The organism is Paraburkholderia acidisoli, assembly GCF_009789675.1.
Classification (GTDB): Bacteria; Pseudomonadota; Gammaproteobacteria; order Burkholderiales; family Burkholderiaceae; genus Paraburkholderia; species Paraburkholderia acidisoli.
This window is the reverse complement of the sequence record NZ_CP046913.1, coordinates 1034017-1089570: the sequence shown is the minus strand read 5'-3', so window position 1 is coordinate 1089570 and position 55554 is coordinate 1034017. Positions and strand designations below refer to the sequence as shown.

Sequence of the window (55554 nt, the reverse complement as noted above, 5' to 3'; positions counted from 1 at the left end):
ACGAAATCGCTTCGATCGAATGGCGTATTGAAGTCGCGACAGCGTATGTCAGAACCATGACGATGCAATGACAGTCAGTAAGACGAAAGTCATGCAATCACAGGGAAAGAATAAGCTGGATGTAATTATTTACATATGCCTGTCAAATTCCATTGCGACACTGCGCCTCGCCCGATAGCCGGTGTCATTCCCGCGCCGGCCGCTCGACGAGCGAAATGGGCCCCCAACGCGAGAGAGAGAAAAAATGATCAACAGGAAGTGGTTCTATGCGACGCCGATCGCAGCGGCAGCCGCCGCGATGATGGTCGCGGCCTGCGGTGGCAGTGACGACAACAAGCCCACGCTGGCGTCGGTGAAGAACATCGTCGTGATCTACGCGGAAAACCGCAGCTTCGACAACCTCTACGGCAGCTTCCCGAACGCCAACGGTCTGCAGAACGTGACGGCGGCAAGCGCCCAGCAGCTCGACCGCGACGGCACCGTGCTCGCCACGCTGCCGACCGTGTGGAACGGCCTCACGCACACGGGCGTGACGCCCGTCATCACGGCCGCGATGACGGCGAACATGGCGAACGCGCCGTTCGCCATCGACGATCCGAACGGCTTCAACGCACCGCTTTCGGCCACGACGCGCGACCTGTATCACCGCTTCTACGAGAACCAGATGCAGATCGACGGCGGCAAGAACGACAAGTTCGCCGCATGGGCCGACTCGGGCGGTCTCGTGATGGGTCACTACTCCACGAGCGCGCAGCAACTGCCGCTCTGGAAGATCGCCCAGCAATACGCGCTCGCCGACAACTTCTTCATGGGCGCGTTCGGCGGCTCGTTCCTGAACCACCAGTGGCTCATCTGCGCGTGCACGCCGTACTACACGAACGCGAACACGAGCCCGGCTGCCACCTCGGTTTCGGCGGTCGACGCGGACGGCGTGTCGCTCACGATCGCCAGCGATTCGCCGAAGTCGGCGCTCACCGGCGTGCCGAAGTTCGTGAAGTCGGGCACGCTCACGCCTGACTACTACGCGGTCAACACGATGCAGCCGCCGTATCAGCCGAGCGGCAACAAGGCGGCTTCGGGCGGCGATCCGAATCTGGCCGACCCGTCGCAAGCCACGACGATGCCGGCGCAAACCGCGACGACGATCGGCGATCTGATGTCGAATGCGAACGTCTCGTGGGCATGGTATGGCGGCGCGTGGGGCGCAGCGGTCAGCGCCGTGCAGAACAGCACGTCGAACGTGATCTACGGCGCGGACATGACGGTGCCGAACTTCCAGCCGCACCACCAGCCGTTCAACTACTTCGCGAACTACGCGCCGGGCACCAACGCGCGCTCGACCCACCTGCTGGACGGCGGTCTGAACGGTTCGGAGTTCATCAAGGCGATCGACGCGGGCACGCTGCCGCAAGTCTCGTTCTACAAGCCGCAGGGCAACCTGAACGAACACGCGGGTTACACCGACGTGCAAAGCGGCGACCAGCATATCGCGGACGTGATCGCGCATCTGCAGAAGAGCCCGCAGTGGAACAACATGGTCGTGGTCGTGACGTACGACGAAAACGGCGGCTTCTGGGATCACGTCGCGCCGCCGAAGGGCGACCGCTGGGGTCCGGGCTCGCGTATTCCGGCGCTCGTCATCTCGCCGTTCGCGAAGAAGAACTTCGTCGACCATACGCAATACGACACGACGTCGATCCTGCGCCTGATCACGCGCCGCTTCGCGCTGCCGCAACTGCCGGGTCTCGTTTCCCGCGACGCCGCGCTCAAGAGCAACGGCGGCCAGGCGATGGGCGATCTGACGAATTCGCTCGACGTGAAGCTGTAAGCATTTCGGTGTGGATTGACCGGGTGGCAACGTCCGGTCGGGTTTGACAAGGGCGGCCTTCGGGCTGCCCTTTTTTTGTTGTGTGGGGGTGGGTCGCGGGTGGCCGTTCACAACGCCGGACGCGATGGAAAGCAAAAAGCCCGGTCGAGCGACCGGGCTTTTTGCATGATATCTGGCGCGACAGGAGGGGCTCGAACCCCCGACCCTCGGCTTAGAAGGCCGAAAATAATCACATTTCGCTAGATTGATCAATGATGAGCAGAGTCCGACAACCCATTGAATTATTGGACTATATGGAAATTCCCCTGAAATTCTGATTGACTCAGATTGATAGATTTCCATAGAATTTGCCTACACGGCCCCTACATGCTTCGCCGTGTAGGTGAACTTATGAACAAAGAAAATTTCACGCCGGAACGCATTTCGGGGTATCGATGCGAAAGCGGCCGCCAGCAGACTATTTATTGGGATAAGAAACAGCAAGGCTTAGGATTGCGCGTTACGGCTTCAGGCTCGAAAGCGTTCGTGTGTGAAGGCCGCTTGTTTGGCAAGACTGTTCGCATCACCATCGGTTCTCCTGACATTTGGCCGCTAGAACGCGTCGTCACCGTCGATCATTCGACTGGCGATAAAATTGAGCGCGTTGGTGCGCGACAAGAGGCAGCACGACTAAAAGCACTTTTCGATCGCGACATTGACCCACGCGAACAAAAGGCTGAACAGCGCGCGGCCCATGAGGCCCGCCAGCTAGAGTCGCGACGCAAAGATGCGGCCGTGGAGGATGCGTGGCATAAATATCTTGCAGCTCATCGCAGCAAATGGAGCGAGCGACATTACGAAGATCACCAACGAGCCGCGCAAGCTGGCGGCGAGAAAAAGCGCCGAGGCGCCGGACTGACGGTCGCAGGTCCGCTTGCACCGTTAATGCAACTTAGACTCTCCGATCTCAATGCTGCGCACATTGCTTCATGGATGAATGCGGAGGTACAACTTCGACCGACTAACGCGGAACAGGCTTATCGCAAGTTACGTGCATTTATCCGCTGGTGCGACGAACAACAGGAATTTAGCAAGCTAGTACCGGAAGGCGCTTATTCCGCGCGCGCTGTACGAGATGCAGTGCCACGCCCGAAGGCAAAGGGAGATTGCCTCCAGCGCGAACAATTGGCGACGTGGTTTGAAGCTGTCGGCCGGATCAACAATCAGGTAATAAGTATCTACTTGCAAGCGCTTCTTCTAACGGGTGCGCGGCGCGAAGAGCTTGCAGGGCTTCGCTGGAATGATGTTGATTTTCGATGGCTTAGCTTGCACGTTTCCGACAAAATTGAAAAGGAAACAGGGCGCTACATTCCGCTAACGCCTTATCTTGCACATCTTTTGCTTAAATTAAAGCAAGCAAATGACACCGCTCCCCCTGCACGCGCGATAGCGCCTCACACTGGAGAAGATCCTGCATGGAAACCATCGGAATGGGTGTTCTCAAGCCCACGATCGGCAGACGGGAAGATCGCGGAGCCGCGTATAGCCCATAAAAAAGCGCAAAAAAGCGCCGGGCTACCCAACATCAGCCTCCACGGTCTGCGGCGCTCCTTCAGCACGTTATCGGAGTGGGTCGAGTGTCCAGTTGGCGTCGTCGCTCAAATCCAGGGGCACAAACCAAGCGCCTTGGCAGAGAAACATTATCGCCGGCGCAGTATTGATTTGCTGAGGCTTTGGCACAACCGCATCGAAGCGTGGATGCTTGTGGAAGCTGGCATAGAGTTCGTTACAGAAGACAACAATCCAACAATGTGAATTTGCCAAAACTACACGCAAAACTGGCATTGGATGAAATTTGCCTCCAATGCACAGATTTGCCGAGCGATAGGAAAACGACATGGCACTGAAAACCACCGCGTTTGACGCAGCCGACGTGCTCGACTCGCCGGAGGCGCAATTCGAATTTCTTAGGTTGGCATATGAGGAAGGCGATGCGGAACGCATCGACGAATCAATCGAAATCGTCACTCGCGCAAGAGCCCTTGTAGCCGCAAAAAATTGCAAGCCTTGATGCGAGACATTCGCCCGGACTACAAGGTTGAACTAGCATTTCTGGAAAGGCCGCTTGGGCGAGGTCTGTAGCCGCCGCCAAGTTTGGTCATTGCCACGCCACCACTGCCCAGTGACCGCTCCAGAGGCTACAGCGGACATTTATGATACGAGCGAGCTTCGCAGATTCGCGCAACCAGATCGCTCAATCGATCGCAGCCGTAGCGATACCACGGTGATGGCGCGTGTAGAAGATGACCATGCAGAATGCAGCCGTGGAAGTGAGTGAAACGAGCAAAACGGTCCACTCGACCGGCACATAGGTTTGCCCGATCGTCCAGATCAACGCTGCCGAGATCGGCGCTATCCCCTTCGCGATGTTTGACGGCGCCGAGAGTAGCCCACTGATTGCCCCATAGCCTTCGGTCCACATCACGTCCTGCACGATGGTGCCGCGCAGTATCGTCATCATGCCGTTTGCACCGCCATAAATGATCGCGAACAGGATCAGTGCAACGGGCGAGGTTCCAGCGATCAGCAGTATCGCAACGGAAGCCGGAAACGCCGAAGTGATGATCAGGCCGACGATCTTGGGCGACACGTTTCGCCCGGCGGTGAACCACAGAACACGGGCGAAAACCTGCGCCGGCCCGATCACCGCCATCGTTGCGAGAATGACCGGTTGCGGTACGTGGCGTTCGACCATCAACGGAACCAGGTGGAATGTCAGCGCAGCGAAGGTCGCGTAGTAAGCGGTAAAGCAGATCGCAAGCGCCCAGAACACCGGCGTTCGCAGCGCGCGCCCGACCGATGCTGCATTTTCCGCCTTGATCCGTTCCTTGTTGACGGCAGGTGCCGTGACGTTCGGATCATTGCGCAGCGACAGCCAGTGAATAGGCACGCACGCGCACGCGTTGATCGCCGCGAGCGCGAGTAGCGCGTGACGCCAGCCCAGCACATCGACAAGCTCCTGCGTGAGCGGAATGAAGACCGTGCTCGCAAAGCCCGCCACGAGCGTAACGAGCGTGATTTTCGTGCGGAAGCTGCGGGGATAGTCCCGCGTGAGAATCGCGAATACCGGATCGTAGAGCGTGGCTGCCATGGATACGCCGAGCCCGACCCATGCCGCAAAAAGCGTGATAAGGCTCCCGGCCTGCGACCAGAGCACCAGCATGACCGAGGCGAGCAGCGAACCTGCCGTCAATACCATGCGGCCATGCCCGTGATCGATCCACTTGCCGACCGGATACGCGGCCAGCCCGGACACCAGCAGCCCGCACGAAAGCGCTGCATTCGTCGATGCCCGGCTCCATCCCAGTTCCTGCTCCATCGGCACGACGAAGAGCGAAAACGCGTAATAGACCGCGCCCCACGCGACAAGCTGGCCGATAGCCAGCGCCCAGGTTGCCGTATTGCTCTCGGGCTTTCGGTCGGACGAGCGCGGCGGCATGGATCAGATACTGGCCTGGTTCACGCGTTTCATCAGTTCTTCGGCGCTCTCCTTGCGCTCGCTGTAGCGGTCGACCAGATAGGGACCGATATCGCGCGTCAGCAAGGTGAACTTCACCAGTTCTTCCATCACGTCCACGACACGATCGAAATACGCCGAAGGTTTCATGCGGCCGGCTTCATCGAACTCCGTGAAAGCCTTCGCCACCGACGACTGGTTCGGGATAGTGAGCATGCGCATCCAGCGCCCGAGCACGCGCATCTGGTTGACGGCGTTGAACGACTGCGATCCGCCGCTCACCTGCATCACCGCGAGTGTCTTGCCCTGCGTCGGCCGCACGGCGCCCATCGAAAGCGGAATCCAGTCGATCTGCGACTTCATGATGCCGGTCATTGCGCCATGGCGCTCGGGCGAGCACCAGACCATGCCCTCCGACCACAGCACGAGTTCGCGCAGTTCGGCTACTTTGGGATGTGTGTCGGGCGCGTCGTCGGGCAGCGGCAGACCGCTCGGGTTGAAAATGCGGACTTCGGCGCCCATCGCCGTGAGCAGGCGCGCGGCTTCTTCGCTCAGCAAGCGGCTGAACGAGCGCTCGCGCAGCGAACCGTAGAGCAGCAGGATGCGGGGCGCGTGCAAGGAAGCCTTCGTGGCCTGAAGGCGCTGGATATCGGGTACGCGGAACAGCGCCGCATCGACCTGCGGAAGCTCAGTGGCGAGATCAATTACCGGAGCGGACACGCTTGCCCTCCGCATCGATCACCGCTTCGCCGTCTTCCTTCGTGAACGCGCCGCGTTGTGCCACGGGCAGGACGTCGAGCACGAGTTCGGACGGACGGCACAGGCGCACGCCCATCGACGTCACCACGAAGGGGCGGTTGATGAGAATGGGGTGCGCCATCATCGCGTCGAGCAACTGATCGTCGCTCAATGCCGGGTTGTCCAGGCGCAGTTCAGCGTACGGCGTTCCTTTCTGCCGCAGCACTTCACGCACGCCCAGACCGGATTGCCGGATAAGTTCGACGAGCCTGTCGCGGGTCGGCGGCGTTTTCAGGTATTCGATAACGATGGGCTCGATTCCCGCGTTTCGGATCATCGCGAGCGTATTACGCGAGGTGCCGCAGTCCGGGTTGTGATAGATGGTGACTTCGTTCATTACATTATTTCCTTTACGCTCAGGTGCACTCGTACCAGTGCTTCGACCGGTTGACGATACGCACCACGAGCAGCATGACCGGCACTTCGATCAACACGCCGACGACTGTCGCGAGCGCCGCGCCGGAGTTGAAACCGAACAGCCCGATTGCGGTCGCGACGGCCAGCTCGAAGAAGTTCGACGCGCCGATCAGCGCAGACGGGCACGCGATGTTGTGCTTCTCCCCAACCGCGCGGTTGAGCCAGTACGCCAGCGCGGAGTTGAAGAACACCTGGATCAGGATTGGCACCGCAAGCAGCACGATCACGAGCGGCTGCTTCAGAATAGCCTCGCCCTGGAAGGCAAACAGGAGCACCAGCGTGGCAAGCAGCGCCGTGATCGACCACGGGCCGATCTTTGCCATTGCCACTTCGAATGCCGCCTCGCCTCGCGAAAGCAGCACCTTGCGCAGGATCTGCGCGAGGATCACAGGGATGACGATGTAGAGCGCGACCGAAGTGAGCAGCGTCGCCCAGGGTACCGTGATGGCCGAGATGCCGAGCAGCAGCCCGACGAGCGGCGCGAATGCGACCACCATGATGCTGTCGTTGAGCGCGACCTGAGAGAGCGTGAAGAGCGGATCGCCGCCCGTCAGACGACTCCAGACGAACACCATCGCCGTGCACGGCGCGGCGGCCAGCAGGATCAGGCCGGCCACATAGCTGTCGAGCTGCGCGGCGGGCAGCATCGGCGCGAACAGGTGCTTGATGAAAATCCACGCGAGGAACGCCATCGTGAACGGCTTGACGAGCCAGTTGACCACGAGCGTGACGCCAATGCCCCTGATGTGCTGACGCACCTCGTGCAGCGAGCCGAAATCGACCTTCACCAGCATGGGAATGATCATCACCCAGATCAGCAGCCCGACCGGGAGATTGACCTGGGCGAACTCCATACGGCCGATCGCCTGAAAGACGGCGGGTAGCACCTGACCAAGCAGGATGCCGGCGACGATGCACAGGGCGACCCAGACGGTGAGGTAGCGTTCGAAGAAGCTGATGGCTGGCTTCGACGCTGTCCTGGGCGCAGAGGCGATGTTGGGGGTGTTCATAATGAACTCGATGGAAAGGGAGTCAACTTTGCAGGATGCCGTCGAGCGCCTGCTGAAGCTCGGCGTTATTCAGACGCTCCAAGGGGAGCAAGAGCAGTTGCAGCATCCGGTAACCGATGGCCTGTCGGGCGAGTTCGAACGCCTGCCGTTTGCCTTCGTCTCCGCCTTGCGCGTTCGACGGATCGGCGTAGCCCCAGTGAATCTTGACAGGGCTACCGGGCCAGAACGGGCACTGCTCCGCCGCTGCGCTGTCGCACACAGTAATGACGATCCGCATCTGCGGTGCGCTGTCCTTCGAAAATTCGTCCCAGCTCTTGCTGCGATAGCCCTTAGTCTCGACGCCTGCGTTCGTCAATGCTTCGAGCGCAAACGGATTAATGCGGCCGCTCGGTGCGCTGCCGGCACTATATGCACGCACGTCCTTGCCGAGCCTCTTTGCCCAGTGATTCAGCATGCCTTCGGAAAGAACGCTGCGCGCGGAATTGTGGGTGCACAGAATGAGTACGTTCGTGGTCATGGCATCCGTTCCTAGTGCTTGCCAATGTCGCTGACCGCCTTGTTCAGGGCCACGGCGTCGAGCTTGGCAAGAGGCAGCGAGAGAAACAGCTCGATACGGCGTTTGAGCGTGACGGCGGCATCCCGGATCGCCTGCTGCTTTTGCTCGTCGGTGCCCTCTACCGCCGCGGGATCGGCGACACCCCAGTGAGCCGTTACCGGCTGGCCCGGCCAGATCGGACACACCTCGCCTGCTGCCTTGTCGCAGACAGTGAACACGAAATCCAGTTCGGGCGAGCCATCGCGGGAGAATTCATCCCAGTTCTTGCTACGGAACCCGTCTGCTTCAATACCGATCTTCTGAAGCGCCTGTAGTGCAAACGGATTGACCTGTCCTGCGGGATGGCTACCTGCTGAGTAGGCCTTGAATCGGCCGGCCCCGTAATGGTTCATCAGCCCTTCGGCGAGGATCGAGCGGGCGGAATTGCCCGTGCAGATAAACAGGACGTTATAGATATTGTCGGTCATGAAGGTCTCTCAGCAACAGGCCTTACCGGCCGGTTTGACGGGAATGTCCTCAGTTTTGCCATGAGGCGTACAGCAGGCTTGCGCTTCGGACTGCGAAGCGTTGAGCGGACGGCTTTCGCCGTAAATCGATGCGCGCTCGAGTGTGTGAAAGTGCTCCCACGCGATCCCCTGCGGATCAACAATCCAGTGCTTGTCACTATGCGAGTAGCAACAGGTGGTTTTGCCTTTGTCGAGCAGTGCCATGTCCGCTTCCTGTGCACGCTGCGCGAGTTCAGCCAGCTCGGCTGCGTCGTCCACCTGAAAGCCCAGATGATCAACGCCAGGCTGCGAGCCACGGGTCGAGATCGCAAAGTTCACGCGCGGATCTTCCAGCATCCATTTCGCGTAGTCCGGCTCGATGCGCGCAGGCTCTGCGCTGAACAGCTTTGAATAGAACGCGACACTGGCCGCGATGTCGTCGACGTGGACATGAACGTGAAACCGCTTCATGGCTCTTCTCCGTCAGCATTGGCACGAATCGGTGCCCGGTGGAAAACAGGTCTGCCCCTGACAGCAGTTCTCGGTCAGGAATCCGAGGACTGCATTCATCTGGTCGTACGCCGCCCGATAGATCAGGCTTCGGCCGTCGCGCTTCTGCGTGACCAGCCCAGCGTTCATCAACTCCTTCAGATGAAAGGAGAGCGTCGCATTGGGCACGTCAAGCTCCGCCGCCATGGTGCCGGGTGTCAGACCGTCTGGCCCAGCGACAACCAGCATGCGGAACACACGCAGGCGCAGATCGTGGGCGAGCGCCGCCAAGGCACGAATGATGTCTTTTTCTTCCATATTTCCAATATATTCGAAACATAGGGGAAACGCAAGAAGATCTGAGCCGGCTTCAGGGTTTGAAGATTCTCGATTAGAGCTGGATGTCCCTCGTCAGGGAGCGGTCCTTGGCACGGTTTAGGGCGAGGACCGCTCGGGGTCGCGCTAAGGCGGTCCGCCGAAATGCTCGTTGATGTATCGCTGCAGGTTGTATGAAACCGCGCGCATCCAGTTTTGAGACACTTGACGCCGATAGCCAAATCGTACGGGATTAGGCTTCGTTTGCATTATGCGATTTCGCGCCATTCGCCCCGAGAGTAAAGCCAAGTGGCGTGTAGTATCATGCCCTGCACTTTGATGCTGTCGATTAAGCGTGCAAAGTGACGTAAAAGCCTTTGTGACTATTAAAAACGGGGATCTAGGTAATGGAAGAACAAAAAAAACCAAACTGGTTTGTTCGAATTCTTATTGCGGCATTCTGCATTTTACTCGTCTCAATGATTACCTACCGCTACATCGCCATTGAACCTAGAGGCGAAATCAGCAGCGGGCTCATTACTTTACTCTGTTTATTGCTTATCCTTGTCTTGGCCGAGTCGTTTGATAATTTCTCTGTAGGAAAAGTAATCTCAATCTCACGGGAGGTCAAAAAGAAGGAAAAAGAGGTTGAGAAATTAGAAAAACAAAACAACCACCTTCTTTCGCAACTCATCACAATTTCAAACACACAGTCACAGAACCAGAGCCATACAAACGTGTATGGTGATTACCACGCCACGCCAAGTGTTCAGAAGGCAAGTGAGAGGGACGTTCAAGAGAAACAGTCGGCGGACGCGGCAAGTACTGTTACGCCAAATGTTCCACTCAGGGTAACGACGAATTGGAAGAAAGCAGAAGAGTTGGCATTCACAAAATATTTGCAGCAGCGCTTGTTAAATCCTTCAAATGTTATCGTTGAAGCAAAGCTGGTTTCTCACTTTCATGGCATTGATCCGATATCCAGCATGCAACCTGTATTTGATGCTTACATTAAATTATCTGAACACGAAACATTTGTAGAAATTCGGCCGGGAACGTTTACGCCGCCATCATTTCGAGATCGCTTATATGTGATGCTTTCAAAAATTAATTATTATCGAACTGTCAAACGTGTCGAGGCACATCTCGATCTCGTGTTGATGAAGCTTCCAGGCGAGGAAACTCGAACTTCCAGCGGCTTTACGCGCCTGCTTGAAAGCTTCGAACCAGCAATAGCAAGTGGCCTTCTCAAAATACATGAAATTGAATTTACGGCTGACGAGGCCGCGTCTTGTAGGGAAGCGTAAAATTTAATTCGACTGGGGGAGCGGCCACACGAAGCTTGATTGATCATTTCAAGCAAACCAACTCGCAGCTCCCGGGAAAGCCGAGCCTCCTGTTGAAATAAAATAGCTCCTTCTTACGTAGACTCTCAATTCAAAGATTACCCCTTTTTTTGACTTTACGTCTCCACGTCACAAAATATAACCCTGAAATTTACTGACGCAAGGCAATTTTTCGAATTATCGCTATGCAACGGAAAGCATAGATAGTTTAAAACGAACACTCTTACGTTTATATGCGTTGATTACTCAAATTCGGTAAATTTGATATAAATTCTTTTAATTTATCGAGTCAGAAAAAAGAATCACTGACTCGATATAAATATCACTTTCCGTCGCCTAACTACTGATTGATAGATGAAAAATCAGCATAGCTCCTTAGACAGAGGAATTCAATGCATTCTTGACCCACTCTTCTGCTGCGTCCTGCCCCAATGCTTCGTCCGCGATCAATTGAATGACTTGGACAACCAGATCGGGATGTTTCCGTACAAATCTTTTCAGCGCAATTGCAGTAGGTGCGTCGATTAAATCTGGCTTCGCCTCCAAAATCTTTATCGCCGCCGAGGGGAGCTCAGAGTATGCATCTATATAAAAAGCAGATATATGATTACACCCGAGAAGATGTGCCAGTTCTATCTTTGACCGATACGCACAATTTTCACGAAGCGCGAGTGGTAAGAGATGGAAGCGCTCAAAATCGGTGATGTAACGTCGCTGTGTGTTACTCGTGACCACCATTCGTGCGGCTTCTCGATTATCTAGCGTACGAACGCGCGCGACAATGCTTTCCCAACCGATCTTAGCTGCCGCTCTGACTCTGTAGTGGCCCGCGATTAGCTCAAAGTAGTCGCCTTCCACTTCACGAACGATAATCGGATCAAGGATTCCAATAGTGGCGAAACTTTCTGCGAGTGCATCAACGTGAGTCTCGTCAATGACATGTCGCAAATACGGAGAATCCCTGATTCGGTTGAGTGGCAACAACTGGTTCGGAGCTGATAGCTGCTCCGCAAATCGACCCAATACCGTGGAAGCGATCAGTTCCTCCATTACCTTTGGCGAGCGATGCTGTGTCAGCCCTGCCTCAAGTTCTTTCACGTTTGGTTTGGCCATCCATTCTCTCCGTTGATTGTAGATTTCCCCATACCTGCCATCCGATCAGGCCGACCTAACCTATTCCGTCCCAAACTACATCGAGCCAACCGAGCTAGCTCGCAACCTTGATTCGAATTTCGAGGCAGCAATTGCCAACGCGGCAAAAACTAAGGAACTCTTAGTGTAAGGCGAAAGCTACCCTAAGAATATCTTAGCCTTTGAGGGAAGGCTGAGAATGGACGTGGTGGCGCGGCGACTTCGAGAGGTACGCATCCGGAATGGTCTCTCGCAAGAAAAGCTCGGAGTCTTGGCCGGAATCGACGAGATGTCGGCGAGCGCGAGAATGAATCAGTATGAGCGGGGGAAACACGTCCCAGATTTTGGAACCATCAAGCGGATTGCAGCTGCCTTAAACGTGCCTGCAACTTACTTCTACGCGGTGGCTGACGATGAGGCCGCTTTACTGTTGAGATTTCATCAACTCAGCTCCGAACAACGGGCAACACTAATCAAATTCTCCATGGAACTAGATTAGTGGTGTTTAATTTCAAATATTTTGGTTATTTTCGATAATCTTCCTCTGCGCCTACTTTTAGCTAGGCTGAATCACCAAAAGGCAGATCCTGCGTCAAGGGGATCAATGGCAATCCACTTCCGCGCACGCCTCTCGACGTAATATGATTCCGTCATGATCGCGCCGAATGTTTTCCAACCATGGACTTGCTCGAAGAGTCGAGCGGACGTTTTGCGCGCATTTCGGTCTTCCACGACGTACCAGTGGAATTCATCCCAAGCGGGACAAATCAAATCCCAACCTCAATCTTCGCCGACGAGTATCCGTGTCAGCTCGAACGGCGAAGTTACGCCTCTTACGCTGCCTGCGTCCTTAAGCGTCTCGTGTTCGACGCGGACCTTCACGCCCGTTCCCTGCTCAAAAGTTTGCGCACCCAAAACTTACAAATCCCCTTCGATAACAATTTCTCCGCGGTCGCGAAATTGCGTCGCAAAGCAAATTGGAACAAGGCGGATTTGGAGACTAGGTCGTCGCTAGTGGTTGAAAATCAAGGCAAGTTGTGCGCTTCAAAGTTGGAAGCGCATGTGTGCTTGCTTTGTTTCAACGCCGTGTAGCGCTCCTCGGGATTCAAGACGCTCAACTTGTCCACCTTGTCCATCGTTTTGAACGTGGACAAGGTGGACAACATAGGCAACACGATACACCTCCACTGTCAAAAAGCAGCGCGAGAAGCCACGACGCATCTTTGGATCGTTGTGGTTGTTGGTATCGGCTCTTTTCAGGATAGCGATGATAGATGAACGCTTAAACCTTATCGAAGACGACGACCCCAAGCTCCCTGGAGATTTCGGTCTTGCTTTTGCCGTCCAACAGCATTTGGACAAAGCAGCCTCAGAATTGCCGTCCGATCTGGCTTCGTGGATAAAGCTGCGATTCGATGAATGTTTAGATATGGGGCCGTGGGATACGCTCTGGAACGAGCTCGCCCCGCAGTATCGACTGGAGGCCGCAAAACGCTGTGACGAAATCTTTAAATTTGAAATTCTCAAGAAGCGTTTCGCGAGCGAAAAGACTGCCGCCGGGCGCTATACGCTGGCGGAGGCGGCTCGCCTCTTAGCCAGCAGCGGGGAGCGTCTTGCCGTTGTTGTCCAGATGCTATGTGACGCAGCTGAGCGATCGGAGCTTCCCGTTTATTCATGGGGAGAGCGCGTGAGGTTCGTGCAAACCGCGGGTGATTCACCTTCGTGGCGCAGTAAAGAAGCCTACTGGGATGATCTCAACCACTGGCTTACAAAACACCAGCCACGGATCGCCTACTCGTTTTCACCGCCTAAAAAAACTGCCCTAGCGCCTTCAAAATCACATCAATTACGAAACCGGCGCCATGCGCTTGATCACGTGATCGAGGTCGCCGTGAGTCGCGCAACCGATCCGACGAACTACCTGTCGGTATGGCCGGAACTCGTTCGACTGGCGGAGATGGGCGAACCTCCCGCACCGCTCCTTGGCTACGTCGACGCAGAAGGAATCAAATACCAAGTCGACGCCGGCATCAAGTTCTTTACGAAGAATGCACTGCGTAAGCGAATGGCGGCATAGGCCCACCGGAGTCTGCTACGGCAACGGCGGCTAGCGGCGGCTAGTGGCGGCTAGTGGCGGCTAGTGGCGGCTAGTGGCGGCTAGTGGCGGCTAGTGGCGGCTAGTGGCGGCTAGTGGCGGCTAGTGGCCGTTACTATCGGAGAAATCCAGCAATGGATCGAGGATTCGCATCGAATCAACAAAACGCCGTTCGATGCGGCGCAATCCTCATGGAAAAAGCAGCAAATATCTCTCACGCGATCGATCAGACTCGCCAGTACCTCTCTACGGAAGAACTGGCATCGCACCTTACCCTTCGCCCGCAGTCGATTCGCAAGCGTTATTGCCAGACTGGCACGTACTACAGCCTGCGCCCGGTCAAGCTTCCGAATGGCCGTTTGATGTGGCCGGTGAATTCGATCGAGCTCTTGGCGAAGGCGCAGTAATGATTGATTGGAACCAATACGCAATGGGCAACCATCGCATCATGTGCCCCGCGTGCGGTCGCGGAGATCGTGATCGTAATTTGGGCCTTACGATCGAAGCAAACGGCAACGGTGTATGCCATTGTTTCCGCTGCGCTTACACGGAGCACTTCCATCCGGGCTTCGGTTCTCGCCCGATGTTGAATTCCCAACCGCGTGCGAAACCGAATGCGCCGACGAAGCACGAGTATCTCTCTGAATACGGCCAAGCGCTCTGGGCGAAGTGTGAGCCGCTTTCGGGCGAAGCGAGCGCATATTTGACGGCTCGTCGCTGCCGCATTCCTCCGAACGATGGCGATTTGCGCTGGCACCCGTCGTTGAAGCACCCCAGCGGTCACATCGGCCCTTGTATGATTGCGCTCGTCACGGACGCTCTGACTGGCAGCGCGCTGAGCTTGCATCGCACGTGGATTCAATCGAACGGCCACAAAGCGGCCATTGACGCTCCTCGCATGTTGCTGGGGGGGCATCGCAAAAAAGGCGGCGTGATCCGCTTGTGGCCCGATGACGCAGTTACGAACGGACTCGGCATCGCCGAAGGTATTGAAACCGCGCTCAGCCTGGCGTGGGCTCATTCCCCGGTTTGGGCCTGCATCGATGCAGGCAATCTCGCTGCACTGCCCCCTCTGTTCGGCTTGGAAACGCTGTACGTCGCGGTTGATAACGACGCAGCAGGCCAGAATGCCGCACTGACTTGCGCGCAAAACTTCGATGAAGCCGGGATCGGCGTATTTTTGACGCAGCAAACCGCAAATGATCTGAATGATCTGCTCAAGGAGGCCGCGTGAACGAGGAAACGGAACTCATGCGCACCGTCGTCGAAAACGCGGAACGCTACGTGAAGGCCGAGGAAGTTCGCGACGGCATTGTTCTTGTAAATGCTGCCAACCTCGAACCGCAGCCTGTTGATTGGCTCTGGAATGAATGGCTTGCACTCGGAAAGCTGCATCTTCTGGCAGGCGCACCGGGTCAGGGAAAGACGACCCTTGCGATGAGCCTCGCAGCGATTGTCACGCGCGGCGGACGTTGGCCCGACGGCTCTAACTGTACCGCAGGCTCCGTCGTGATCTGGAGCGGCGAGGATGATCCGGGCGATACGCTTTTGCCGCGCTTGATGGCTGCGGGCGCAAAGCGAGACAAGGTCTACTTCGTTTCCGGGAAGAATATCAACGGCGAATTTCAATCGTTCGATCCGGCGCGCGACACCGCCGCATTGTCGAAGGAATGCGAGCAACTGGGCGACGTCCGCCTCATCATCGTCGATCCGATCTCGTCGGCAGTTACTGGCGACTCGCACAAAAACACCGAGACGCGCCGCGCCCTTCAACCACTTGTTAACCTCGCTGCGGATATGAATGCCGCGCTCATTGGTATCACGCATTTCTCGAAAGGAGGTCAAGGTGTTGATCCGACGCAGCGGGTCATCGGCTCAATTGCATTCGCCGCCGTCGCTCGCGTAGTGCTTGTTGCTGCCAAGGTGAAGAGCGCCGATGGCAGTGATCGCCGGATTTTTGCCCGCTCGAAATCCAACATTGGCCCTGACGACGGTGGATTTGAATATCACCTGGAACAAATTGAACCGCAGGCCGGTCTGCTCGCCTCCGTTGTCGTTTGGGGTGAAAAAGTCGAAGGAGCAGCAACTGAGCTCTTGAGCGAGCCTGCAGAAGGCGACAAAGACGAGTTGAATGCGAAAGAAACTGCGATGGAGTTCCTGCGCGAAATCTTGAGCTCTCCCGTCCAGGCTACTACGGTTGCGCTTGAAGCAAAGGCACAAGGAATCTCCGCTCGTACGTTGCGTCGTGCCGCCGACGCGCTGCGCGTGAAGAGCAGGCGAGGACACGGTAACGTTTTCTACTGGAGCCTTCCGCAATAGACGCATAGAAATCGAATTTGCGTTGCGATCATGTTTGTCAGCCCGCGAAATGCGGGCTTTTCCTTTTCCTGATCGCCGAGCGCTACCGAGCAAAAGACTCGCAGCGCCAAGCCGCACTCAAGACTTCGATTCAATCGGCACTCTTCTCGCAAAATTAGACACCGAGCGCTCCTCTAATGCTTGCCTCGACGGCATCGGATACGGTAACGCTTGCGCCATCGCGAAAAGATACTGGAGTGGACAGGCAGACGGATAAAAGCGTTGATTACATCGAACGCAAGCAGCATATGGTGCCACGTCGACAAATCGATGAATCCCTGTGTGAACAGAGTAACACCGTACTGACAACGCCCGCCACGAGCCTTATCGGCGTGATTTTCATACGAACGCTGCAGGAAAAGTTCCGAGTCAAAATCGCGAGAATGGGATCGCAGATCACGGCCGCTATGGGTGCCCGAGCGCGACCACGCCGCCAAGAGCGTCACAAGGCTTCTCTGCTTCCTCAGAACCAGCATGAGGTGCGCGAGCGACGCATCTGCCATCACCACCGCACTGGCGTGGTCTCTCCTATGCAGGTGACCTTCAACGCGACGCTTAGCAAATTCCAATTACCAGGTATATTAAGATTTATAGAATTTGCCCACGGAGCTGCAATGACGTTCAGCGAAGCATGGCTTGAAGCAGGCGATGATGACGAATTCGCAGCAATGATCAAACACATGCCGCGTCATGGACTTCTCCCGACGCTTACAGGACGCCGCTGGATTAGCCACATACGGAGCTGGGCGAAGGTCGAAGGGTTGCAGATTGTGTATCCGGATCACAATGTGGTGCGAGTATCGGCCTCAGGACTCAAACTCAAGGAGTTTCTTGATGAAACGCTCGCGCTAGATGGTATGCACCATGTTGGCGATGCTCCAAACGATCTCATCTGGAGTCGGTGCCGTCCCGATCGTATGTATGTGATCGCGGCAGATGAATATTAATTTGTGCTCGCACCGATGCACTGCTGCACGAAAATACCTACACAACACCTACACGACGTACGAAAAAACTAAGGGCTACGCAAAATATCGCGTAACCCTTTGATTTTATTGGCGCGACAGGAGGGGCTCGAACCCCCGACCCTCGGCTTAGAAGGCCGATGCTCTATCCAGCTGAGCTACTGTCGCTTCGGTCCCCGCCAACCTTCCCAAACCGTGGTGAAACGTCAGGAGGCCGCGAAGACGGGGCTGGATTATACCGCGATCGTCCCACGCGGTCGCGCCCTGCCCGTCGCCGATGCGCGCGGGCAGTCCGGCCGAGCCATCCTCACACCGGCTGCGGATGCATGATGAACCAGCCGAGGAAAATCGCACCCGCGATCACGCAATACACGCCGAACGACGCAAGGCGGCCACGCCCTTCGAAATAGCGCATCAGGAACTTCACGCTCAGCCACGCGGCAATGCCCGTGAGCACGCCGCCGACGAGCGCCGTCGTCAGCTGGTCGCGCGCGTGGAACAGCTTCGGCAGTTCGAGCACGCCCGCGGCGAAAATGATCGGCGTGCCGAGCAGGAACGAAAACTCCGCGGCCTTTTCCGTCGTGAGGCCCGCTGCGTTGCCGGCGATCATCGTCAGACCGCTACGCGAAAAGCCTGGAATCAGCGCGCCAACCTGGGCGAGACCGACAAAGAAAGCCTGGCGAAACGTGAGCTTTTCCGGCGCGAGGTGCATGCGCGAGCGCTGCAGGCGATCGCCGAACCACAGCAGCACGCCGTTGACCATCAACGCGGCCGCGACGATACGCAGATCGTGAAACAGCACTTCGATGCGCTTTTCGAGGGCCAGCCCGACGAGACCCGCCGGAATCGTGCCGATGATGAGCGCCCACATCATGTGGCCGTCGTCGTTACGGCGGCCGCCGAGCGATGCGAAGAAGCCGCGGATCAGCGCGACCCAACGCTCGCGGAAATACCAGAGCAGCGCGACGGCGGTGCCCAGATGCAGTGCCACGAGGAACGGCAGCAATTGCGGCGCGTGCTTGTCGATATGCATGCCGACGAGCGCCGGAACGAGCAAGGTATGACCGAGGCTACTCACCGGAAAGAGTTCGGTGACGCCTTGCAGCACGCTCAAGAAAAGTAGAAACCAGAGACTCACGCGCGATCCTCGTAATGGTTATGTAATCGAACGCCGGACCGTCGCGGAGCCGGTGCGGCAAAGCGCACCGATTATGCCGGGGCCGATTTACACCGCCAAGCGTGAAGGGTGATTTGTCGAAAAAGTTACCGCGTCGCAACAAAATTGTTGGCGAGCGTACATTCGAGGATGCGCGCGCAAGGTTGGCGCGCGCCTAAGCGGGGAGAGGGAAAAACCAGATACGGTGCGCGAGGCGCACCGCCTTGAAATGCTCAACGCGCCATCTTGTAGAAAAAATACGCGCTGCTGCCGACAAACAAACTAAAGAGGCCCATGCTCATTGCCATTGCGAGGTCCATCGGCGTTCTCCTACAAAATTCTCTGTGCGACTGCACACGGTCAGAAGAATTATCCTGACCGTTCCCCGACAAGCCAACCCACGGTTTCCCGACGAAGGGTTTTCACGCATCGGAAAGCAGCGCACAATCCGCAAGCCCGGCCGCCGCTCCCGGCCGTCCTTCCATCGACACGCAACGCGCACATGACCTCACCCATGAACGCTCAACCGCAGCAGGACATTCTCACGCTCACTCACGGCGCTTCCACGCTGCGCATCGCGCCGTGGGCGGGCGGCCGCCTGCTCTCCTGGCAACTCGACGGCCAGCCCGTGATCGTGTGGCCCGAGAACGCGAACTGGGCGCAGCCCGCCCGCGTGCGCGGCGGCAATCCGCTGCTCTTTCCGTTTCTCGGCCGCCATTTCGTCGATGGCAAGATCGGCCGCTGGCGCGACGCCAACGGCGTGGTGCGCGATCTGCCGATGCATGGCTTCGCGCGCGATTTGCCCTTCGCGGCGCAACCCGACGCCGACGGCCACGGCCTGCGCATGACGCTGGTCGATACCGAGGCCACGCGCGTCGGTTATCCGTTTGCGTTCCGCTTCGAAGCCGCCTACCGCCTCATCGACGAACACACGCTCGAAGTCACGCTCAGCGCAACCAACACGGGCACCGAGCCGATGCCGTGGTACGCGGGCCATCACTTCTACTTCGCCCTGCCGCACGCGCAGCGCGCGCAAACCACGCTCGAACTGCCGCCCTCGGAGCGCCGCTACCAGTTGCCCGACGGCTCGATCAGCACGCCCGAGCCCGGCGCGCCCGAATATCGTCTCGACGACGCCAGCATCATCGACCGCTTCCACGTGCTGCGGTCGACCTCGCCCGCGCCGGTGCGCCTGCACGCCCCGGGCCTCGGCCGCGAGATCACGATCGATTTGAATTGCGCCGATTCACTGCCCTGGTACGCCGTCACCACATGGACCGAAGCGCCCGACTCCGACTTCTACTGCGTCGAACCGTGGCTCGGCCTGCCCGACGCGATCCACAACGGGCTCGGCCTGCGCTGGCTGGCCCCCGGTAACACGGAAACGGCGACGCTGCGTATCGGCGTCAAGACGCTGGCTGCGTGACGGCGGCATGAAGACCGCGTAACGGCCACGTAACGGCCACGTAACGACCACCAGGCGACCACCAGACGATCACGAAGCGACCGAGTGACCCCATAGCAACCACGGCTCGTTTCGTGCGCACCGCGCGGTGCCCGCGGCGCGCGAAACGGTTTGCCTGTGCCTGCCCGTTGGGCATTTGTCAGGCGATAAACCAGCTATGCGGGCAAACCCGCTAGAATCGATCGTTTTGCCGAGGCGGCGGACCCGAGCGGTTCGTCGCCAGGCGGCGTCTTGCGAGGTTCAATGTTGGCACCAGGAATCAGACGGATGACACGAGCGGCAGGCGCCGCGCTTTTGATCGCTTTGCTGGCCGCGTGCGGTTCGGCGCCGGTCGGCCCCGGTTTCTACCGCGTGGAGCGCGGCGACACGGTCTACAAGATCGCGCGCAGCAATCGCCAGTCCGTGCAGAGCATCGTGCGCTGGAACAATCTGTCGAATCCTGACGCGATCGAAGTCGGTCAGGTACTGCGCGTCGAGCCGCCTCCGGGCACCGCTACGGCGCGCACGAGCGTCGCGCCGCGCACCGGCGTGACGACGCCCCGCCTCATCCCCGATGCCAGCGACAGCGCGGCGGTGTCGACGCCAACCAACGCGCCGGCGATCTCGCTGGTCTGGCCGACCAGCGGCCAGGTCGTACGCACCTTCGACGGTCGCAACTCCAAGGGTATCGACATCGCCAATGCCGCCGGCACGCCCATCGTGGCGGCCGCGCCTGGCACCGTCGTCTACGCGGGCAACGGCCTGCGCGGCTATGGCAACCTGCTGATCATCAAGCACAGCGGCGGATATCTCACGGCGTACGCGCACAACCAGACGCTATTCGTGAAGGAAGGTCAGACGGTCGAGCAAGGGCAGAAGATCGCCGATATGGGCAATTCGGACAACGACCGCGTGATGCTGCATTTCGAACTGCGCTACCAGGGCCGCTCGATCGATCCGGCGCGTCAACTGCCGGCGCGCTGAAGTATCGGCGCACGCAAGACGTCGGCATAAAAACGACAGGCAAAAAAAAGCCCGGCATGGCGCCGGGCTAACGGGGGTTTGGCGCATTTCGGCAAAGGACCGGTTTACCATGCGCCGAGTCGCAATCTATCAACGGGCTCCCTGCGGCGCAATCACTTAATTAGACCGAAAATGTGCTTCGCCGCACGGATTATGTGTCGCATCACTTTTCGACGACGATTCGCGCCGCCGAATAAAGTTCACCAAGACGTGCACGGATCGCTTTCGAGCCCGCGTCCCGCCCCGAAGGAATGCGCGCAAAGGCAGACGGGACGGGGCTTTCGCCTGGATCCACTTTAATATCATTTTGTCTTCGCACGTGACTCACGCTGAATTTCTGGCGCCGCGGAGTACATTTTTCTATGCTCAACCGCTTTAGTGGGCAAACGCACGCAACGCGTCACTTAATTGCCAGTGTTCAGTTTTGAAACGCTAATTCGCAACTTGCTTAGATCATATGTTTAATCATTATGGCGACGCGATGATCTGTATTTTGTCCTTTTCAAACTAATACCGAAGATAGCGCTGACATAAACCGGCGTGAGCTGAATGCGACTCCCTCCGCCCGCCTATCGTTTATAGTGTTGGCCGCAACGATTTCCCCACTATCATGACCACCCACGACGCCACCCCCAGCTCGCTGTACGCCAGGTTGCTCGGCGAAACCGCCAAGATCGACTGGCAGGACCTCGAACGCTTCTTCGCGCAAGGCAAGTTGCTGAACGTCGCGCGCGACCTCGATCTCGTGAGCGTGGCTGAAGCCATCGCCAGCGACGATAGCGCCGCCGTCACACAGTGGCTTTCGGCGGGCATCGTCGAGCGCATGCAGGCCGAAACGGCCGCCGACTACGCGGCGCGCAAGCCGGAGCTATGGGCGGTCGTGGTATCACCCTGGGTTTGCGTGCAGGAACGCAGTTGAGCGGCGCCCAGGCGCTGCCCAAGGAGCACGGCTGGCATCGGCGCGTCCTGACGCTCGCCTTTCCCATCGTCCTCGCCAATCTCACGCAGCCGATCCTGGGCGCAGTCGACACGGCCGTTGCCGGCCACCTCGGCAGCGCCGCCGATCTGGGCGGCGTCGCACTGGGCGGCCTGTTCTTCAATTTCGTGTTCTGGGGCTTCGGCTTTCTGCGCATGGGCACGACCGGCCTTGTCGCGCAGGCGTACGGCGCGCACGATCATGCCGCGCTGCGGGCGAACGTCGTGCGCGCGTTGCTGCTGGCGTTTGCGATCGGCGCGGCGATCCTGCTGATTCAGTCGCCGCTGATCCATTACGCGCTCGATGCCATCGGCGGCAGCGCCGAGGTTCAACGCAACGCCGTCGCCTATTGCCGCGCGCGGATCGGCTCCGCGCCCTTCGCGCTGGCCAACTACGTCGTGCTCGGCTACCTGCTGGGCACGCAACGCGTGCGCATCGCACTCGCCTCGCAGATCTTCATCAACGTGACGAACATCGTCGCGGTGTTCGCATACGTCTATGGATTCGGCTGGGGCATCGGCGGCATCGGCGCCGCGACCGCCACCGCCGATGCGCTCGGCTTCGTGTTCGGCGCCGCCGTGTTATGGCATACGCGCCCGCGTGGGCTCGAGCCGCTCAAGCTGCGCACCGTGCTGGAGCCCGCGGCGCTCAAGCGGCTCGTGGTCCTCAATCGCGATATTTTTCTGCGGACGATGTGCCTGCTCGGATCGTTCGGCTGGTTCGCGCATCTCGGCGCGAAGCAAGGCGATGCCATTCTCGCCGCGAACGCGCTGCTGCTGAATTTTCAGACATTCATGGCGTACGGCCTCGACGGCTTCGCGCATGCGGCGGAGGCCCTTGTCGGCGCGGCCATCGGCGCGCGCGATCGCCATGCCTTCCGGCAAGCGGTCCGGATCAACCTGTTCTGGGCAGCGATGGGCGCGCTCGGCTTTTCGGCCGTCTACTGGCTCTGCGGCTCATGGATCATCGACCGGCTGACCGACCAGGACGTGGTCCGGGCGGCGGCGGCGCGCTTCCTGCCGTGGGCGGCGCTCTCGCCGCTCGTCTCGGTGTGGGGCTTCCTGCTCGACGGCGTGTTCATTGGCGCGACCCGCACACGCGAGTTGATGCGGGCGATGGCTATCTCGCTTGCCGTGTTCCTGCTGGCTTCGTGGGCGCTCGTCGGGCCGCTCGGCAACCACGGTCTGTGGATTGCGCTGCTCGTGTTCATGGCTGCGCGTGGAGCGACGCTTACGCCGATGCTGCCGCGCATTAGCGGCGCGATCGACGGCCCTCTCTCGACGCAGCCGCGCTGAGCTTTCCCTGCTTACTTCGCTGGCGACGGTGCGTCGATCATCATCGGCGGACGGTCGTCGGTCGGCACGCCATGATAGTCGGGCGGATCCTGCGGCGGCGCGCCGTGATGATGGCTCGGCGTGCTATCGGCGCACGCGGATAAAGCGGCGGTCATGGCCACGACCAAGGCCAGGTAAATACGTTGCATCGGCTCAACTCTCCCTTCGATTAACGATCACGACAAATCACGACACACGGGTTCGAGCCCGAATTTCGTCGTGCGCCCTGCTCTGTCCTAACATATAGAGATGGCTGCAAACCGAAGGAGGCTGCCATGGATGCCGAAACGATTGCTGGACTCGCAGGTCTGGCTGTGGGTTTGCTGGTGTTGCTGGGACTATCGATTTTCGAATCGCGTGCGTACAAACAGGAGCACGACGGCGAGGGGATGATGCACCACTGGCTCGCTGAGCATCATGTACTCGAGCGGGTTCGCCGCAGGCACTGAAGCGTCGCGCTGCCGGGCAGCGTGAATCACTGACGCGATTGATCCGAGGTTGCTGCATCGCCTTGTGCGGGCGATGGAGGTTGAGTTTTTGCCTTGCACATCGCCATACTGCGTATTTTCCGGCGCCGTAAACGCCGAAACCCCGGCACTCTTTCGGAGTTACCGGGGTTTCGACTTTACAGCATGAGGAGCCTGACGATTACCTACTTTCACACGGGCAATCCGCACTATCATCGGCGTGGAGTTGTTTCACGGTCCTGTTCGGGATGGGAAGGGGTGGGACCAACTCGCTATGGTCATCAGGCATGACGGGTTGCTGCGTCGCATTTACGGTGCGCCACAGCCAATCGGGAAGAAGCGTAAAGAGGTGCTGCTTAATTGGGGTTGTGTTGTTTCAGGCACAACAACGATCTCAACCGTATGTGTTCTCCAAGATCCTGCACCTTGTGCAGGATGGGGCACCCTTTCGTGCTGACGCACTGGCGGCTGCCGACACACACCTGTTATAGGATCAAGCCTTACGGGCAATTAGTATCAGTTAGCTTAACGCATTACTGCGCTTCCACACCTGACCTATCAACGTCCCGGTTCAACGATTCCCCCCGGGAAGTCTCATCTTGAGGCGAGTTTCCCGCTTAGATGCTTTCAGCGGTTATCTCTTCCGAACATAGCTACCCGGCGATGCCACTGGCGTGACAACCGGTACACCAGAGGTTCGTCCACTCCGGTCCTCTCGTACTAGGAGCAGGCCCCCTCAAACTTCCAGCGCCCACGGCAGATAGGGACCAAACTGTCTCACGACGTTTTAAACCCAGCTCACGTACCTCTTTAAATGGCGAACAGCCATACCCTTGGGACCGGCTACAGCCCCAGGATGAGATGAGCCGACATCGAGGTGCCAAACACCGCCGTCGATATGAACTCTTGGGCGGTATCAGCCTGTTATCCCCAGAGTACCTTTTATCCGTTGAGCGATGGCCCTTCCATACAGAACCACCGGATCACTATGACCTGCTTTCGCACCTGTTCGACTTGTGGGTCTCACAGTCAAGCACGCTTATGCCATTGCACTATCAGCACGATTTCCGACCGTACCTAGCGTACCTTCGTACTCCTCCGTTACCCTTTGGGAGGAGACCGCCCCAGTCAAACTGCCTACCATGCACTGTCCCCGACCCGGATCACGGGCCAAGGTTAGAACCTCAAACAGATCAGGGTGGTATTTCAAGGACGGCTCCATGCAGACTGGCGTCCACACTTCACAGCCTCCCACCTATCCTACACAAACCGGTTCAAAGTCCAATGCAAAGCTACAGTAAAGGTTCATGGGGTCTTTCCGTCTAGCCGCGGGGAGATTGCATCATCACAAACACTTCAACTTCGCTGAGTCTCGGGAGGAGACAGTGTGGCCATCGTTACGCCATTCGTGCAGGTCGGAACTTACCCGACAAGGAATTTCGCTACCTTAGGACCGTTATAGTTACGGCCGCCGTTTACCGGGACTTCAATCAAGAGCTTGCACCCCATCATTTAATCTTCCGGCACCGGGCAGGCGTCACACCCTATACGTCCACTTTCGTGTTTGCAGAGTGCTGTGTTTTTATTAAACAGTCGCAGCCACCAGTTTATTGCAACCCCTTCACCCTCTGCGCGCAGGCGCATCAAGCTACAGGGCGTACCTTATCCCGAAGTTACGGTACCAATTTGCCGAGTTCCTTCTCCCGAGTTCTCTCAAGCGCCTTAGAATACTCATCTCGCCCACCTGTGTCGGTTTGCGGTACGGTCAATGTGAAACTGAAGCTTAGAGGCTTTTCCTGGAACCCCTTCCGATTGCTTCGCAGCTCGAGGCCGCTCGCGCCACACCCTTGAATTGCGCACCCGGATTTGCCAAAGTGCCTTCTTCGATGCAGCGACCGGGACTTCCAACACCCGGACAACCTTCCGCGATCCGTCCCCCCATCGCATTTCACACTGGTACAGGAATATTGACCTGTTTCCCATCAGCTACGCATTTCTGCCTCGCCTTAGGGGCCGACTCACCCTACGCCGATGAACGTTGCGTAGGAAACCTTGGGCTTACGGCGAGGGGGCCTTTCACCCCCTTTATCGCTACTCATGTCAGCATTCGCACTTCTGATACCTCCAGCGCACTTTCCAATGCACCTTCGCAGGCTTACAGAACGCTCTCCTACCATGCACATAAATGTGCATCCGCAGCTTCGGTATATGGCTTAGCCCCGTTACATCTTCCGCGCAGGACGACTCGATCAGTGAGCTATTACGCTTTCTTTAAAGGGTGGCTGCTTCTAAGCCAACCTCCTGACTGTTTTAGCCTTCCCACTTCGTTTCCCACTTAGCCATATTTGGGGACCTTAGCTGGCGGTCTGGGTTGTTTCCTCTTGACACCGGACGTTAGCACCCGATGTCTGTCTCCCGTGATTGCACTCTTCGGTATTCGGAGTTTGCTATGGCGAAGTAATCCGCAATGGACCCTTCAACCATGACAGTGCTCTACCCCCGAAGGTGATACACGAGGCACTACCTAAATAGTTTTCGGAGAGAACCAGCTATTTCCGTGTTTGTTTACCCCTATCCACAGCTCATCCCCTAACTTTTCAACGTTAGTGGGTTCGGTCCTCCAGCACGTGTTACCGTGCCTTCAACCTCGCCATGGATAGATCACCTGGTTTCGGGTCTACACCCAGCGACTGGACGCCCTGTTCGGACTCGCTTTCGCTACGCCTGCCCTATTCGGTTAAGCTTGCCACTGAATGTAAGTCGCTGACCCATTATACAAAGGTACGCCGTCACCCTTGCGAGGCTCCGACTGTTTGTATGCATGCGGTTTCAGGATCTATTTCACTCCTCCCGGGGTTCTTTTCGCCTTTCCCTCACGGTACTGGTTCACTATCGGTCGATCACGAGTATTTAGCCTTGGAGGATGGTCCCCATCTTCAGACAGGATTTCACGTGTCCCGCCCTACTTGTCGCATACCTAGTTCTTCCATTCCGTCTTCGCCTACGGGGCTATCACCCACTATGGCCGCACTTTCCAGAGCGTTTGGCTGACGGTACAGATAAAGAATGCAGGCTGGTCCCATTTCGCTCGCCACTACTTTGGGAATCTCGGTTGATTTCTTTTCCTGCGGCTACTTAGATGTTTCAGTTCGCCGCGTTCGCTTCACATGACCTATGTATTCAGTCATGGATACTCCATACGGAGTGGGTTTCCCCATTCGGATATCGGTGGATCAAAGCTTGTTTGCCAGCTCCCCACCGCTTTTCGCAGGCTACCGCGTCCTTCATCGCCTGTGATCGCCAAGGCATCCACCACATGCACTTGTTCGCTTGACCCTATAACGGGTGTGTCTCTGTGTGATTGCTCACAGCGAGAGTCACGCGTTACAGGTTGAGTATTCGTGTTGCGCCGTATTTCAAGGCGATCTTTCGATCACTTAAAAATACATTGATACAATCACAACCCTGATTCACGTACTCCACACCCATCTCTAAGTGTGTTTCCGATGAATCTCTTTACTACTTCTTCCTGATTGTTAAAGAACGACAGCCGATATGGTTTTACTCACATCGCTCTGACTGGCTCAATCGCCAATGCTTAATACCCGGCTTGTGTTCAAACCGGACACTAGGCATTGAGGATTGGTGGAGGATGACGGGATCGAACCGACGACCCCCTGCTTGCAAAGCAGGTGCTCTCCCAGCTGAGCTAATCCCCCGCTCGTACCATTCAGACCCAGTGGCATGCACACGCCCTGTCCCCTGCGGGATGGGATGCCCGTAGGTGCTGAAGCACCAACGGTCAATCGACATGGTGGGTCTGGATGGATTCGAACCATCGACCCCCGCCTTATCAAGACGGTGCTCTAACCGACTGAGCTACAGACCCCTGAGTCTGTCTTCTTTACAGCCGACAAGTGTGAGCGCTTAAAACGCGGTGAGCAGAAAGCTCTGGAAAGGAGGTGATCCAGCCGCACCTTCCGATACGGCTACCTTGTTACGACTTCACCCCAGTCATGAATCCTGCCGTGGTGACCGTCCTCCTTGCGGTTAGACTAGCCACTTCTGGCAAAACCCACTCCCATGGTGTGACGGGCGGTGTGTACAAGACCCGGAACGTATTCACCGCGGCATGCTGATCCGCGATTACTAGCGATTCCAGCTTCACGCAGTCGAGTTGCAGACTGCGATCCGGACTACGATCGGTTTTCTGGGATTGGCTCCACCTCGCGGCTTGGCAACCCTCTGTTCCGACCATTGTATGACGTGTGAAGCCCTACCCATAAGGGCCATGAGGACTTGACGTCATCCCCACCTTCCTCCGGTTTGTCACCGGCAGTCTCCCCGAGTGCTCTTGCGTAGCAACTAGGGACAAGGGTTGCGCTCGTTGCGGGACTTAACCCAACATCTCACGACACGAGCTGACGACAGCCATGCAGCACCTGTGTTACGGCTCCCTTTCGGGCACTCCCGCCTCTCAGCAGGATTCCGTACATGTCAAGGGTAGGTAAGGTTTTCGCGTTGCATCGAATTAATCCACATCATCCACCGCTTGTGCGGGTCCCCGTCAATTCCTTTGAGTTTTAATCTTGCGACCGTACTCCCCAGGCGGTCAACTTCACGCGTTAGCTACGTTACTAAGGAAATGAATCCCCAACAACCAGTTGACATCGTTTAGGGCGTGGACTACCGTGGTATCTAATCCTGTTTGCTCCCCACGCTTTCGTGCATGAGCGTCAGTATTGGCCCAGGGGGCTGCCTTCGCCATCGGTATTCCTCCACATCTCTACGCATTTCACTGCTACACGTGGAATTCTACCCCCCTCTGCCATACTCCAGCGATGCAGTCACCAATGCAGTTCCCGTGTTAAGCCCGGGATTTCACATCGGTCTTACATCACCGCCTGCGCACGCTTTACGCCCAGTAATTCCGATTAACGCTTGCACCCTACGTATTACCGCGGCTGCTGGCACGTAGTTAGCCGGTGCTTATTCTTCCGGTACCGTCATCCCACCCGGATATTAGCCAGATGGTTTTCTTTCCGGACAAAAGTGCTTTACAACCCGAAGGCCTTCTTCACACACGCGGCATTGCTGGATCAGGGTTTCCCCCATTGTCCAAAATTCCCCACTGCTGCCTCCCGTAGGAGTCTGGGCCGTGTCTCAGTCCCAGTGTGGCTGGTCGTCCTCTCAGACCAGCTACGGATCGTCGCCTTGGTGGGCCTTTACCCCACCAACTAGCTAATCCGCCATCGGCCGCCCTATAGCGCGAGGCCCGAAGGTCCCCCGCTTTCATCCGTAGATCGTATGCGGTATTAATCCGGCTTTCGCCGGGCTATCCCCCACTACAGGACACGTTCCGATGTATTACTCACCCGTTCGCCACTCGCCACCAGGTGCAAGCACCCGTGCTGCCGTTCGACTTGCATGTGTAAGGCATGCCGCCAGCGTTCAATCTGAGCCAGGATCAAACTCTTCAGTTCAAACCTGTTACTGTTTTTCGGTTCTTTCGAACCGGTCGCTCACTCAAAGCTGACAGGAATTTGAATAAATTCAAAAACCTGACTTACTTTAGTGTGAGACTCTTGATACTTTTGCTTATCCCGAAGCGTTCCGGAGAACGTTTCAGGCCGCCACCGCATCAAGCGCCCACACTTATCGGCTGTAAATTTTTAAAGATCGATTCGCTGAAACCGCTGGCCAGTCGCAAACTGCTGCGCTACCGTCCGGCGTTTTCTGCGTTGCTGCGTCAGCAGCAGAGAAACGAGATTATGAAGACTGCCGGGCGATCTGTCAACAGGTTTTTTTACTTCGCTCAACCTGCCGCTCAACTTCAACTGCCCGGAGACCCAAGCCGCACAAGGCTTTCGCCGAGGCTTCCCGTCTCCCCGCGCCTTCATGGAAAGCGCGAAAGACCGAGATTCTAGTCACGCCCGTGACATCTTGCAAGCGGTTTTTTGGCGAGCGCCTTTGACGACGCGCAAGCTCAATCTGAGCCCGACGTTCGCCTCCATATAGGTCCATCCCAATACAACGTTTGGCCGGCCCTTCCAGCCACACCGGCGCCATGTTGCAGCCCGCCGCTGCGCGCCCTTCCGACGCGCCTCTGCTACCCAAACCGATGGCGAGCACGGAACCGACTAGAATATGGGGTTCTCTGCACCTAACTCACAGATTTATGCGCTCGCGAATCGCCAAACGCCTCCCCCCTGACGCCGACAAACTCGTCGGCCTGTCGCTCGCCCTGTTCGCCTCGGGCAGCCGCACCGAAGACCGCTTCTGGGAGGCCAAGCTCGACGCGCTGCTCGCGAAAGTCGTGCGCAACGGCAATCAGACCACGCTCGACGCCGCGCTCGATCACCTGCAGCAGAATCATCCGGACGCCTACGGCGCGCTCGCCGACATGGCCGAAACGCATAGCGAATCGTTCATTGTCGAGCATGAGGGCGTGCAGTACGAGGCGCTGCTCGTGGCCGCCCCCGTGCTGGCCTGGACGCGCTACGTGATTCCTTCGGGTCCGCTCAAGTCCGACTCTTCCGATGCCCTGCGCACGCACCTGCAGGCGCACGTGCTCGCCAACGGCACACGTGTCGCCATGGCGCCCTATCTCTATAGTATCGACCAGTTGCCGCGCCATCATGTCGAAACCTGGCGTCTCGCGCAGCAGCTCTCGCAAGCCGCGTTGAACGGCGCACCGGCCAAGATCAGCGCGGGCGAACTGCCCGAAACGTCGCCGATCCTCGCCGATCCGCGCTTCCTGCTCGCCGTGGTGGCCGCGCCCGTGGGCGCCCCGCTGTTCCGCTGGCAGGAAGAAGAGAGCGGCACGCGCATCGAGCGCGGTCAGTGTCTCGAACAATGGGCGACGCAAGGCGGTGCGAATCTCGCTATCGTCATGCCGGGCTGCGAGTTCGAATGCCTGCTGCCCGACGCCTATTACTCGGCCTGCCGCGACGCCGACGAACGCGTGCGCCCGCACACGATCCGCACCGCGGTGCGCTACCTGCTCGACACGATCGGCGCGGGCGCCCCGGATCTGCGCGCCGTGGTGGCGGGTTTCGGCGAGCGTCGTATCGACGAATACCGCATCGGCTTCACGAAGCGCGGCAGCAACGACGTGCTCTACGGCGTGGTCTGGCCGCTCTATGGCCGCGAAAACGGCGACGCCGAGATCGACGAAGAACCGACCGAGGAAAGCGTCAGCAACGGCCCGCTCGAGGAAATCGTCGCGCTGCTGAAAGAATCGGGCATCACCGACATCCGTCGTCATGCCGGCCGCTTCGAGCCGGAATATTGCGACGACTGCGGCGTGCCGCTGTATGCGGATCCGCTCGGCGAGATCGTTCATGCCGAGATGCCGGAAGATGCTGAGCCCGCGCAGCCACATTTCCACTAGGCAAACGCCCAAATTCCTACCCGGTCCCGCCTCTGCGCGGGACTTTTTTTTGCCCTATGTCCTATGCCATTTGGACAGGCCGCCAGCGCGCATCCTTTTTGTCATCATGGCTCTGTTGGATCGCTCACCACTGCCGGAAACGGTGAGCGTCGCACAACATTCCTGAGAGACATGATCGATAGGAGGGCTGGCTCATGCGGTTCGTGGTACTCAATCCAGACGCCGAACGGCGCGAAGGACTCAAGGCGCTGTTAAGACAAATCGACCGTCGTGCGCGCTTTAACGACGCGCCGGACTGGCGAAGCGCGGAGCGCGCGATGAACCGCTTCACGCCCAACCTGATCGTGATTGACTGGCACGACGGCATCCGGCCCGGCGAGCTGCGCCACTTCGTCACGCGGCACCGTGCGCTGCCCGTCGCCATCCTCGTCGACAGCACCGAGCCGCCGCTCGCGGTTCGCCGGCTTATCGACGAAGGCGCCCGCGGCATCATCCGGCGCAGCACCGACGCGATTCTCATCGTCAAATTCCTCGAACTGATCCTGCTCGGCGGCGACCACCTGCCCGCCGACGTGCTGGGCCCGTTCCAGGCGTGGCCGCTGCCGCCGCGGCGCAACGCGAAGAGCGCCGCGCTCGCCCGCAAGGTGCGTCCGAAGGTGCACCTCTCGCCACGCCAGGAGCAAATCCTGCGTTGCGTACACATGGGCAATACGAACAAAATGATCGCGAAAGCGCTCGGCATCAGCGAGGGCACAGTGAAAGTCCATCTAACCAGCATCTTTCAGCAACTCGGCGCCCCCAATCGCGCGGCGGCCGTTGCCATCTACAACGGCTTGCTGGCGAGCCACCTTCAGGTCTTACGGGCGCAATGCGAGCGCGCGGCGAAGCCCAAACTCGGCGAACACGGCCCCGTGCCGCTGCGAGCCAGGGAGAGCGAGGCCTTCCTCTATCCGTTGCTGTCAGACGACAGTGAAATCCCGCTACCCATGGCCGCAGAGCCCGACGCGCCCTACGGCGACGCCGCGCCAGCCTGCCCGGAACCGCCTCGTCCTACAGCGGAAGCCACGGAAGACGACACCTCGATGACGGCTCTCGCACACGTTTTGCCGTCCAACGAGTAATATTGAGCACATGGGGTTCCTCTATACGCCGCTTCCGTTCTGGGTCGCTGTCGGTGCGTGGTTAGTCACCGTGGGCGTGCTCGCCTTCGCGTTCTGGAAGAATCCCTTCAAGCGTCTTCAGGACGCCACGCTCCAGCACGTGTGGCTCGCCATCGTCGTGGCGATCTCCGTGCTGTGGGCGAGCAATGCGTGGCTCGAAGACGGCACCGTGCTGCACCTGCTCGGCGCCACGCTCGTGGTCACCCTGTTCGACTGGGGTCTCGCGCTCATCGCCATGGGCGCCGTGATCGGTCTGGCCGCCGTGGTGTTCGACGCGCCGTGGGACGGCATCGGTCTCACCTTCCTCGTATTCGGCGTGTTCCCGGTCGCCATCTCGGCATTGCTGCAGCGCGCCTGCTCGGCCTGGCTGCCGCGCAACCTGTTCATGTTCATCGTGGGTCAAGGGTTCGTCTCGCCCGCTATCGCGGTTTCGGCCGCGGCGTATCTCGCATTGGGCGCGCATGTCGCGCTCAACGGCGGCTCGGTGCTCACCGTGCCCGCGGGCTATGCATTCAGCGTCTTCCTGCTTGCCTCCGGCGAAGCCTGGTTCACCGGCATGGCAACCGCGCTGATCGCCGTGTATCGGCCCGCCTGGGTCACCACTTACGACGTGCGCCGCTATCGGCTCGGTGGCCCTCGCACCTGAACGCGCTTCCGGTTGTCCTCACACTCCTGCACAATAGAATCGCGCGACGTTAATGCGTCGCGCGTGCTTTGTTCGTGGCACGTCGTGTCGGCGTCCGCACAAAGAATTTTGTTTCGATATTGAACTCCAGCACGCCACACGGCATCTTACGGTGCCTGACGTCTCACCCTCATCCCTAACAAGCAGATAGATGGACTGCAACCATGCATCCCGCCGGCTGCTGATCGTAGCCGGCCAACTGGCTGCGTGCGCCGCGAGCCTGATGATCGCCGCCGCGCCTCTCGCGCACGCCGACCAGCTCGATCAGCACAACGACCTCGTCACTAACTTCGTCACGCAGATGCACGCCGATCCGCTCGTCGCGGACTGCGCGGCGCACGGCGACTTCGTCGCCAGCACGTCTTCCGCGCTCGATCACGTGGAGTTTCCGCCCACCTCGTTCGACAGCGCGCATTCGAGCATCACGCCCTGGAACGACTCGTTCGACGAAGGCAAGCAACGCGTGAAGGTCGACACCATCGTGACCGTCGAAGGCGTTGGCGTCTCGAAGGACAGCGGCAGCTCGCCCTACGATCTCAAATTCCGCTGCGGCTACGTGGGCCAGCAAATGCTCGCGTTCAGCTGGAACGACCCGGTGCCGCCGGCGCGCGCGCGTAGCGAGAGTCGCGCCACGTCGCACGGCAGCGCGCATGGCAAGGGCAAGCACGTCGTGAAGAAGGGCGGCAAAGGCTCGTCGAAGAAGGCCACGTCGAGCAAATCGAGCCACAAGTCGACGGCGAGCAGCGGCAAGTCGAAATCCACGGCCAAGAAGTCGACCACAAAGAAGAAGCACTAAGGGATCGGGCGCATCTCGCGCACGATCTCGTCGAACCCCGTATCGTCGATACAAAAAGGGGGAAGCGGCCTGGCCGCTTCCCCCTTTTCTTTTACCCGCGATGCAAGCGCTTCAGGCGAACGTTTCGACGTGATGCAGGATCGCCTGCAGCATCGCGGCGCCGAGCGCGGCGCTGCGCTCGCCGTTCCAGCCCACGCGCTCGTCGGGCAGATTCGCGTTGTCCTTGAACGGCATCTCCAGCGTGAGCGAGAGGCAGCCGTAGCGATGACCGATGTACTTCGAGGCGAGCTTGAGCGCGTCTTCACGATAGCGGCTCGCTTCGTAACCGTGCTTGTCCTGGAAGTCGGGGCTCGCGATCTTGAACGCTTCGATAAACGCGGTCTGCTCGGTGCGCTGCTGGTCGGTGAAGCCCGGCAGCATTTCCGAGCCGGCCACGAATACATAAGGCAGCGTTTCGTCGCCGTGAATGTCGAAGAACAGATCGACGCCCGTGGCTTCGATCGCCTCGCGCACCGCCAGCACTTCGGGGCTGCGCTGCGCGTCCGGCGCCATCCATTCGCGATTGAGGTTCGCGCCCACGGCGTTGGTGCGCAGATTGCCGTGCACGCTGCCGTCCGGGTTCATGTTCGGCACGATATGGAACACGGCGTGATCGTAGAGCTTGCGCGCGACCGGATCGCCGGCCCAGTCGCCCCAACCCGCCAGCCGCTTCACCAGACCTTCGACGAACCATTCCGCCATCGTCTCGCCCGGATGCTGACGCGCGACGATCCATACGGTTTTTTTAGGCTTGCCGTTCGCCGCGCTCTCGCCGCCCGTTCCGAGCGTGAGCAGCGACATCGGCCGGCCCTCCACGCTCTGGCCCAGTTCCGTGAGCGTCGCATGCGGCAACTGCTGGAGCGCGCCGAGAAACGCCGCATGGCGCTCTTCGCCATAAGGCTCGAAGTACGCGTAGTAGATGCTGTCGAAGTCGGGCGTGTGGTCGATCACGAGGTGCTTGCCGTCGTACGACGTAGGCACGCGGAACCAGCTCACGCGGTCGTAGCTCGCCACCGCCTCGTAGTTGCGCCAGCCTTCCGGAAACGCACACGCCGACGCGTTCTCGAACGTCATCACGCAACGCTCGTCGCGCGCGCCCGTCACGCGGAAGTAGAACCATTGCGCGAACTCCGACTGATTGTCGGGGCGCACGCGCAGGCGAATGTCGTCGGCGCGCTCGCACGACACGACCTCGATCGCGCCTGCGTCGAACTGGCTGGAAATGGCAATCGTCATGGTGCTGTCCTCCGATCAGTCGGCGAGGCGCCGGCGAAACACATAGGTCGAATCGTTCGATGCGCCCGCATCGAATGCGTAGCCTTCGCTGTCGAACGCCTTGAGCGCTTCCGGTTCGGCGATGCGGTTCTCCACCGCGTAGCGCGCCATCAAGCCGCGCGCGCGCTTCGCATGGAAGCTGATGATCTTGTAGCGGCCGCCCTTGAAGTCTTCGAACACGGGCGTGATGACCGGCGCCGCGAGCTGCTTCGGCTTGACCGCCTTGAAGTACTCGTTCGACGCGCAGTTCACGAGCACGCGCGAGCTTTTGCGATTGTGTTGCAACTGCGCGTTGAGCGCCTGCGTGATGCGCTCGCCCCAGAAGGCGTAGAGATCCTTGCCGCGCGCGTTCTCGAAGCGCGTGCCCATTTCGAGCCGATACGGCTGCAGCAGATCGAGCGGCCGCAGCACGCCATACAGACCCGAGAGCACGCGCACGTGGCGCTGCGCATAGTCGAGGTCGGTGGCGGAAAGCGATTTCGCGTCGAAGCCCTCGTAGACGTCGCCGTTGAAGGCGAGCACGGCCTGTTTCGCGTTCTTGCGCGTGAAGCGCTTCGACCAGTCGGCGTAGCGCTGGAAATTCAGCTGCGCGAGCGGATCGGAAATGCTCATGAGCGACCCGATCTGCTGCGGCGAGAGGCGGCGCAGGCCGTCGATCAGCTCGGCGGCGTCGTCGACGAAATCGGGGATGGTGTGGGTGTCGATGTGCGCCGGCGTGTCATAGTCGAGCGATTTGGCCGGCGACAGAACGATTATCATAGAGGCTTGCAGGCACGGAGTGCCGATGTTCAAAGGCGAAAGCCCGATTGTAGCGAATTCACGAATGACCGGCCTCACGCCCCCCACCGCTTCTCCCGCCTCATTGTCTTCCGCCGCCTCGCCTCAACCGGCCGGCACGCCCGCGCTGACGGTCGTGCTCGACTCCAACGTCTGGCTCGACATTCTTGTTTTCGACGACGTGCACACGCGCCCGATTCGCGCGGCGCTCGAAGCCGGCTCGATCCAGGCGCTGATCGACGCGCGCTGCCACGCCGAACTCGCCTTCGTGCTCGACTATCCGCATCTCGCCGCGCGCGGCGTCGCGAAAGCCGACGTGCTCGCGGCGCTGGCCACGCTCGTGACGCGGATCGAGCCGCCCGAACTGCCCGCCGACGCACGAGCGCTGCCGCAATGCCGCGACCGCGACGATCAGAAGTTCCTCGAACTCGCTCGCGCGAGCGGCGCGCAATGGCTCGTCTCGAAAGACCGCGCCGTGCTCAAGCTGGCGAAGCGCGTGGCGCGCGACTTCGGCTTTCGGATCGCCACGCCCGACGCGTTCGTGGCCGAATGCGTGAGCGCCGGGCAACCCGCGCCACGCTGAGCGCGCGACGAGCGAAACACCGCGCGCGCCGATTTGCCTACAATCAGGCTTTCCCTTCCACGAAAGCCTGCCGCTCGCGACATGAACGCTCCGCATTCCCCGAACGCCACGCAGGACGCCCTGCTCACGCCCTCTTTTCCGTCGCGTCTGCCCAACGTCGGCACGACGATCTTCACCGTGATGAGCGCGCTCGCCGCCGAACGAGGCGCGGTGAACCTGGGCCAGGGCTTCCCCGATTTCGATTGCGACGCGCGCATCGTCGACGCGGTTGCGCAGGCCATGCGCGAAGGCCACAACCAGTATCCGCCGATGGCTGGCGTGGCCGCGCTGCGCGAGGCGATCGCCGGCAAGATCGAGCAGGTCTACGGCCGCCGCTATGACGCCAACACCGAGATCACGGTAACGGCGGGCGCGACCCAGGCGCTGCTCACGGCGATTCTCGCGACCGTGCACCCCGGCGACGAAGTGATCGTGGTCGAACCGACTTACGACAGCTATCTGCCCTCGATCGAACTCGCGGGCGGCGTGCCCGTGTTCGTGACGCTCGAAGCGCCCGACTACGCCATCCCGTTCGACCGCCTCGCCGCCGCCATCACGCCGAAAACGCGCCTGATCCTCATCAACACGCCGCACAACCCCACGGGCACGGTCTGGCGCGCCGAGGACATGCAGAAGCTGCAGGACATCGTGCGCGGCACCAACGTGCTGATTCTTTCCGACGAGGTCTACGAGCACATGGTCTACGACGGCCAGCCGCACGAGAGCGTCGCGCGTTACCCGGAGCTGGCCGCGCGCAGCTTCATCGTGTCGAGTTTCGGCAAGACCTATCACGTGACGGGCTGGAAGGTGGGCTATGTGGCCGCGCCCGCGCCGCTCACCGCGGAGTTCCGCAAGGTGCACCAGTTCAACGTGTTCACCGTGAATACGCCCATGCAGTACGGCCTCGCGCAGTATCTGCGCGATCCGAAACCGTATCTCGAACTGCCCGCGTTCTATCAGCAAAAGCGCGACTTCTTCCGCGCCGGTCTCGCCAATACGCGCTTCAAGCTGCTGCCTTGCGAAGGCACGTACTTCCAGTGCGTCGACTATTCGGCGATCAGCGATCTGCCCGAAGCCGAGTTTTCGAAATGGCTCACGACCGAGATCGGCGTGGCCGCGATTCCGGTCTCGGCGTTCTATCACGAGCCGCATGAGTCGGGCGTGGTGCGCTTTTGCTTCGCCAAGCAGGAAAGCACGCTCGCGAGCGCACTCGAGCGGCTCGCGCGCCTTTGAGCCGTGGCGCGCGCGATGCCTCGCCGCCGGTCATCGCACGCGCCGCATCGCCATGCTGGCTGGCGCGAACGCTTACGCGTTCGCCTCGATATACGTCTTGCGGTCGGCGCTCACGCGCTGCGCGGCCGGACGCTCGCCGATCAGCTTGAGGTAGGCGCGCCAGTCGATCCCCACGTCGGCGAGAAAATCGTGGCCGTAGATCGTCTGCGTTGCGCGGCCCACGAGCGGCAAGCTTACGAACGCGGCGGCATCGACCACGCCGAACCGGTCGCCCGCCACGTACGGCGCGAACTTCGCGAGCCGCGCGAAGCCAGCCACATAGCGGCGCAGGCGCTTTTCTATCGTCGTCTTCACCTCGTCGCTGACCGTGCCGCCGAAGAACGCCTCGGCGTACAGCTCGCGCACGTTGAGTTCGAGATGCGTCTCGATGAACACGATCAGTTCGCGCTCCCTGGCGGCCTGCCACGCGTCGGCGGCGAAAATGTGCTTTTCGGGAAAGCGCGCCGCCAGATATTCGACGATCACCCCCGACTCGCACAGAAACCCGTGCTCCGTCTCCAGGTACGGAATCTTGCCGGCCGGCGACTGCGCGTACCGCGACTCGGCGAGCGGCAGCGGCGCCGCCACCTCCTCGAACGCGATGTCGTGTTCCAGCAGCAGGAACTTGACCTTGTTGTAGTAATTCGAAAGCGCGACACCGTGCAGCTTGATCATCGTGATTGCCTCCTTGAGGGCGTCGACGCGAGCGAGCATCGCGCCAGACCGTTTTCTTGAAATTGTACGACCGTGCTATTCTAAGCCTATCCAGGAGCCATGCTTCCCATGAATCATTTCAATATTGAGACAACCGGCGCCGGGCACGTCGCCGATCTTTCCACTTCCCCCGAGATGACGCAATGAGCGCCGAACTTCGCAGCAGCCGCCCGGAAGGCCACGAATCGACGCTCGTTCTGACGCTGTCGAACCCCGGCGCACGCAATGCGCTGCATCCCGACATGTATGCCGCGGCCGTCGAAGCCTTCGACGCCGCCGAGCGCGACACCTCGCTGCGCGCGATCGTGCTCACGGGCGCCGACCACTTCTTCTGCGCGGGCGGCAACCTCAACCGGCTGCTGGAAAACCGCGCGAAGGAGCCGGCCGTGCAAGCCGCCAGCATCGACATGCTGGCTGCGTGGATCACGGCGATGCGGCAGTCGAGCAAGCCGGTGATCGCGGCCGTGGAAGGCGCCGCCGCGGGCGCGGGCTTTTCGCTCGCGCTCGCCGCCGACCTGCTCGTGGCCGCCGACGACGCGAAATTCGTCATGGCCTATTCGCGCGTCGGTCTCACGCCCGACGGCGGCGGCTCGTGGTTCCTCGCCAACGCGTTGCCGCGCGCGCTCGCGTTCGAAGTGATGGTCGAAGGCAAACCGATCAGCGCGGCACGGCTCGCGGAACTGGGCGTGGTGAACCGCGTCGCGAAACCGCACACGGCGCTCGACACGGCGCTCGCCTGGGCCGACGAGATCGCGAAGATTTCGCCGAACTCGGTCGCGCGCATCAAAACCCTCACGAGCGCGGCCACCACGCAGCCGCTCGAAGCGCAACTCGGCGACGAACGCGAGCACTTCGTGGCGTCGCTCCATCATCGCGACGGGCTCGAGGGCATCACCGCGTTCCTCGAAAAGCGCGCCCCGGCCTACAAGTGAGCGCCAGCCACGCCATGAGCGACTACGTGCTGCCCGCGCGCCGCCGCCTCTACGTGATGCGGCACGGCGACGTCACCTATTTCGACGACTCCGGCCGCGCTATCGACCCGGATACCGTGCCGCTCAACGAGCACGGCCGCGCGCAGGCGAGCGCCGCGGGCGCGGCGTTCGCGCTGGCCGGCTTGCGCTTCGACCGGGTGATCGTGAGCGGCCTGCGCCGCACGGTCGAGACGGCCGAGTGCGTGCTCGCGGCCACCGGGCAGTCGATCGCGCTCGAGGTCGAACCGGCGTGGCAGGAAATCCGCGGCGGACGGCTTGCGACGCTCGCGGCATTGCCGCCCGACCAGGTCGAAAGCGCCTTTCTGGGCGCGTTCGACGGCGTCGTGCCCGAAACCACGCGCTTTCTGGGCGGCGAGACCATCGGCGAATTGCTCGATCGCGTGCTGCCCGCGCTCACCGCGCTGCGCGCCGATACCGCGTGGGACACCGCCCTGCTGGTGCTGCACGGCGGCGTGAACCGCGCGATCCTCTCGCACGCGATCACGGCGGGCGGCCGTGCGTTCTTCGGTCATCTCGCCCAGGCCACGGGCTGCATCAACGCGCTCGACGTGGGAACCGCGAGCCACGACTGGGTGGTGCGCACGCTCAACTACGCGCCGCCTGCGCCGCTGCATCGCGACGTACGCAACACGACGATGGAGATGCTGTACGCGCAATATCTGCGCTTTCGCCCGGCAGGCTGAGCGCTCACGGCCATTCCCGGGACAACCCGAAAACACGGAGACGAGCATGGATGGAGACACCGCGAAGCCCACGCCCACCGACTACTCGGCGTTCGAGGGCACGCGCCCCGTGGCCGCGCGCCAGCGCTTCGACATGGACGCGCTGGCCGCGTGGCTCGCCGCGCACGTCGCGGGCTTCGAAGGACCGCTCACGATCGAGCAGTTCGCGGGCGGTCAATCGAACCCGACCTTCAAGCTCGTCACGCCGCGCCGCACTTACGTGATGCGCGCGAAGCCCGGACCGAAAGCCAAGCTGCTGCCTTCCGCGCACGCCATCGAGCGCGAGTATCGCGTGATGGCCGCCCTGGCGGCGACCGAGGTGCCCGTCGCGAACATGCTCGCGCTGTGCGAGGACGAAAGCGTGATCGGCCGCGCGTTCTACGTGATGGAGTTCGTCGAGGGCCGCGTGCTCTGGGATCAGTCGCTGCCCGGCATGACGCCCGAGCAGCGCGGCGCGATCTACGGCGAGATGAATCGCGTGATCGCGGCGCTCCACAACGTGAAGCCCGAGGCTGTCGGTCTCGCCGATTACGGCAAACCCGGCAACTATTTCGCGCGCCAGATCGACCGCTGGAGCCGCCAGTATCTGGCTTCGGAAACCGAGCCCATCGACGCCATGCACCGGCTGATCGAATGGCTGCCGCAGCACATGCCCGACGAATCCAATGCGAACGACACGCGGGTTTCGGTCGTGCACGGCGACTACCGGCTCGACAACCTGATCTTTCATCCGCACGAGCCGCGCGTGCTGGCCGTGCTCGACTGGGAACTCTCCACGCTCGGTCATCCGCTCGCCGACTTCTCGTATCACTGCATGGCGTGGCATGTCGATCCCGCGCAGTTTCGCGGCATCGCCGGGCTCGACTGGAAAGCGCTCGGCATTCCCGACGAAGCGCACTACGTCGCACGCTATTGCGAGCGCACGGGCGTCGAGATTCGCGGCGACTGGAACTTCTACCTCGCCTACAACATGTTCCGCATCGCGGCGATCCTGCAAGGAATCATGAAGCGCGTGGTGGACGGCACGGCCGCGAGCGCGCAAGCCGCCGACGCGGGCCGCCGCGCGAAGCCCATGGCCGAACTCGCCTGGCGCTACGCACGGAAAGTGCGCTGAATCCGCTTACGCCGTATCGCATCACCCTTTTCTCTCTGTCATTGCATCGCATTGCGAGGTCACGGATGAACTTCGATTACTCCCCGAAAGTGCAGGCGCTGCGCGAGAAACTGCTCGCGTTCTTCGACGAACACATCTACCCGAACGAAGCCGTGTTTCACGCCGAAGTCGAGCGCAATCGCGCGGACGGCAACGCGTGGGTGCCCACGGAAATCGTCGAGCAGCTCAAGGAAAAGGCCCGCGAGGCCGGACTCTGGAATCTGTTCCTGCCCGACTCCGTGCGCGGCGCGGGACTCACGAACCTCGAATACGCGCCGCTCTGCGAAATCATGGGCCGCGTGCACTGGGCGCCCGAAGTGTTCAACTGCAGCGCGCCCGACACCGGCAACATGGAGACGATCGAACGCTACGGCAGCGAGGCGCACAAGCTGCAGTGGCTCGAACCCTTGCTGCAAGGCCAGATCCGCTCGGCGTTTCTGATGACGGAGCCCGATGTGGCGTCGTCGGATGCGACCAATATCCAGACGCGCATCGAGCGCGACGGCGACGACTACGTGATCAACGGCACGAAATGGTGGTCGTCGGGCGCGGGCGACCCGCGCTGCGCGATCTACATCGTCATGGGCAAGACCGATCCCGACGCGCCGCGCCACACCCAGCAGTCGATGATCCTCGTGCCCGCGGATTCGGCCGGCATTACCGTGCGCCGCCCGCTCACGGTGTTCGGTTACGACGACGCGCCGCACGGCCACATGGAAATCACGCTGGAGAACGTGCGCGTGCCCGCGTCGAACATTCTGCTCGGCGAAGGCCGAGGTTTCGAGATCGCGCAGGGGCGGCTCGGGCCGGGCCGCATTCACCATTGCATGCGGCTGATCGGCCTCGCCGAGCGCGCGCTCGAACTCATGGCGAAGCGCGCCTTGGCGCGCGTTGCGTTCGGCAAGCCCGTGGCCGCGCAATCGGTCACGCAGGAGCGCATCGCCGAGGCGCGCTGCATGATCGACCAGGCGCGCCTGCTCACGCTCAAGACCGCGTACATGATGGACACCGTGGGCAACAAGGGCGCGCGCGGCGAGATCGCCATGATCAAGGTGGTCGCGCCGAACATGGCCTGCCAGGTGATCGACTGGGCGATGCAGGTGTACGGCGCGGCGGGCGTTTCCGGCGATTTCCCGCTCGCGTATGCGTATGCCTCGGCGCGCACGCTGCGGTTCGCCGACGGCCCCGACGAGGTGCACCGCAACGCCATCGCCAAGCTCGAATTCGCGCGCTACATGGACACGGACGCGGCGTCGCGCGTCGAGTTGCCCGTCACGCGTTCCTGACGCGTTCGCGTTAAGTCCACAAGCCCAGCAGGGGCGCTCCGGCGCCCTCTGCGGGCCGCGTCGAACTGTGCTAATTTGCGCCAGATCCGGCGCCGCAACGTGCCACTTTTGCACGCGGCGGCGCTTACTTCATGGTGCCAAGGAGCCACGATGATCGACGTTTATAGCTGGGCCACGCCGAACGGCCACAAAGTCCACATCATGCTCGAGGAAACGGGCCTCGAGTACAACGTGCATGCCGTCGATATCGGCGCGGGCGATCAGTTCAAGGCCGAGTTTCTCGACATCAGCCCGAACAACAAGATCCCCGCCATCACCGACTCCGAAGGCCCGCGCCGCGCCGACGGCAAGCCGTTCTCGCTGTTCGAGTCGGGCGCGATCCTGCTCTATCTCGCGGCGAAGACGGGGCGCTTCCTGCCCGAGGATCTGGCCGCGCGCTACGACGTGCTGCAATGGGTGATGTTTCAGATGGGCGGCCTCGGCCCGATGCTCGGCCAGGCGCACCACTTCCGCATCTACGCGCCGGAGAAGATCGAGTACGCGGTCAATCGCTACACGAACGAAGCGAAGCGCCTCTACAACGTGATGGAAACCCAGCTCGGCAAGACCGAATATCTGGCCGGCAACGAGTACACCATCGCCGATATCGCGGCGTTCCCGTGGACGCGTTCTTGGCAGAACCAGGGCATCGAGCTGGACGCCCTGCCCAACGTGAAGCGCTGGCACGAAGCCATCGCGGCGCGCCCGGCGGTGCAGCGCGGCGTGGAAGTGCTCGCCAACGCGCGCAAGCCGCTCATGGACGAGAAGGCGAAGGAAATGCTGTTCGGCGCGACGCAATACGAGAAGCGCTGATCGCCACGCACGCGTATTGCCTGAAGCCGCAACGAATCAAGGGCGCCCGCTTCGAGCGGAGCGCCCTTTTTTATCGCTTGCGCGAATTCAACGGCTTAGAAGTAATGCCGCGTGATGAGCTCCGCGACGCAGGCCGGGCGCGCGTTCGCCCCCTCGCGCTCTTCGCGCTCGATCACGATCTCCCAGACCACCTGCAGGCAGCCGCGATCGACGTCGCTCGCCTCCTTCACGCCGATGCGCGCGCGCACCTTCGCGCCCACGGGCACCGGCTGCGTGAAACGCACGCGATTGAGCCCGTAGTTCACGCCCATGCGCTGACGAATCTCGAGGCTCGCTTCGAGCAGCGCCGGAATCAACGAGAGCGTGAGAAAGCCATGTGCGATCGGGCCGCCGAACGGCGACTCGCGGCGCGCGCGTTCGGCGTCGAGATGAATCCACTGGTGGTCGCCCGTGGCGTCGGCGAACCCTTGCACGTCGGCGGCGCTGACCTCGCGCCACGCGCTCAGGATGGGCGCTGCGCCCACGAGCGCGCGCAATCCCTCCGCATCGGCGATACACCTCCTGACCGCGTCGTTCGCGTCGACGTTCATGCCGCCGCTCATTCCACGGTTCACGATGCGGCTCCCGGATGACGCAGGCCGAACAGCGCTTTCGAGCGCACCGTCACGATCAGTTCGCCGTGCTGGTTATGGCCTTCCCAGCGCGTTTCGACGATACCGCGATCGGGCTTGCTCGCCGACACGCGCTTGTCCACGACGATATTCGTCATCGTGAGCGTGTCGCCGACGCGCGTGGGCTTGAGCCAGCGAATGTCGTCGACGCCGGGCGAGCCCATCGACGTCGAATCCTTGAGGAAGTGGCGTACGAGCATGCCCATCATGACCGAGCACGTGTGCCAGCCGCTCGCCACGAGGCCGCCGAACATCGACGACCCGGCCGCGGCCTCGTCGACGTGAAACGGCTGCGGGTCGAACTCCGAGGCGAAACGGACGATTTCGTCGCGCTCGAACGTGTGCGAGCCGACCACGTAGCGTTTGCCCACTTCCAGATCTTCGTAGCTGATGCCCATGCGGGTCTCCTCGTTGTGATGCGCGCCGCGCCTCATGCTGCCTGCGAGAACCCCGGCAGCGAGGCGAAGCGTTCGAGATGATGATCGACGTCGCCGAGCGTCGTTTCGATGATGGCGAGCCGCTTGAACCCGTGCGCCGCCGCAACCTCGTTCGTCACGCCCATGCCGCCGTGCAGTTGCACGGCCTGCTGACCGACGAAGCGCGCCGCCTGCCCCACGCGCACCTTGGCCGCCGAAATCGCGCGACGCCGCGCGTCGGCGGATTCGCTACTGTAGCGCGCGGCCGCGAGATACGTGATCGAGCGGGCTTGCTCGGCGTGGATCAGCATCTCGGCCATGCGATGCTGGAGCGCCTGGAAGCGCGCGATCGGCACGCCGAACTGCTGGCGCGTTTTCGTGTACTCGACGGTCGCCGCCGTGAGCGCGTCGATGACGCCGAGCGCTTCCGCGCACAGCAGGAAGGTCGCGTAGTCGGCAACGCGCTCCCACGTGGCCGCGGCGTTCTGCACGCCGGCCAGCTGTCGCGCGGGCGTGTTCGCGAACGTGAGCGTGGCGGCGCGCTGGCCGTCGATCGTGCGGTAGTCCGTCACCTCGGCGCCGCCCTCCTCGCGCGCGACGACGAACAACGCCACCTCGCCCGCGAGCCGCGCGGGCACGATCCAGTAGTCGGCTTGCGCGCCGTGCTGCACGACCGATTTCGTGCCGCTCAGCATGTAGCCCTCGCCATTTTTCTGGGCCTGGGTCTCGAGCGCGAACAGATCGTAGCGCGCGCCCGGTTCGTGAAACGCCACGGCCAGCTTGATCTCGCCCGCCGCCACGCGCGCGAGCAACGCGGCGTTTTCGCTCGCCGCATCCGCGAGCTTCAGCGCTTCCACGCCCACGGCGTTCGCCCAGTAAGGCTCGACCGCGAGCGCGCGGCCCAGCGCCTGCATGACCACGAGCATGTCGAACGGCGTACCGTCGAAGCCGCCCTGGTTCGACGGCACCGGCAGCGCGGTCAGCCCGAGTTCGGTGAACGCCTTCCAGTGCGCGTCCGACACCCCATCGGCGGACTTGACGATCGCCTGGCGGGCTTCGAAGCCATATTGCTTGTCGAGATAACGACGCAGCGCGTCGGCGAGTTGCTGTTGCTCTTCGGTGAAATTGAAGTCCATGCGCCGCTCCTCAAAGCCCAAGAATCATCTGCGCGATGATGTTCTTCTGGATCTCGTTCGACCCGCCGTAAATAGACGTCTTGCGATAGTTGAAGTAGTACGCGGCAAGCGGCGCGGCGGCGTCGTCCCCGGCTACGGAATGCGCGTGCTCGCCTTCGAGGAACGGCACGTCGAACGGCGCCGCGAGCGGACCCACGGCATCGACCATCAACTCGGTCAGCGCTTGCTGGATCTCGGTGCCCTTGATCTTGAGCATGGAAGCCTCGGGCCCCGGCCCGCGCGCGTTGGCGGCGGCGGCAATCACGCGTTCGGCCGTGACTTCGAGCGCCATCAGTTCGATCTCGACGGCGGCCACGCGCGCGGCGAACACGGGATCGTGGAGCAGCGGCTTGCCGTGCTTCTTTTGCCCGAGCGCGACGCGCTTGAGAAACGCGAGTTCGCGATTCGACGCGCCCACGCGCGCGATGCCCGTGCGCTCGTGGCCGAGCAAATACTTCGCGTAGGTCCAGCCGCGATTTTCCTCGCCGACGAGATTCTCCACGGGCACCTTCACGTCCTCGAAGAACACCTCGTTGACTTCGTGATCCTCGTCGAGCGTGATGATCGGGCGCACCGTAATACCGGGCGATTTCATGTCGATCAGCAGGAAAGAGATGCCCTCCTGCTTCTTCGCCTCGGGGTCCGTGCGCACGAGGCAGAACATCATGTCGGCGTGCTGGCCGAGCGTGGTCCAGGTCTTCTGACCGTTGACGACGTAGTGATCGCCTGCGTTATCGTGAACGCGCACGGCGCGCGTGCGCAGCGAGGCGAGATCGGAACCCGAGCCCGGCTCCGAATAGCCCTGGCACCACCAGTCTTCGCCCGAAAGAATGCGTGGCAGATAGCGGCGCTGCTGCGCCTCGCTGCCGTATTTCATGAGCACGGGCGCGACCATCGACACACCGAACGGCAGCACGATCGGCGCACCGATGCGCCCGCATTCGGCGTCCCAGATATGGCGTTGCGTTTCGGTCCAACCGGGGCCGCCCCATTGCACGGGCCACGCGGGCGCGGACCAGCCCTGCTTGCCGAGCAGCCGGTGCCAGCCGGCGATGTCGTCGCGGCTAAGCCGTTTGTGGTTGAGTACCTTGTCGCGCAGCGCGTGAGGCAGATTGGCCTCTAGCCAGGCGCGAACTTCGGCGCGGAATGCGTCGTCGGCGGGGGTGGTGTCCAGATCCATGCGCAGTGTCTCCTGACCGCGGCCGGTGCGGGCGAACCCACGCCGCGGCGAAGACCCGCGCGGCTATTGCAGCGGACCCTTCAGCGCGGCCGGAACCGGCAGCGGCATCACGTCGATGCCTTCTTCGACGAGGGCGCGCGCATCTTCCGCCGAAGCCACGCCGCGAATGTTGCGCGAGGGTGCTTCGTTGTAATGCATGCGTCGCGCCTCCTCGGCGAAACGGTCGCCCACGTTCTCCGTCTTCTCGAGGACCTCGCGAATCGCGCGCAGCGCGTGCGCCTGCCATTGCTGCGCCTCGCGCGAAACGGGCTTGGGCTCGCTCGCGCCGGACAGATTCAAACGGGGCGCGGACGGCAGACGGCTGACTTCGGTGGCACCGCACATCGGACATTCAACCAGCTTGCGGGAAAGCTGCGACTCGAAGTCGTCAGCCGACGCGAACCAGCCTTCGAACCGATGGCCGTCTGGGCACTGTAAATCGAGGACCTTCATGGGGAATCGGGGCTTGCGAGGAGTTTAGCGCAAATCTTAAATTTATGAACGATCGTTCGAAAAAACCTCCGTGCGCTCGGCCGGGTGATGTTTCGAAGATGCGAGATTGTAGCGCCGCCACAAAAGTGTCGCTGAAAGCGGTTGGGCGGCGCATCAATGCAAAACGGCGGCCACCAGGGCCGCCGTTTTGCTGGATCCGCGTCATTCAATCGCTGGATCGCTGCGTACGTCTTCAGCCCTGCTCGGGCTTTGCGAGCGGCCACGCGCCGGAGAGCGCCTTCTCGAGCCAGAAGGTCCCAATGATCGTCTTCACGTCGGTGATCTTGCCGGTGCGCACCCATTCGAGCAGTTCCGGCACCGTCGCCGTGAAGGTTTCGAGGAATTCGCCTTCGTCGAGCTGTGCCGCGCCCGCCGTCAGGCCGCGCGCCAGATAGATGTCGATGAACTCGGTCGAATACGAGATCACGGGATGGATCTGCGCGAGATAAACGTATTCGCGCGCCGTGTAGCCCGTCTCTTCCTTGAGTTCGCGGATCGCGCACGCGAGCGCGCCTTCCTGCGGATCGAGCTTGCCGGCCGGAAACTCCGTCATCACTCGCGAAAGCGGATAACGATACTGACGCTCCATCAGCACGCGGCCGTCGTCGAACAGCGGAATCACCATGACCGCGCCCGGATGCTGGACGAATTCGCGCGTTGCATGCTTGCCGTCGGGCAACGCCACCGTGTCGCGCTTGAGCGTGAGGAAATTGCCCGCGTAGAGCGTCGTGCTTTCCACGCACGTTTCGGCCAGCGCCGGATCGTGTTGAGGATGTTCAGCAGCCATGTTTGCGCCTCGGAATGCTTGGGATTCGGGATGTGCGGGCACGCCACTCGAAGGACATGCCTTTCGCTAGCCGGCCGCGAAGGCCGGCGCGCGCATCACGCCAGACGGCGTTTGACGAGATATTGCCAGGTGAAGCCGGGGAACGCGAACACCACGAACAGACTGAAGGTGATCGCGTAGAACTGCCAGCCCTGGTCGAAACGGTTGCCGGCGCGAGCTTCCAGCAGGAAGCCGAACGCACCGACCACACCATACAGCACGATCATTTCAGCGATGCGAATCCACGCATTCTTCTTCGTCGTGCGCAGCGGCACAACGCCGAAGAGTCGCTGATTGAAGAACGGCAGGTTGGCGCCCGCGAGCGCCAACAATACGATGAACCAACCCGCTGCCGACATCAGAGCGGCAGCGTGTGCGAGACGGCTTGCAGGCAGAGCGACATCAGCGGGCCCGGAATGATGCCGAGCACGAGCACGGCCGCGCCATTGAGCGTGAGCAGCGCGCGGTTGCAGGCGTGGCTTTCGATGGCCGATTCGTCCTGCGGCGCGTCGAAATACATCAGCTTGACGATACGCAGGTAGTAGAACGCGCCGAACAGCGAGGTGATCACGGCGAGCACGGCGAGCCACGTGAGGCCGGCGTTCATCGTGGCCTCGAGCACGGCGAGCTTCGCGTAGAAGCCGACCGTCGGCGGAATGCCGGCGAGCGAGAACATCATGAGCATCATGACGAACGCGAACACCGGGCTGCGCTGGTTCAAGCCCTTGAAGTCGTCGAGCGTTTCCGCCTCGAAGTCGCGGCGCGCGAGCAGCATGACGACGCCGAACGCGCCGAGCGTCGTGATCAGATAGACGATGCTGTAGAACATGGCCGAGCTATACGCGCTGGCCGCGCCCGTCGCCTTGTTGTCGACGATGCCGGCGAGCAGGCCGAGCAGCACGAAGCCCATGTTCGAGATAGCCGAGTACGCCAGCATGCGCTTGACGTTGCGCTGCACGATACCCGTGATGTTGCCGACGATCATCGAGAGCGCGGCGAGAATGATCAGCATCTCTTGCCAGTCGACGGCGAGCGGCAGCAGGCCCATCACCAGGAAGCGCACGGCCCACGCGAAGGCCGCGACCTTCGGACCGCCGCCGGTGAGCAACGTCATGGCCGTGGGCGCGCCTTGATAGACGTCGGGCACCCACATGTGGAACGGCACCGCGCCCATCTTGAACGCCACGCCCGCCACGATGAACACCACGCCGAACAGCAGCACGATGTCGTTGATGTGGCCCGAGGCGATGGCCTTGAACACTTCGCTCAGTTCGAGCGCGCCGGTCGCGCCGTACAGCATGGAGATGCCGTAGAGCAGGAAGCCCGAAGCGAGCGCGCCCAGCACGTAGTACTTCATGGCCGCTTCGTTCGACTGCGTCGCGTTACGGCGCAGCGCGATGACCGCGTAGAGCGCCAGCGACATCAGTTCGAGGCCGAGATACAGCGTGAGGAAGTTGTTGCCCGAGATCATGCAGATCTGGCCGAGCAGCGAGAACATGCCCAACAGGAAGAACTCGCCCCGGAACATGTCGCGGTCTTCGAGGTACTTGCGCGAATAGACGATCGACACGGCATAGCCGAGCGTGACCACCGACTTCATCGCGCTGGCGAAGGCGTCCACCACGTACATGCGCGTGAAGTAGTAGTACACGTGCGGATCGAACGCGTTCACCGCGAACCAGATGCCGGCGAGCACCGTGGTCACGAGGGCGATGAAATAGGTCGTACGCCGGCCCGAAGGACCGGAAAACGTGTCGTTGATCCACGCAACGACGAGGCCGGCCATGACCAGCGCGTCGGGCAGCAGAGCGTTCAAAGGGGCGTTTGGCATGATCTTATGTTCCTCCGCTCGGTATTACTGTGACAGCGGCAGTTTCGACACTGCGACGTGGGAGAGGAGGTTTTCCACGGAAACGTGCATCACATCGGTAAAGGGCTTCGGGTAGATGCCCATGAAAAGCGTGAACAGCGCGAGCACCGCCAGCATGAGGTATTCGCGACCGTTGATGTCCTTCAGCTCGCGAACGTGATCGTTCGCGATGGCGCCGAAGTATACGCGCTTGTACATCCACAACGTATAAGCCGCACCCAGGATCAGCGTGAACGCCGCCCCGAAAGCGATCCAGAAGTTGTACTTCACTGCCGCCAGAATCACCATGAATTCGCCGACGAACCCGGAGGTGCCCGGCAACCCGCAGTTGGCCATGGCGAACAGCATGGCCAGCGCCGCGAACTTCGGCATGGTGTTGACGACGCCGCCGTAGTCGGCGATGTCGCGCGTGTGCATGCGGTCGTACAGCACCCCGATGCACAGGAACATGGCGCCCGAGACGAAACCGTGCGAGATCATCTGGATGATCGCGCCTTCGATCGCGAGCTGGCTCGAGGGGCCGAACATAAAGAAGCCGAGCGTGACGAAGCCCATGTGGGCGATCGACGAATACGCGACCAGCTTCTTCATGTCCGCCTGCACCATCGCCACGAGACCGATGTAGATCACGGCGATGAGCGAGAGCGTGATGATGACGGGCGCCAGATAGTGGCTCGCGTCCGGCGCGACCGGCAGCGAAAAACGCAGGAAACCGTACGCGCCGAGCTTGAGCATGATGGCGGCCAGCACGACCGAGCCGCCCGTGGGCGCCTCGACGTGCGCGTCCGGCAACCACGTGTGGACCGGCCACATCGGCACCTTGACGGCGAACGCGAAGAAGAACGCGATGAACAGCAGGATCTGCGGCGTCATGGCGAGTCGGGCGTTCTGCCAGGTGGCGAGGTCGAACGTCCCCGTCACGCGGTAGAGATACAGCAACGCAACCAGCATCAGCAGCGAGCCGGCGAGCGTGTAGAGAAAGAACTTGAACGCCGCATACACGCGGTTCGGGCCGCCCCAGATACCGATGATGATGTACATCGGAATGAGCGTGGCTTCGAAGAACACGTAGAACAGCAGGCCGTCCGCCGAGCTGAACACGCCGATCATCAGGCCCGAGAGGATGAGGAACGCCGAGTAGTACTGCGCGACGTTCTTCGTGATGACCTGCCAGCCCGCGATCACGACGATCACGGTGATGAGCGCCGTGAGCACCACGAACCACATCGAGATGCCGTCGACGCCCAGGTGATACGCAATATTGAACCGGTCGATCCAGACCGACTTCTCCTCGAACTGCAGCGCAGCCGTAGTGGTGTCGAAGCCCGAAACGAGCGGAAGGGTGACGAGGAAACTAAGCACCGAACCGATAAGCGCGAGCCAGCGGTCCGCGCTCGGGTTCCGTTTGGAACCCACTACCAAAACGACGATGCCAGAAATGATTGGCATCCAGATCGCAATACTGAGAATCGGAGTTGCGTGCATGCGTTTCCTCGCCTTATTTTGCCTTATTTGCCGCTGAGCGTTACAAACAGGGTAAGGAGGCCAAGCATGCCAATGATCATGGCAAATGCGTAGTGATAGATATAGCCGGATTGCAGGAAACGAATGACAGTTGCAAACCAGCCGATAAACTTGGCGCTCCCGTTCACGACGCCGTCGATCACGACGACATCGCCCTCCTTCCACAGACCGCGACCGATGGCAACCGCTCCGCGCGCGAAGACGATTTCGTTGATCTTGTCGAGGTAATACGCGTTTGCCAGCAGCTTGTAGACCGGCGAGAACGTGCGCTGCACGACGGTCGGCAGATCCGGGCGCTTCATGTAGAAGAACCACGCCACCACCACACCCGCGAGTGCGAGCCACACCGGCAGACCCGAGAACGCATGCGCGCCCATCGCGGCCCAACCCTGGAATTCCTTGCCCATCTCGGCGAGCGCTTCATGGTTTTCGCCGATGAAGATCACGTTCTGGAACGCGACGCCGTTCTGGAAGAAGCTGCCGTAGAGCAACGGTCCGATCGCGACCGCGCCGGCGATCACCGAAGGAATCGCGAGCAGGACGAGCGGAACCCAGACGACCCACGGCGACTCGTGCGGCACGTGCACGTGATGGTCGTCGTGACCGTGGCCATGACCATGACCGTCGTGCGCAGCCTTGGCCGCCTCGATCGCCATCGGCGACTCCGGATGCTTCGGACCGCGGAAACGCTCTTCACCGTGGAACACGAGGAAGTACATACGGAACGAGTACAGCGCCGTGACGAACACGCTGGCGACCACGGCGAAGTACGCGAAGCCCGAGCCCGGCAGATGCGAGAGCTTCACGGCGTCGATGATCGAGTCCTTCGAGTAGAAGCCCGAGAAGAACGGCGTGCCGATCAGCGCGAGCGAGCCGATCAGCGACGTGATCCAGGTAATGGGCATGTACTTGCGCAGACCGCCCATGTTGCGCATGTCCTGGTCGTGGTGCATGCCCATGATCACCGAACCCGCGCCGAGGAACAGCAGCGCCTTGAAGAACGCGTGCGTCATCAGGTGGAAGATCGCGACCGGATACGCCGAGACGCCGAGCGCGACCGTCATGTAGCCGAGCTGCGAGAGCGTGGAATACGCGACCACGCGCTTGATGTCGTTCTGCACCACGCCGAGGAAGCCCATGAACAGCGCGGTGATCGAGCCGATCACGACGATGAACGACAGCGCCGCTTCCGACAATTCGAACAGCGGCGACATGCGCGCGACCATGAAGATACCGGCCGTGACCATGGTGGCCGCGTGGATCAGTGCCGAGATCGGCGTCGGGCCTTCCATCGAATCGGGCAGCCAGACGTGCAGCGGGAACTGCGCCGACTTACCCATCGCGCCGATGAAGAGGCAGATACACGCTGCGGTGAGCAGGTTCCACGAGGTGCCCGGGAACGTCAGCGCCGCGAGTTCGTGGCCCTTCGCGAACACGTCGTTGTAGTTCAGCGAGCCGCCGTACGCGAGCAGGAGACCGATGCCCAGCAGGAAGCCGAAGTCGCCCACGCGGTTCACGAGGAACGCCTTCATGTTCGCGTAGATGGCGCTTTCACGCTTGAAGTAGAAACCGATCAGCAGGTACGAAACGAGACCCACCGCTTCCCAGCCGAAGAACAGCTGCAGGAAGTTGTTGCTCATCACGAGCATCAGCATCGAGAACGTGAACAGGGCGATGTACGAGAAGAAGCGCTGGTAGCCCTCCTCCTCCGCCATGTAGCCGATGGTGTACACGTGCACCATGAGCGACACGAAGGTCACGACGATCATCATGAGCGCCGTCAGCGAGTCAATCAGGAAGCCCACTTCGAACTTCAGGCCGCCGACCGACATCCATTCGTAGATCGTGGCATTGAAGCTCGCGCCGTTCAGCACGTCGAAGAACGTGATGCACGAGAGCACGAACGCGATCGCCACGCCCAGAATGGTGACCGTGTGCGCGCCCGCGCGCCCAACCGTCTTGCCAAAGAGACCGGCAATGAGGGAGCCGGCGAGAGGAGCCAGCGGGATCGCCAGCAGAAGAGTTTCGTTAAGAGTCGTTGCCATAAATTCAGCCTGCCTTAGCCTTTGAGCTGATCGAGATCCTCGACATTGATGGTGTCGAGGCTGCGGAACAGGGTCACAAGAATAGCCAGACCAATTGCAGCTTCCGCCGCCGCAACTGTAAGCACGAAGAACACGAAAATCTGTCCGTGAACGTCACCGAGATAATGCGAGAACGCGACGAAATTCGTGTTCACCGCCAACAGCATCAGCTCAATCGCCATCAGGATGATGATGACGTTGCGCCGATTCAAAAAAATTCCGACGATAGAGATCGCGAAGAGGATCCCGCCGAGGACGAGGTAATGGGCCAGTGTCAACATGGTGGTTCGCTCCTTGGCGCTTAGCTCTTGGTACCGCTTGCCGCGGGCGCGGCCGCAGTGGCCGGCGCCGCTTTCGCGGCGGCTTCCGCCGCTTCCGGCTCTTCCTTCACGACGTCCATCTTCACGAGGCGCACGCGGTCCTGACGACGCACGCTGACCTGCTTCGAGACGTTCTGGCGCTTGCTGTCCTTCGGGTCGCGCACCGTGAGCGCGATGGCCGCGACGATCGCCACCAGCAGCACGAGGCCGGCGATTTCGAAGGCGAAGATGTAGTCCGTGTAGATGATCTTGCCGATCAGGTGCGTGTTCGACACCGACGCCGCGGCAACCGCCGTGGTGTCCGGCACCGGATTGGTGGTCGCACCGTAGCCGTGCCAGAGGATCAGCGCCATTTCGACCACGATGATCGCGCCCACGATGGTCGCGACCGGGATGAAGCGCTTGAAGTCGCGGCTCAGCACGTCGACGTTGATGTCCAGCATCATCACGACGAACAGGAACAGCACCATCACCGCGCCCACGTAGACGAGCACCAGCAGGATCGCGAGGAATTCGGCCTCGAGCAGCATCCAGATGGCGGCGGCGTTGAAGAACGCGAGCACGAGAAAGAGCGCCGACGCGACAGGATTGCGCGAGGTGATCACCTTCAGCCCTGACAGCGTGAGCAGCAGCGCGAAGACGTAGAACAGGACGGTCGTGAATTCCATGATTACTGGTTCATCGTTGGGGCCATCGTAAGGCGGATTGCGCGGCGCAGTCTGGCGGCCAGACCAGGGAGCGTCGCGCCGCGGCGGTCAGGCTGCGGCTTCGCGGTTCTTTTCAGCACACGCGTTCCCCGCAGCGAGCCCGAACCGCGGGCCGATGCAGCGTCAAATCAACATCAACGGTACGGTGCATCCGCTGCCTTGTTCGCCGCGATCTGCGTTTCATAGCGATCGCCGACGGCCAGCAGCATATCCTTCGTGAAATACAGGTCGCCGCGCTTCTCGCCGTGATACTCGAGAATGTGCGTTTCGACGATCGAGTCGACCGGGCAGCTCTCTTCGCAGAAACCGCAGAAGATGCACTTGGTCAGATCGATGTCGTAGCGCGTCGTGCGGCGCGTGTTGTCCTCGCGCACTTCCGACTCGATCGTGATCGCGAGCGCGGGGCACACGGCCTCGCACAGCTTGCACGCGATGCAACGCTCTTCGCCATTCTCATACCGGCGCAGCGCATGCAATCCGCGGAAACGAGGCGACATTGGGGTCTTTTCTTCCGGAAACTGCACGGTGACCTTGCGCTTGAACGTGTAACGACCGGTCAGCGCGAGACCTTTGAGCAGTTCCGTGAGAAAAAACGTCTTGAAGAAGTTCTGGATTGCGTTCATGGTTTGTTCGCCCCCTTATTTCCAGATGCTCAACGGCGACATATACCAGAAGCCCACCACGACGAGCCACACCACGCAAACCGGAATGAACACCTTCCAGCCCAGACGCATGATCTGGTCGTAGCGGTAGCGCGGAAACGTCGCGCGGGCCCAGATGAAGACCGACAGGAAGAAGAAGACCTTCAGCACCAGCCAGAAAA

At 60.7% G+C, this 55554-nt stretch carries 54 protein-coding genes, 3 tRNA genes and 3 rRNA genes (1 of these 60 only partly in view); 26 read left to right on the top strand and 34 right to left on the bottom strand.

The window, feature by feature from the left end:
* Window positions 1-244 precede the first annotated feature (244 nt).
* The 3 genes from FAZ98_RS04730 to FAZ98_RS04720 all read left to right on the top strand — a co-directional run bounded on the left by FAZ98_RS04730 (window position 245) and on the right by FAZ98_RS04720 (window position 3878).
* Complete coding sequence (locus FAZ98_RS04730; RefSeq protein ID WP_199272295.1) at window positions 245-1828, top strand: acid phosphatase; 1584 nt, start codon at window positions 245-247, stop codon at window positions 1826-1828.
* Between the two features lie 390 nt (window positions 1829-2218).
* Window positions 2219-3622 (top strand): tyrosine-type recombinase/integrase, encoded by a 1404-nt coding sequence (locus tag FAZ98_RS04725; RefSeq protein WP_158949253.1) that lies wholly within the window; start codon window positions 2219-2221, stop codon window positions 3620-3622.
* Window positions 3623-3704: 82 nt separating this feature from the next.
* Window positions 3705-3878: a helix-turn-helix domain-containing protein gene (locus FAZ98_RS04720; protein WP_158949251.1), complete on the top strand. Its 174-nt coding sequence runs from the start codon at window positions 3705-3707 to the stop codon at window positions 3876-3878.
* Window positions 3879-4061: 183 nt separating this feature from the next.
* Here FAZ98_RS04720 and FAZ98_RS04715 read toward each other — a convergent pair whose 3' ends face one another.
* Genes FAZ98_RS04715 through FAZ98_RS04680 form a run of 8 tightly spaced genes read right to left on the bottom strand, consistent with a single transcriptional unit; the run spans window position 4062 to window position 9397 of the window.
* Entirely contained in the window at window positions 4062-5306 is a 1245-nt protein-coding gene (locus FAZ98_RS04715) for an MFS transporter (protein ID WP_158949249.1), read from the bottom strand.
* A 3-nt stretch (window positions 5307-5309) separates the two neighbouring features.
* A complete protein-coding gene (gene arsH / locus FAZ98_RS04710) occupies window positions 5310-6059 on the bottom strand; it encodes an arsenical resistance protein ArsH (RefSeq protein WP_158949247.1) in 750 nt (249 codons plus the stop codon).
* Complete coding sequence (arsC, locus tag FAZ98_RS04705) at window positions 6025-6459, bottom strand: arsenate reductase (glutaredoxin) (protein ID WP_158949245.1); 435 nt, start codon at window positions 6457-6459, stop codon at window positions 6025-6027. Before arsC ends, arsH begins: the two co-directional genes overlap by 35 nt.
* Before the next feature lie 19 nt (window positions 6460-6478).
* Window positions 6479-7549 carry an ACR3 family arsenite efflux transporter gene (arsB, locus tag FAZ98_RS04700; RefSeq protein WP_158949243.1) on the bottom strand — a complete coding sequence of 357 codons (1071 nt, stop codon included), beginning with the start codon at window positions 7547-7549 and terminating at the stop codon, window positions 6479-6481.
* Between the two features lie 22 nt (window positions 7550-7571).
* The gene (locus FAZ98_RS04695; RefSeq protein WP_158949241.1) at window positions 7572-8066 is read right to left on the bottom strand and encodes an arsenate reductase ArsC; all 495 of its coding nucleotides are present in this window, start codon (window positions 8064-8066) and stop codon (window positions 7572-7574) included.
* An 11-nt stretch (window positions 8067-8077) separates the two neighbouring features.
* On the bottom strand, window positions 8078-8572 hold the full coding sequence (locus tag FAZ98_RS04690; RefSeq protein ID WP_158949239.1) for an arsenate reductase ArsC: 495 nt from the start codon (window positions 8570-8572) through the stop codon (window positions 8078-8080).
* 9 nt (window positions 8573-8581) lie between these two features.
* Window positions 8582-9061 carry an ArsI/CadI family heavy metal resistance metalloenzyme gene (locus FAZ98_RS04685; protein WP_158949237.1) on the bottom strand — a complete coding sequence of 160 codons (480 nt, stop codon included), beginning with the start codon at window positions 9059-9061 and terminating at the stop codon, window positions 8582-8584.
* A 12-nt stretch (window positions 9062-9073) separates the two neighbouring features.
* On the bottom strand, window positions 9074-9397 hold the full coding sequence (locus tag FAZ98_RS04680; RefSeq protein WP_158949235.1) for an ArsR/SmtB family transcription factor: 324 nt from the start codon (window positions 9395-9397) through the stop codon (window positions 9074-9076).
* Window positions 9398-9801: 404 nt separating this feature from the next.
* Between FAZ98_RS04680 and FAZ98_RS04675 the strand changes: the two genes are divergently transcribed.
* On the top strand, window positions 9802-10701 hold the full coding sequence (locus tag FAZ98_RS04675) for a hypothetical protein (protein WP_158949233.1): 900 nt from the start codon (window positions 9802-9804) through the stop codon (window positions 10699-10701).
* 414 nt (window positions 10702-11115) lie between these two features.
* Here FAZ98_RS04675 and FAZ98_RS04670 read toward each other — a convergent pair whose 3' ends face one another.
* The gene (locus FAZ98_RS04670; protein ID WP_158949231.1) at window positions 11116-11853 is read right to left on the bottom strand and encodes a ParB/RepB/Spo0J family partition protein; all 738 of its coding nucleotides are present in this window, start codon (window positions 11851-11853) and stop codon (window positions 11116-11118) included.
* A 217-nt stretch (window positions 11854-12070) separates the two neighbouring features.
* On the opposite strand from FAZ98_RS04670, the gene FAZ98_RS04665 reads away from it, so the two are divergent.
* From FAZ98_RS04665 to FAZ98_RS04640, 6 genes are all read left to right on the top strand, one after another.
* Window positions 12071-12370 carry a helix-turn-helix domain-containing protein gene (locus FAZ98_RS04665; protein ID WP_199272294.1) on the top strand — a complete coding sequence of 100 codons (300 nt, stop codon included), beginning with the start codon at window positions 12071-12073 and terminating at the stop codon, window positions 12368-12370.
* A 768-nt stretch (window positions 12371-13138) separates the two neighbouring features.
* Window positions 13139-13948: a hypothetical protein gene (locus FAZ98_RS04660; RefSeq protein WP_158949229.1), complete on the top strand. Its 810-nt coding sequence runs from the start codon at window positions 13139-13141 to the stop codon at window positions 13946-13948.
* Between the two features lie 209 nt (window positions 13949-14157).
* Entirely contained in the window at window positions 14158-14373 is a 216-nt protein-coding gene (locus FAZ98_RS04655) for a DNA-binding protein (RefSeq protein ID WP_158949227.1), read from the top strand.
* Complete coding sequence (locus tag FAZ98_RS04650; protein WP_158949225.1) at window positions 14373-15200, top strand: DUF7146 domain-containing protein; 828 nt, start codon at window positions 14373-14375, stop codon at window positions 15198-15200. The genes FAZ98_RS04655 and FAZ98_RS04650 overlap by 1 nt, the downstream gene beginning before the upstream one ends.
* Window positions 15197-16285: an AAA family ATPase gene (locus FAZ98_RS04645; protein WP_158949223.1), complete on the top strand. Its 1089-nt coding sequence runs from the start codon at window positions 15197-15199 to the stop codon at window positions 16283-16285. Before FAZ98_RS04650 ends, FAZ98_RS04645 begins: the two co-directional genes overlap by 4 nt.
* Window positions 16286-16461: 176 nt before the next feature.
* Entirely contained in the window at window positions 16462-17271 is an 810-nt protein-coding gene (locus tag FAZ98_RS04640) for a hypothetical protein (RefSeq protein WP_158949221.1), read from the top strand.
* A 109-nt stretch (window positions 17272-17380) separates the two neighbouring features.
* Here FAZ98_RS04640 and FAZ98_RS04635 read toward each other — a convergent pair.
* Both FAZ98_RS04635 and FAZ98_RS04630 read right to left on the bottom strand, forming a co-directional pair.
* Window positions 17381-17457 (bottom strand) — tRNA-Arg (locus FAZ98_RS04635).
* Window positions 17458-17596: 139 nt separating this feature from the next.
* Window positions 17597-18427: an undecaprenyl-diphosphate phosphatase gene (locus FAZ98_RS04630; RefSeq protein ID WP_158949219.1), complete on the bottom strand. Its 831-nt coding sequence runs from the start codon at window positions 18425-18427 to the stop codon at window positions 17597-17599.
* Between the two features lie 532 nt (window positions 18428-18959).
* Here FAZ98_RS04630 and FAZ98_RS04625 point away from each other — a divergent pair.
* From FAZ98_RS04625 to FAZ98_RS04610, 4 genes are all read left to right on the top strand, one after another.
* Complete coding sequence (locus FAZ98_RS04625; protein ID WP_158949217.1) at window positions 18960-19871, top strand: aldose epimerase family protein; 912 nt, start codon at window positions 18960-18962, stop codon at window positions 19869-19871.
* A gap of 306 nt (window positions 19872-20177) precedes the next feature.
* Window positions 20178-20873, top strand: coding sequence for a peptidoglycan DD-metalloendopeptidase family protein (locus FAZ98_RS04620; protein ID WP_233272660.1), 696 nt, complete (start codon window positions 20178-20180; stop codon window positions 20871-20873).
* 649 nt (window positions 20874-21522) lie between these two features.
* Window positions 21523-21831 (top strand): DUF2288 domain-containing protein, encoded by a 309-nt coding sequence (locus tag FAZ98_RS04615; protein ID WP_158949215.1) that lies wholly within the window; start codon window positions 21523-21525, stop codon window positions 21829-21831.
* The gene (locus FAZ98_RS04610; protein WP_158949213.1) at window positions 21783-23183 is read left to right on the top strand and encodes an MATE family efflux transporter; all 1401 of its coding nucleotides are present in this window, start codon (window positions 21783-21785) and stop codon (window positions 23181-23183) included. The genes FAZ98_RS04615 and FAZ98_RS04610 overlap by 49 nt, the downstream gene beginning before the upstream one ends.
* 11 nt (window positions 23184-23194) lie before the next feature.
* Here the strand turns inward: FAZ98_RS04610 and FAZ98_RS35315 are convergent, their stop codons facing one another.
* The gene (locus FAZ98_RS35315) at window positions 23195-23371 is read right to left on the bottom strand and encodes a YajG family lipoprotein (RefSeq protein ID WP_199272292.1); all 177 of its coding nucleotides are present in this window, start codon (window positions 23369-23371) and stop codon (window positions 23195-23197) included.
* A gap of 126 nt (window positions 23372-23497) precedes the next feature.
* Here FAZ98_RS35315 and FAZ98_RS35310 point away from each other — a divergent pair, with 126 nt between their 5' ends.
* Entirely contained in the window at window positions 23498-23671 is a 174-nt protein-coding gene (locus FAZ98_RS35310; protein WP_199272291.1) for a hypothetical protein, read from the top strand.
* 190 nt (window positions 23672-23861) lie between these two features.
* Here the strand turns inward: FAZ98_RS35310 and rrf are convergent.
* The 5 genes from rrf to FAZ98_RS04585 all read right to left on the bottom strand — a co-directional run bounded on the left by rrf (window position 23862) and on the right by FAZ98_RS04585 (window position 29172).
* Window positions 23862-23975 (bottom strand): 5S ribosomal RNA (gene rrf, locus FAZ98_RS04605).
* 203 nt (window positions 23976-24178) lie between these two features.
* Window positions 24179-27025 (bottom strand): 23S ribosomal RNA (locus FAZ98_RS04600).
* A gap of 307 nt (window positions 27026-27332) precedes the next feature.
* Window positions 27333-27408: transfer RNA gene (locus FAZ98_RS04595), tRNA-Ala, on the bottom strand.
* A gap of 93 nt (window positions 27409-27501) precedes the next feature.
* Window positions 27502-27578 (bottom strand) — tRNA-Ile (locus tag FAZ98_RS04590).
* Between the two features lie 66 nt (window positions 27579-27644).
* Window positions 27645-29172 (bottom strand): 16S ribosomal RNA (locus tag FAZ98_RS04585).
* Together the 16S, 23S and 5S rRNA genes with 2 tRNA genes alongside form the textbook arrangement of a ribosomal RNA operon.
* A gap of 695 nt (window positions 29173-29867) precedes the next feature.
* On the opposite strand from FAZ98_RS04585, the gene FAZ98_RS04580 reads away from it, so the two are divergent.
* The 4 genes from FAZ98_RS04580 to FAZ98_RS04565 all read left to right on the top strand — a co-directional run bounded on the left by FAZ98_RS04580 (window position 29868) and on the right by FAZ98_RS04565 (window position 33723).
* Complete coding sequence (locus FAZ98_RS04580) at window positions 29868-31082, top strand: DUF2863 family protein (RefSeq protein ID WP_158949211.1); 1215 nt, start codon at window positions 29868-29870, stop codon at window positions 31080-31082.
* A gap of 194 nt (window positions 31083-31276) precedes the next feature.
* Window positions 31277-32203 (top strand): helix-turn-helix transcriptional regulator, encoded by a 927-nt coding sequence (locus FAZ98_RS04575; RefSeq protein WP_158949209.1) that lies wholly within the window; start codon window positions 31277-31279, stop codon window positions 32201-32203.
* 10 nt (window positions 32204-32213) lie between these two features.
* A complete protein-coding gene (locus FAZ98_RS04570; protein ID WP_158949207.1) occupies window positions 32214-32888 on the top strand; it encodes an energy-coupling factor ABC transporter permease in 675 nt (224 codons plus the stop codon).
* Window positions 32889-33078: 190 nt separating this feature from the next.
* Entirely contained in the window at window positions 33079-33723 is a 645-nt protein-coding gene (locus tag FAZ98_RS04565) for a BspC domain-containing protein (RefSeq protein ID WP_158949205.1), read from the top strand.
* A 111-nt stretch (window positions 33724-33834) separates the two neighbouring features.
* Here the strand turns inward: FAZ98_RS04565 and FAZ98_RS04560 are convergent, their stop codons facing one another.
* Entirely contained in the window at window positions 33835-34998 is a 1164-nt protein-coding gene (locus FAZ98_RS04560; RefSeq protein WP_158949203.1) for a M14 family metallopeptidase, read from the bottom strand.
* Between the two features lie 15 nt (window positions 34999-35013).
* A complete protein-coding gene (yaaA, locus tag FAZ98_RS04555) occupies window positions 35014-35796 on the bottom strand; it encodes a peroxide stress protein YaaA (protein ID WP_158949201.1) in 783 nt (260 codons plus the stop codon).
* A 64-nt stretch (window positions 35797-35860) separates the two neighbouring features.
* On the opposite strand from yaaA, the gene FAZ98_RS04550 reads away from it, so the two are divergent.
* Together FAZ98_RS04550 and FAZ98_RS04545 are read left to right on the top strand one after the other, a co-directional pair.
* The gene (locus FAZ98_RS04550; RefSeq protein ID WP_158949199.1) at window positions 35861-36397 is read left to right on the top strand and encodes a putative toxin-antitoxin system toxin component, PIN family; all 537 of its coding nucleotides are present in this window, start codon (window positions 35861-35863) and stop codon (window positions 36395-36397) included.
* Window positions 36398-36478: 81 nt separating this feature from the next.
* Window positions 36479-37669, top strand: coding sequence for a pyridoxal phosphate-dependent aminotransferase (locus tag FAZ98_RS04545; protein WP_158949197.1), 1191 nt, complete (start codon window positions 36479-36481; stop codon window positions 37667-37669).
* Window positions 37670-37741: 72 nt separating this feature from the next.
* Here FAZ98_RS04545 and FAZ98_RS04540 read toward each other — a convergent pair whose 3' ends face one another.
* The gene (locus FAZ98_RS04540) at window positions 37742-38383 is read right to left on the bottom strand and encodes a glutathione S-transferase family protein (RefSeq protein WP_158949195.1); all 642 of its coding nucleotides are present in this window, start codon (window positions 38381-38383) and stop codon (window positions 37742-37744) included.
* A gap of 182 nt (window positions 38384-38565) precedes the next feature.
* Between FAZ98_RS04540 and FAZ98_RS04535 the strand changes: the two genes are divergently transcribed.
* From FAZ98_RS04535 to FAZ98_RS04515, 5 genes are all read left to right on the top strand, one after another.
* Window positions 38566-39354 (top strand): oxepin-CoA hydrolase, alternative type, encoded by a 789-nt coding sequence (locus FAZ98_RS04535; RefSeq protein WP_158949193.1) that lies wholly within the window; start codon window positions 38566-38568, stop codon window positions 39352-39354.
* A gap of 14 nt (window positions 39355-39368) precedes the next feature.
* Entirely contained in the window at window positions 39369-40097 is a 729-nt protein-coding gene (locus FAZ98_RS04530) for a histidine phosphatase family protein (RefSeq protein ID WP_158951869.1), read from the top strand.
* A 46-nt stretch (window positions 40098-40143) separates the two neighbouring features.
* Window positions 40144-41250, top strand: coding sequence for a phosphotransferase (locus FAZ98_RS04525; RefSeq protein ID WP_158949192.1), 1107 nt, complete (start codon window positions 40144-40146; stop codon window positions 41248-41250).
* A 65-nt stretch (window positions 41251-41315) separates the two neighbouring features.
* A complete protein-coding gene (locus FAZ98_RS04520) occupies window positions 41316-42575 on the top strand; it encodes an acyl-CoA dehydrogenase family protein (RefSeq protein WP_158949190.1) in 1260 nt (419 codons plus the stop codon).
* Between the two features lie 150 nt (window positions 42576-42725).
* Entirely contained in the window at window positions 42726-43427 is a 702-nt protein-coding gene (locus FAZ98_RS04515) for a glutathione binding-like protein (protein WP_158949188.1), read from the top strand.
* 95 nt (window positions 43428-43522) lie between these two features.
* Here FAZ98_RS04515 and FAZ98_RS04510 read toward each other — a convergent pair whose 3' ends face one another.
* The 14 genes from FAZ98_RS04510 to nuoH all read right to left on the bottom strand — a co-directional run.
* Complete coding sequence (locus FAZ98_RS04510) at window positions 43523-44017, bottom strand: MaoC family dehydratase (protein ID WP_158951868.1); 495 nt, start codon at window positions 44015-44017, stop codon at window positions 43523-43525.
* A 20-nt stretch (window positions 44018-44037) separates the two neighbouring features.
* On the bottom strand, window positions 44038-44496 hold the full coding sequence (locus FAZ98_RS04505) for a MaoC family dehydratase (RefSeq protein WP_158949186.1): 459 nt from the start codon (window positions 44494-44496) through the stop codon (window positions 44038-44040).
* A gap of 32 nt (window positions 44497-44528) precedes the next feature.
* Window positions 44529-45650 (bottom strand): acyl-CoA dehydrogenase family protein, encoded by a 1122-nt coding sequence (locus FAZ98_RS04500; protein WP_158949184.1) that lies wholly within the window; start codon window positions 45648-45650, stop codon window positions 44529-44531.
* 10 nt (window positions 45651-45660) lie between these two features.
* A complete protein-coding gene (locus FAZ98_RS04495; protein WP_158949182.1) occupies window positions 45661-46869 on the bottom strand; it encodes an acyl-CoA dehydrogenase family protein in 1209 nt (402 codons plus the stop codon).
* Between the two features lie 63 nt (window positions 46870-46932).
* Window positions 46933-47361 (bottom strand): DUF1178 family protein, encoded by a 429-nt coding sequence (locus FAZ98_RS04490; protein ID WP_158949180.1) that lies wholly within the window; start codon window positions 47359-47361, stop codon window positions 46933-46935.
* Window positions 47362-47593: 232 nt separating this feature from the next.
* Complete coding sequence (locus tag FAZ98_RS04485; RefSeq protein ID WP_158949178.1) at window positions 47594-48187, bottom strand: NUDIX domain-containing protein; 594 nt, start codon at window positions 48185-48187, stop codon at window positions 47594-47596.
* Window positions 48188-48282: 95 nt separating this feature from the next.
* Window positions 48283-48585 carry a DUF2818 family protein gene (locus FAZ98_RS04480; RefSeq protein WP_158949176.1) on the bottom strand — a complete coding sequence of 101 codons (303 nt, stop codon included), beginning with the start codon at window positions 48583-48585 and terminating at the stop codon, window positions 48283-48285.
* A complete protein-coding gene (gene nuoN / locus FAZ98_RS04475) occupies window positions 48585-50057 on the bottom strand; it encodes an NADH-quinone oxidoreductase subunit NuoN (protein ID WP_158949174.1) in 1473 nt (490 codons plus the stop codon). Before nuoN ends, FAZ98_RS04480 begins: the two co-directional genes overlap by 1 nt.
* A 24-nt stretch (window positions 50058-50081) precedes the next feature.
* On the bottom strand, window positions 50082-51581 hold the full coding sequence (locus tag FAZ98_RS04470; protein ID WP_158949172.1) for an NADH-quinone oxidoreductase subunit M: 1500 nt from the start codon (window positions 51579-51581) through the stop codon (window positions 50082-50084).
* Between the two features lie 23 nt (window positions 51582-51604).
* Window positions 51605-53665 (bottom strand): NADH-quinone oxidoreductase subunit L, encoded by a 2061-nt coding sequence (nuoL, locus tag FAZ98_RS04465; RefSeq protein ID WP_158949170.1) that lies wholly within the window; start codon window positions 53663-53665, stop codon window positions 51605-51607.
* Between the two features lie 14 nt (window positions 53666-53679).
* Window positions 53680-53985: an NADH-quinone oxidoreductase subunit NuoK gene (nuoK, locus tag FAZ98_RS04460; RefSeq protein WP_158949168.1), complete on the bottom strand. Its 306-nt coding sequence runs from the start codon at window positions 53983-53985 to the stop codon at window positions 53680-53682.
* Window positions 53986-54005: 20 nt separating this feature from the next.
* The gene (locus FAZ98_RS04455; RefSeq protein WP_158949166.1) at window positions 54006-54692 is read right to left on the bottom strand and encodes an NADH-quinone oxidoreductase subunit J; all 687 of its coding nucleotides are present in this window, start codon (window positions 54690-54692) and stop codon (window positions 54006-54008) included.
* A 173-nt stretch (window positions 54693-54865) separates the two neighbouring features.
* Window positions 54866-55354, bottom strand: coding sequence for an NADH-quinone oxidoreductase subunit NuoI (nuoI, locus tag FAZ98_RS04450; protein ID WP_158949164.1), 489 nt, complete (start codon window positions 55352-55354; stop codon window positions 54866-54868).
* A 15-nt stretch (window positions 55355-55369) separates the two neighbouring features.
* Window positions 55370-55554 carry the end of an NADH-quinone oxidoreductase subunit NuoH gene (gene nuoH / locus FAZ98_RS04445; protein WP_158949162.1) on the bottom strand. The gene runs 880 nt beyond the window's last position, so the window shows 185 of its 1065 coding nt (coding positions 881-1065); its start codon lies off the right edge, out of view; the stop codon is at window positions 55370-55372.

Excerpts from the sequence above, each read along its gene's own strand:
- FAZ98_RS04730 (WP_199272295.1), top strand. The coding sequence starts at position 245 with ATGATCAACAGGAAGTGGTTCTATGCGACGCCGATCGCAGCGGCAGCC.
- FAZ98_RS04725 (WP_158949253.1), top strand. The coding sequence starts at position 2,219 with ATGAACAAAGAAAATTTCACGCCGGAACGCATTTCGGGGTATCGATGC.
- FAZ98_RS04720 (WP_158949251.1), top strand. The coding sequence starts at position 3,705 with ATGGCACTGAAAACCACCGCGTTTGACGCAGCCGACGTGCTCGACTCG.
- FAZ98_RS04715 (WP_158949249.1), bottom strand. The coding sequence starts at position 5,306 with ATGCCGCCGCGCTCGTCCGACCGAAAGCCCGAGAGCAATACGGCAACC.
- arsH (WP_158949247.1), bottom strand. The coding sequence starts at position 6,059 with ATGCGGAGGGCAAGCGTGTCCGCTCCGGTAATTGATCTCGCCACTGAG.
- arsC (WP_158949245.1), bottom strand. The coding sequence starts at position 6,459 with ATGAACGAAGTCACCATCTATCACAACCCGGACTGCGGCACCTCGCGT.
- arsB (WP_158949243.1), bottom strand. The coding sequence starts at position 7,549 with ATGAACACCCCCAACATCGCCTCTGCGCCCAGGACAGCGTCGAAGCCA.
- FAZ98_RS04695 (WP_158949241.1), bottom strand. The coding sequence starts at position 8,066 with ATGACCACGAACGTACTCATTCTGTGCACCCACAATTCCGCGCGCAGC.
- FAZ98_RS04690 (WP_158949239.1), bottom strand. The coding sequence starts at position 8,572 with ATGACCGACAATATCTATAACGTCCTGTTTATCTGCACGGGCAATTCC.
- FAZ98_RS04685 (WP_158949237.1), bottom strand. The coding sequence starts at position 9,061 with ATGAAGCGGTTTCACGTTCATGTCCACGTCGACGACATCGCGGCCAGT.
- FAZ98_RS04680 (WP_158949235.1), bottom strand. The coding sequence starts at position 9,397 with ATGGAAGAAAAAGACATCATTCGTGCCTTGGCGGCGCTCGCCCACGAT.
- FAZ98_RS04675 (WP_158949233.1), top strand. The coding sequence starts at position 9,802 with ATGGAAGAACAAAAAAAACCAAACTGGTTTGTTCGAATTCTTATTGCG.
- FAZ98_RS04670 (WP_158949231.1), bottom strand. The coding sequence starts at position 11,853 with ATGGCCAAACCAAACGTGAAAGAACTTGAGGCAGGGCTGACACAGCAT.
- FAZ98_RS04665 (WP_199272294.1), top strand. The coding sequence starts at position 12,071 with ATGGACGTGGTGGCGCGGCGACTTCGAGAGGTACGCATCCGGAATGGT.
- FAZ98_RS04660 (WP_158949229.1), top strand. The coding sequence starts at position 13,139 with ATGATAGATGAACGCTTAAACCTTATCGAAGACGACGACCCCAAGCTC.
- FAZ98_RS04655 (WP_158949227.1), top strand. The coding sequence starts at position 14,158 with ATGGAAAAAGCAGCAAATATCTCTCACGCGATCGATCAGACTCGCCAG.
- FAZ98_RS04650 (WP_158949225.1), top strand. The coding sequence starts at position 14,373 with ATGATTGATTGGAACCAATACGCAATGGGCAACCATCGCATCATGTGC.
- FAZ98_RS04640 (WP_158949221.1), top strand. The coding sequence starts at position 16,462 with ATGCTTGCCTCGACGGCATCGGATACGGTAACGCTTGCGCCATCGCGA.
- FAZ98_RS04625 (WP_158949217.1), top strand. The coding sequence starts at position 18,960 with ATGAACGCTCAACCGCAGCAGGACATTCTCACGCTCACTCACGGCGCT.
- FAZ98_RS04620 (WP_233272660.1), top strand. The coding sequence starts at position 20,178 with ATGACACGAGCGGCAGGCGCCGCGCTTTTGATCGCTTTGCTGGCCGCG.
- FAZ98_RS04615 (WP_158949215.1), top strand. The coding sequence starts at position 21,523 with ATGACCACCCACGACGCCACCCCCAGCTCGCTGTACGCCAGGTTGCTC.
- FAZ98_RS04610 (WP_158949213.1), top strand. The coding sequence starts at position 21,783 with ATGGGCGGTCGTGGTATCACCCTGGGTTTGCGTGCAGGAACGCAGTTG.
- FAZ98_RS35315 (WP_199272292.1), bottom strand. The coding sequence starts at position 23,371 with ATGCAACGTATTTACCTGGCCTTGGTCGTGGCCATGACCGCCGCTTTA.
- FAZ98_RS35310 (WP_199272291.1), top strand. The coding sequence starts at position 23,498 with ATGGATGCCGAAACGATTGCTGGACTCGCAGGTCTGGCTGTGGGTTTG.
- FAZ98_RS04580 (WP_158949211.1), top strand. The coding sequence starts at position 29,868 with ATGCGCTCGCGAATCGCCAAACGCCTCCCCCCTGACGCCGACAAACTC.
- FAZ98_RS04575 (WP_158949209.1), top strand. The coding sequence starts at position 31,277 with ATGCGGTTCGTGGTACTCAATCCAGACGCCGAACGGCGCGAAGGACTC.
- FAZ98_RS04570 (WP_158949207.1), top strand. The coding sequence starts at position 32,214 with ATGGGGTTCCTCTATACGCCGCTTCCGTTCTGGGTCGCTGTCGGTGCG.
- FAZ98_RS04565 (WP_158949205.1), top strand. The coding sequence starts at position 33,079 with ATGGACTGCAACCATGCATCCCGCCGGCTGCTGATCGTAGCCGGCCAA.
- FAZ98_RS04560 (WP_158949203.1), bottom strand. The coding sequence starts at position 34,998 with ATGACGATTGCCATTTCCAGCCAGTTCGACGCAGGCGCGATCGAGGTC.
- yaaA (WP_158949201.1), bottom strand. The coding sequence starts at position 35,796 with ATGATAATCGTTCTGTCGCCGGCCAAATCGCTCGACTATGACACGCCG.
- FAZ98_RS04550 (WP_158949199.1), top strand. The coding sequence starts at position 35,861 with ATGACCGGCCTCACGCCCCCCACCGCTTCTCCCGCCTCATTGTCTTCC.
- FAZ98_RS04545 (WP_158949197.1), top strand. The coding sequence starts at position 36,479 with ATGAACGCTCCGCATTCCCCGAACGCCACGCAGGACGCCCTGCTCACG.
- FAZ98_RS04540 (WP_158949195.1), bottom strand. The coding sequence starts at position 38,383 with ATGATCAAGCTGCACGGTGTCGCGCTTTCGAATTACTACAACAAGGTC.
- FAZ98_RS04535 (WP_158949193.1), top strand. The coding sequence starts at position 38,566 with ATGAGCGCCGAACTTCGCAGCAGCCGCCCGGAAGGCCACGAATCGACG.
- FAZ98_RS04530 (WP_158951869.1), top strand. The coding sequence starts at position 39,369 with ATGAGCGACTACGTGCTGCCCGCGCGCCGCCGCCTCTACGTGATGCGG.
- FAZ98_RS04525 (WP_158949192.1), top strand. The coding sequence starts at position 40,144 with ATGGATGGAGACACCGCGAAGCCCACGCCCACCGACTACTCGGCGTTC.
- FAZ98_RS04520 (WP_158949190.1), top strand. The coding sequence starts at position 41,316 with ATGAACTTCGATTACTCCCCGAAAGTGCAGGCGCTGCGCGAGAAACTG.
- FAZ98_RS04515 (WP_158949188.1), top strand. The coding sequence starts at position 42,726 with ATGATCGACGTTTATAGCTGGGCCACGCCGAACGGCCACAAAGTCCAC.
- FAZ98_RS04510 (WP_158951868.1), bottom strand. The coding sequence starts at position 44,017 with ATGAACGTCGACGCGAACGACGCGGTCAGGAGGTGTATCGCCGATGCG.
- FAZ98_RS04505 (WP_158949186.1), bottom strand. The coding sequence starts at position 44,496 with ATGGGCATCAGCTACGAAGATCTGGAAGTGGGCAAACGCTACGTGGTC.
- FAZ98_RS04500 (WP_158949184.1), bottom strand. The coding sequence starts at position 45,650 with ATGGACTTCAATTTCACCGAAGAGCAACAGCAACTCGCCGACGCGCTG.
- FAZ98_RS04495 (WP_158949182.1), bottom strand. The coding sequence starts at position 46,869 with ATGGATCTGGACACCACCCCCGCCGACGACGCATTCCGCGCCGAAGTT.
- FAZ98_RS04490 (WP_158949180.1), bottom strand. The coding sequence starts at position 47,361 with ATGAAGGTCCTCGATTTACAGTGCCCAGACGGCCATCGGTTCGAAGGC.
- FAZ98_RS04485 (WP_158949178.1), bottom strand. The coding sequence starts at position 48,187 with ATGGCTGCTGAACATCCTCAACACGATCCGGCGCTGGCCGAAACGTGC.
- FAZ98_RS04480 (WP_158949176.1), bottom strand. The coding sequence starts at position 48,585 with ATGTCGGCAGCGGGTTGGTTCATCGTATTGTTGGCGCTCGCGGGCGCC.
- nuoN (WP_158949174.1), bottom strand. The coding sequence starts at position 50,057 with ATGCCAAACGCCCCTTTGAACGCTCTGCTGCCCGACGCGCTGGTCATG.
- FAZ98_RS04470 (WP_158949172.1), bottom strand. The coding sequence starts at position 51,581 with ATGCACGCAACTCCGATTCTCAGTATTGCGATCTGGATGCCAATCATT.
- nuoL (WP_158949170.1), bottom strand. The coding sequence starts at position 53,665 with ATGGCAACGACTCTTAACGAAACTCTTCTGCTGGCGATCCCGCTGGCT.
- nuoK (WP_158949168.1), bottom strand. The coding sequence starts at position 53,985 with ATGTTGACACTGGCCCATTACCTCGTCCTCGGCGGGATCCTCTTCGCG.
- FAZ98_RS04455 (WP_158949166.1), bottom strand. The coding sequence starts at position 54,692 with ATGGAATTCACGACCGTCCTGTTCTACGTCTTCGCGCTGCTGCTCACG.
- nuoI (WP_158949164.1), bottom strand. The coding sequence starts at position 55,354 with ATGAACGCAATCCAGAACTTCTTCAAGACGTTTTTTCTCACGGAACTG.